At 51.7% G+C, this 56,529-nt stretch carries 56 protein-coding genes, 1 other RNA gene and 2 pseudogenes (2 of these 59 cut by a window edge); 34 read left to right on the top strand and 25 right to left on the bottom strand.

The genetic code is table 11. The annotated features are described in order from the left end of the window. Positions 1-234, top strand: partial view of a methyl-accepting chemotaxis protein gene (locus AArcSt2_RS07555; protein ID WP_250583652.1) — the final stretch only. The gene continues 684 nt to the left of window position 1, outside the view; 234 of the gene's 918 nt are visible here — the last part of the coding sequence; its start codon lies off the left edge, out of view; the stop codon is at positions 232-234. Positions 235-241: 7 nt separating this feature from the next. On the opposite strand, the gene AArcSt2_RS07550 is transcribed toward AArcSt2_RS07555, so the two are convergent. Then, positions 242-1,780 carry a heme-binding protein gene (locus tag AArcSt2_RS07550; RefSeq protein WP_174652255.1) on the bottom strand — a complete coding sequence of 513 codons (1,539 nt, stop codon included), beginning with the start codon at positions 1,778-1,780 and terminating at the stop codon, positions 242-244. 114 nt (positions 1,781-1,894) lie between these two features. Between AArcSt2_RS07550 and AArcSt2_RS07545 the strand changes: the two genes are divergently transcribed. Then, a complete protein-coding gene (locus AArcSt2_RS07545) occupies positions 1,895-2,419 on the top strand; it encodes a PadR family transcriptional regulator (protein WP_250583650.1) in 525 nt (174 codons plus the stop codon). 12 nt (positions 2,420-2,431) lie between these two features. Here the strand turns inward: AArcSt2_RS07545 and AArcSt2_RS07540 are convergent, their stop codons facing one another. After that, positions 2,432-4,195, bottom strand: a complete 1,764-nt coding sequence (locus AArcSt2_RS07540; protein ID WP_250583648.1) for a site-2 protease family protein — start codon at positions 4,193-4,195, stop codon at positions 2,432-2,434. 100 nt (positions 4,196-4,295) lie between these two features. On the opposite strand from AArcSt2_RS07540, the gene AArcSt2_RS07535 reads away from it, so the two are divergent. Further along, positions 4,296-4,520 (top strand): DUF8024 family protein, encoded by a 225-nt coding sequence (locus AArcSt2_RS07535; RefSeq protein WP_174652252.1) that lies wholly within the window; start codon positions 4,296-4,298, stop codon positions 4,518-4,520. On the opposite strand, the gene AArcSt2_RS07530 is transcribed toward AArcSt2_RS07535, so the two are convergent. The 3 genes from AArcSt2_RS07530 to AArcSt2_RS07520 are packed head-to-tail and all read right to left on the bottom strand — an operon-like array spanning position 4,474 to position 6,349. Further along, complete coding sequence (locus tag AArcSt2_RS07530; RefSeq protein WP_174652251.1) at positions 4,474-4,857, bottom strand: transcriptional regulator; 384 nt, start codon at positions 4,855-4,857, stop codon at positions 4,474-4,476. The genes AArcSt2_RS07535 and AArcSt2_RS07530 overlap by 47 nt on opposite strands. Beyond that, positions 4,854-5,492 (bottom strand): ATP-binding cassette domain-containing protein, encoded by a 639-nt coding sequence (locus tag AArcSt2_RS07525; RefSeq protein WP_174652250.1) that lies wholly within the window; start codon positions 5,490-5,492, stop codon positions 4,854-4,856. Before AArcSt2_RS07525 ends, AArcSt2_RS07530 begins: the two co-directional genes overlap by 4 nt. After that, positions 5,489-6,349, bottom strand: a complete 861-nt coding sequence (locus AArcSt2_RS07520; protein ID WP_250583646.1) for a hypothetical protein — start codon at positions 6,347-6,349, stop codon at positions 5,489-5,491. The genes AArcSt2_RS07525 and AArcSt2_RS07520 overlap by 4 nt, the downstream gene beginning before the upstream one ends. Positions 6,350-6,473: 124 nt before the next feature. Between AArcSt2_RS07520 and AArcSt2_RS16700 the strand changes: the two genes are divergently transcribed. The 4 genes from AArcSt2_RS16700 to AArcSt2_RS07505 all read left to right on the top strand — a co-directional run bounded on the left by AArcSt2_RS16700 (position 6,474) and on the right by AArcSt2_RS07505 (position 10,110). Next, positions 6,474-6,596: a hypothetical protein gene (locus AArcSt2_RS16700; RefSeq protein ID WP_302928536.1), complete on the top strand. Its 123-nt coding sequence runs from the start codon at positions 6,474-6,476 to the stop codon at positions 6,594-6,596. An 81-nt stretch (positions 6,597-6,677) separates the two neighbouring features. Beyond that, positions 6,678-7,679, top strand: a complete 1,002-nt coding sequence (locus AArcSt2_RS07515; RefSeq protein WP_250583644.1) for a SagB/ThcOx family dehydrogenase — start codon at positions 6,678-6,680, stop codon at positions 7,677-7,679. Next, the gene (locus tag AArcSt2_RS07510; RefSeq protein WP_250583642.1) at positions 7,676-8,827 is read left to right on the top strand and encodes a TOMM precursor leader peptide-binding protein; all 1,152 of its coding nucleotides are present in this window, start codon (positions 7,676-7,678) and stop codon (positions 8,825-8,827) included. Before AArcSt2_RS07515 ends, AArcSt2_RS07510 begins: the two co-directional genes overlap by 4 nt. Next, on the top strand, positions 8,824-10,110 hold the full coding sequence (locus AArcSt2_RS07505; RefSeq protein WP_250583641.1) for a YcaO-like family protein: 1,287 nt from the start codon (positions 8,824-8,826) through the stop codon (positions 10,108-10,110). Before AArcSt2_RS07510 ends, AArcSt2_RS07505 begins: the two co-directional genes overlap by 4 nt. Here the strand turns inward: AArcSt2_RS07505 and AArcSt2_RS07500 are convergent, their stop codons facing one another. Continuing rightward, positions 10,111-10,737 carry a CPBP family intramembrane glutamic endopeptidase gene (locus AArcSt2_RS07500; RefSeq protein ID WP_250583639.1) on the bottom strand — a complete coding sequence of 209 codons (627 nt, stop codon included), beginning with the start codon at positions 10,735-10,737 and terminating at the stop codon, positions 10,111-10,113. Positions 10,738-10,813: 76 nt separating this feature from the next. On the opposite strand from AArcSt2_RS07500, the gene AArcSt2_RS07495 reads away from it, so the two are divergent. The 3 genes from AArcSt2_RS07495 to AArcSt2_RS07485 are packed head-to-tail and all read left to right on the top strand — an operon-like array spanning position 10,814 to position 13,867. Then, the gene (locus AArcSt2_RS07495; RefSeq protein WP_250583637.1) at positions 10,814-11,671 is read left to right on the top strand and encodes an ABC transporter permease; all 858 of its coding nucleotides are present in this window, start codon (positions 10,814-10,816) and stop codon (positions 11,669-11,671) included. Further along, positions 11,664-12,563 (top strand): ATP-binding cassette domain-containing protein, encoded by a 900-nt coding sequence (locus tag AArcSt2_RS07490; protein ID WP_174652244.1) that lies wholly within the window; start codon positions 11,664-11,666, stop codon positions 12,561-12,563. Before AArcSt2_RS07495 ends, AArcSt2_RS07490 begins: the two co-directional genes overlap by 8 nt. Beyond that, positions 12,560-13,867 carry an acyl-CoA thioester hydrolase/BAAT C-terminal domain-containing protein gene (locus AArcSt2_RS07485; RefSeq protein ID WP_250583635.1) on the top strand — a complete coding sequence of 436 codons (1,308 nt, stop codon included), beginning with the start codon at positions 12,560-12,562 and terminating at the stop codon, positions 13,865-13,867. The genes AArcSt2_RS07490 and AArcSt2_RS07485 overlap by 4 nt, the downstream gene beginning before the upstream one ends. Here AArcSt2_RS07485 and AArcSt2_RS07480 read toward each other — a convergent pair. Both AArcSt2_RS07480 and AArcSt2_RS07475 read right to left on the bottom strand, forming a co-directional pair. Further along, complete coding sequence (locus tag AArcSt2_RS07480) at positions 13,864-14,889, bottom strand: 5,10-methylenetetrahydromethanopterin reductase (protein ID WP_174652242.1); 1,026 nt, start codon at positions 14,887-14,889, stop codon at positions 13,864-13,866. The two genes, AArcSt2_RS07485 and AArcSt2_RS07480, sit on opposite strands and share 4 nt — an antisense overlap. A gap of 30 nt (positions 14,890-14,919) precedes the next feature. Beyond that, a complete protein-coding gene (locus AArcSt2_RS07475) occupies positions 14,920-15,675 on the bottom strand; it encodes a coenzyme F420-0:L-glutamate ligase (RefSeq protein ID WP_174652241.1) in 756 nt (251 codons plus the stop codon). Between the two features lie 118 nt (positions 15,676-15,793). Between AArcSt2_RS07475 and AArcSt2_RS07470 the strand changes: the two genes are divergently transcribed. Continuing rightward, the gene (locus tag AArcSt2_RS07470; RefSeq protein ID WP_250583633.1) at positions 15,794-17,005 is read left to right on the top strand and encodes an eIF2B alpha/beta/delta subunit family protein; all 1,212 of its coding nucleotides are present in this window, start codon (positions 15,794-15,796) and stop codon (positions 17,003-17,005) included. Between the two features lie 49 nt (positions 17,006-17,054). On the opposite strand, the gene AArcSt2_RS07465 is transcribed toward AArcSt2_RS07470, so the two are convergent. Next, positions 17,055-17,807, bottom strand: a complete 753-nt coding sequence (locus AArcSt2_RS07465) for a pirin family protein (RefSeq protein WP_250583631.1) — start codon at positions 17,805-17,807, stop codon at positions 17,055-17,057. A gap of 174 nt (positions 17,808-17,981) precedes the next feature. Between AArcSt2_RS07465 and AArcSt2_RS07460 the strand changes: the two genes are divergently transcribed. The 5 genes and pseudogenes from AArcSt2_RS07460 (at position 17,982) to AArcSt2_RS07440 (ending at position 20,792) form a co-directional block, all read left to right on the top strand. Next, positions 17,982-18,122 (top strand): hypothetical protein, encoded by a 141-nt coding sequence (locus AArcSt2_RS07460; protein WP_250583629.1) that lies wholly within the window; start codon positions 17,982-17,984, stop codon positions 18,120-18,122. Beyond that, positions 18,119-18,976, top strand: a complete 858-nt coding sequence (locus AArcSt2_RS07455) for a cell division protein ZapB (protein ID WP_250583627.1) — start codon at positions 18,119-18,121, stop codon at positions 18,974-18,976. Before AArcSt2_RS07460 ends, AArcSt2_RS07455 begins: the two co-directional genes overlap by 4 nt. A 331-nt stretch (positions 18,977-19,307) precedes the next feature. Further along, entirely contained in the window at positions 19,308-20,045 is a 738-nt protein-coding gene (locus AArcSt2_RS07450) for an Lrp/AsnC family transcriptional regulator (protein ID WP_250583625.1), read from the top strand. A 310-nt stretch (positions 20,046-20,355) separates the two neighbouring features. Beyond that, positions 20,356-20,580: pseudogene (locus tag AArcSt2_RS07445) on the top strand (hypothetical protein); the annotation flags it as partial. A gap of 2 nt (positions 20,581-20,582) precedes the next feature. Beyond that, entirely contained in the window at positions 20,583-20,792 is a 210-nt protein-coding gene (locus AArcSt2_RS07440) for a hypothetical protein (protein WP_250583623.1), read from the top strand. Here AArcSt2_RS07440 and AArcSt2_RS07435 read toward each other — a convergent pair. Next, positions 20,752-21,018, bottom strand: a pseudogene (locus AArcSt2_RS07435) (amino acid permease); the annotation flags it as partial. The gene AArcSt2_RS07440 and the pseudogene AArcSt2_RS07435 overlap by 41 nt on opposite strands. Before the next feature lie 574 nt (positions 21,019-21,592). Here AArcSt2_RS07435 and AArcSt2_RS07430 point away from each other — a divergent pair. Beyond that, a complete protein-coding gene (locus AArcSt2_RS07430; protein WP_250583621.1) occupies positions 21,593-22,174 on the top strand; it encodes a hypothetical protein in 582 nt (193 codons plus the stop codon). Positions 22,175-22,192: 18 nt separating this feature from the next. On the opposite strand, the gene AArcSt2_RS07425 is transcribed toward AArcSt2_RS07430, so the two are convergent. Continuing rightward, complete coding sequence (locus AArcSt2_RS07425) at positions 22,193-22,612, bottom strand: universal stress protein (protein WP_250583619.1); 420 nt, start codon at positions 22,610-22,612, stop codon at positions 22,193-22,195. Between the two features lie 160 nt (positions 22,613-22,772). Between AArcSt2_RS07425 and AArcSt2_RS07420 the strand changes: the two genes are divergently transcribed. Continuing rightward, complete coding sequence (locus tag AArcSt2_RS07420; protein ID WP_250583617.1) at positions 22,773-23,945, top strand: inorganic phosphate transporter; 1,173 nt, start codon at positions 22,773-22,775, stop codon at positions 23,943-23,945. A 303-nt stretch (positions 23,946-24,248) separates the two neighbouring features. Beyond that, complete coding sequence (locus AArcSt2_RS07415) at positions 24,249-24,665, top strand: universal stress protein (protein WP_250583615.1); 417 nt, start codon at positions 24,249-24,251, stop codon at positions 24,663-24,665. A gap of 736 nt (positions 24,666-25,401) precedes the next feature. Here AArcSt2_RS07415 and AArcSt2_RS07410 read toward each other — a convergent pair. Then, a complete protein-coding gene (locus AArcSt2_RS07410; protein ID WP_250583613.1) occupies positions 25,402-26,649 on the bottom strand; it encodes a cation:proton antiporter in 1,248 nt (415 codons plus the stop codon). Between the two features lie 74 nt (positions 26,650-26,723). Then, positions 26,724-27,206 (bottom strand): cation:proton antiporter regulatory subunit, encoded by a 483-nt coding sequence (locus AArcSt2_RS07405; protein ID WP_250583611.1) that lies wholly within the window; start codon positions 27,204-27,206, stop codon positions 26,724-26,726. Positions 27,207-27,322: 116 nt separating this feature from the next. Between AArcSt2_RS07405 and AArcSt2_RS07400 the strand changes: the two genes are divergently transcribed. From AArcSt2_RS07400 to ddh, 3 genes are all read left to right on the top strand, one after another. Then, complete coding sequence (locus AArcSt2_RS07400; RefSeq protein WP_250583609.1) at positions 27,323-27,817, top strand: cation:proton antiporter regulatory subunit; 495 nt, start codon at positions 27,323-27,325, stop codon at positions 27,815-27,817. 103 nt (positions 27,818-27,920) lie between these two features. Further along, positions 27,921-28,115: a hypothetical protein gene (locus tag AArcSt2_RS07395; protein ID WP_250583607.1), complete on the top strand. Its 195-nt coding sequence runs from the start codon at positions 27,921-27,923 to the stop codon at positions 28,113-28,115. A gap of 51 nt (positions 28,116-28,166) precedes the next feature. After that, entirely contained in the window at positions 28,167-29,093 is a 927-nt protein-coding gene (gene ddh, locus AArcSt2_RS07390) for a D-2-hydroxyacid dehydrogenase (protein WP_174652232.1), read from the top strand. A gap of 5 nt (positions 29,094-29,098) precedes the next feature. On the opposite strand, the gene engB is transcribed toward ddh, so the two are convergent. Next, positions 29,099-29,725, bottom strand: coding sequence for a GTP-binding protein EngB (gene engB, locus AArcSt2_RS07385; protein WP_250583605.1), 627 nt, complete (start codon positions 29,723-29,725; stop codon positions 29,099-29,101). Between the two features lie 57 nt (positions 29,726-29,782). Between engB and AArcSt2_RS07380 the strand changes: the two genes are divergently transcribed. The 4 genes from AArcSt2_RS07380 (at position 29,783) to AArcSt2_RS07365 (ending at position 34,984) form a co-directional block, all read left to right on the top strand. Continuing rightward, a complete protein-coding gene (locus tag AArcSt2_RS07380; protein ID WP_250583603.1) occupies positions 29,783-30,496 on the top strand; it encodes a 5-formyltetrahydrofolate cyclo-ligase in 714 nt (237 codons plus the stop codon). A 52-nt stretch (positions 30,497-30,548) separates the two neighbouring features. After that, the gene (locus tag AArcSt2_RS07375; protein WP_250583601.1) at positions 30,549-31,928 is read left to right on the top strand and encodes a serine hydrolase domain-containing protein; all 1,380 of its coding nucleotides are present in this window, start codon (positions 30,549-30,551) and stop codon (positions 31,926-31,928) included. A gap of 47 nt (positions 31,929-31,975) precedes the next feature. Continuing rightward, on the top strand, positions 31,976-33,268 hold the full coding sequence (locus tag AArcSt2_RS07370; protein WP_250583599.1) for a TIGR00341 family protein: 1,293 nt from the start codon (positions 31,976-31,978) through the stop codon (positions 33,266-33,268). 138 nt (positions 33,269-33,406) lie between these two features. Next, positions 33,407-34,984: a methyl-accepting chemotaxis protein gene (locus tag AArcSt2_RS07365; RefSeq protein WP_250583597.1), complete on the top strand. Its 1,578-nt coding sequence runs from the start codon at positions 33,407-33,409 to the stop codon at positions 34,982-34,984. A 14-nt stretch (positions 34,985-34,998) separates the two neighbouring features. On the opposite strand, the gene AArcSt2_RS07360 is transcribed toward AArcSt2_RS07365, so the two are convergent. The 4 genes from AArcSt2_RS07360 to rnpB all read right to left on the bottom strand — a co-directional run bounded on the left by AArcSt2_RS07360 (position 34,999) and on the right by rnpB (position 37,084). Beyond that, the gene (locus tag AArcSt2_RS07360) at positions 34,999-35,976 is read right to left on the bottom strand and encodes an NOG1 family protein (RefSeq protein ID WP_174652226.1); all 978 of its coding nucleotides are present in this window, start codon (positions 35,974-35,976) and stop codon (positions 34,999-35,001) included. A 78-nt stretch (positions 35,977-36,054) separates the two neighbouring features. Beyond that, on the bottom strand, positions 36,055-36,324 hold the full coding sequence (locus AArcSt2_RS07355; RefSeq protein WP_174652225.1) for a hypothetical protein: 270 nt from the start codon (positions 36,322-36,324) through the stop codon (positions 36,055-36,057). Between the two features lie 63 nt (positions 36,325-36,387). Further along, positions 36,388-36,540, bottom strand: a complete 153-nt coding sequence (locus AArcSt2_RS07350) for a C2H2-type zinc finger protein (RefSeq protein WP_174652224.1) — start codon at positions 36,538-36,540, stop codon at positions 36,388-36,390. A 132-nt stretch (positions 36,541-36,672) separates the two neighbouring features. Next, an RNA gene (gene rnpB / locus AArcSt2_RS07345) (RNase P RNA component) lies at positions 36,673-37,084 on the bottom strand. A 118-nt stretch (positions 37,085-37,202) separates the two neighbouring features. On the opposite strand from rnpB, the gene AArcSt2_RS07340 reads away from it, so the two are divergent. Then, positions 37,203-37,805: a TIGR00296 family protein gene (locus tag AArcSt2_RS07340; RefSeq protein ID WP_250583595.1), complete on the top strand. Its 603-nt coding sequence runs from the start codon at positions 37,203-37,205 to the stop codon at positions 37,803-37,805. Between the two features lie 8 nt (positions 37,806-37,813). Here AArcSt2_RS07340 and AArcSt2_RS07335 read toward each other — a convergent pair whose 3' ends face one another. Together AArcSt2_RS07335 and AArcSt2_RS07330 are read right to left on the bottom strand one after the other, a co-directional pair. After that, positions 37,814-38,992 carry a nicotinate phosphoribosyltransferase gene (locus AArcSt2_RS07335; protein WP_250583593.1) on the bottom strand — a complete coding sequence of 393 codons (1,179 nt, stop codon included), beginning with the start codon at positions 38,990-38,992 and terminating at the stop codon, positions 37,814-37,816. A gap of 310 nt (positions 38,993-39,302) precedes the next feature. Continuing rightward, positions 39,303-40,793, bottom strand: a complete 1,491-nt coding sequence (locus AArcSt2_RS07330; protein WP_250583591.1) for a Cdc6/Cdc18 family protein — start codon at positions 40,791-40,793, stop codon at positions 39,303-39,305. Between the two features lie 391 nt (positions 40,794-41,184). On the opposite strand from AArcSt2_RS07330, the gene AArcSt2_RS07325 reads away from it, so the two are divergent. Then, complete coding sequence (locus AArcSt2_RS07325; protein WP_250583589.1) at positions 41,185-43,263, top strand: cation:proton antiporter; 2,079 nt, start codon at positions 41,185-41,187, stop codon at positions 43,261-43,263. A gap of 19 nt (positions 43,264-43,282) precedes the next feature. On the opposite strand, the gene AArcSt2_RS07320 is transcribed toward AArcSt2_RS07325, so the two are convergent. Continuing rightward, positions 43,283-44,872: an Hvo_1808 family surface protein gene (locus AArcSt2_RS07320; protein WP_250583587.1), complete on the bottom strand. Its 1,590-nt coding sequence runs from the start codon at positions 44,870-44,872 to the stop codon at positions 43,283-43,285. Positions 44,873-44,955: 83 nt separating this feature from the next. On the opposite strand from AArcSt2_RS07320, the gene AArcSt2_RS07315 reads away from it, so the two are divergent. The 3 genes from AArcSt2_RS07315 to AArcSt2_RS07305 all read left to right on the top strand — a co-directional run bounded on the left by AArcSt2_RS07315 (position 44,956) and on the right by AArcSt2_RS07305 (position 48,590). Beyond that, positions 44,956-45,528: a cysteine hydrolase family protein gene (locus AArcSt2_RS07315; protein ID WP_250583585.1), complete on the top strand. Its 573-nt coding sequence runs from the start codon at positions 44,956-44,958 to the stop codon at positions 45,526-45,528. Between the two features lie 43 nt (positions 45,529-45,571). Continuing rightward, positions 45,572-46,483, top strand: a complete 912-nt coding sequence (locus tag AArcSt2_RS07310) for an MBL fold metallo-hydrolase (RefSeq protein ID WP_250583583.1) — start codon at positions 45,572-45,574, stop codon at positions 46,481-46,483. 145 nt (positions 46,484-46,628) lie between these two features. Next, positions 46,629-48,590 carry an AMP-dependent synthetase/ligase gene (locus AArcSt2_RS07305; RefSeq protein WP_250583581.1) on the top strand — a complete coding sequence of 654 codons (1,962 nt, stop codon included), beginning with the start codon at positions 46,629-46,631 and terminating at the stop codon, positions 48,588-48,590. A 12-nt stretch (positions 48,591-48,602) separates the two neighbouring features. Here AArcSt2_RS07305 and AArcSt2_RS07300 read toward each other — a convergent pair whose 3' ends face one another. Then, complete coding sequence (locus AArcSt2_RS07300; RefSeq protein ID WP_250583579.1) at positions 48,603-50,672, bottom strand: ATP-binding protein; 2,070 nt, start codon at positions 50,670-50,672, stop codon at positions 48,603-48,605. Positions 50,673-50,784: 112 nt separating this feature from the next. Here AArcSt2_RS07300 and AArcSt2_RS07295 point away from each other — a divergent pair, with 112 nt between their 5' ends. The 3 genes from AArcSt2_RS07295 to AArcSt2_RS07285 are packed head-to-tail and all read left to right on the top strand — an operon-like array spanning position 50,785 to position 53,734. After that, on the top strand, positions 50,785-52,473 hold the full coding sequence (locus AArcSt2_RS07295) for an aldehyde ferredoxin oxidoreductase family protein (protein WP_250583577.1): 1,689 nt from the start codon (positions 50,785-50,787) through the stop codon (positions 52,471-52,473). 5 nt (positions 52,474-52,478) lie between these two features. After that, positions 52,479-53,147 carry a cyclase family protein gene (locus AArcSt2_RS07290; RefSeq protein ID WP_250583575.1) on the top strand — a complete coding sequence of 223 codons (669 nt, stop codon included), beginning with the start codon at positions 52,479-52,481 and terminating at the stop codon, positions 53,145-53,147. A gap of 41 nt (positions 53,148-53,188) precedes the next feature. Next, entirely contained in the window at positions 53,189-53,734 is a 546-nt protein-coding gene (locus AArcSt2_RS07285) for a carboxymuconolactone decarboxylase family protein (RefSeq protein ID WP_250583573.1), read from the top strand. Positions 53,735-53,736: 2 nt separating this feature from the next. Here the strand turns inward: AArcSt2_RS07285 and trmY are convergent, their stop codons facing one another. The 3 genes from trmY to AArcSt2_RS07270 form a co-directional block, all read right to left on the bottom strand. After that, the gene (trmY, locus tag AArcSt2_RS07280) at positions 53,737-54,333 is read right to left on the bottom strand and encodes a tRNA (pseudouridine(54)-N(1))-methyltransferase TrmY (RefSeq protein WP_250583570.1); all 597 of its coding nucleotides are present in this window, start codon (positions 54,331-54,333) and stop codon (positions 53,737-53,739) included. 57 nt (positions 54,334-54,390) lie between these two features. Further along, positions 54,391-56,022, bottom strand: a complete 1,632-nt coding sequence (locus AArcSt2_RS07275; protein ID WP_250583568.1) for a gamma-glutamyltransferase family protein — start codon at positions 56,020-56,022, stop codon at positions 54,391-54,393. 83 nt (positions 56,023-56,105) lie between these two features. Then, positions 56,106-56,529, bottom strand: the final stretch of a protein-coding gene (locus AArcSt2_RS07270; RefSeq protein ID WP_250583567.1) for a methyl-accepting chemotaxis protein. 2,012 nt of this gene lie beyond the right edge of the window; the window shows 424 of its 2,436 coding nt (coding positions 2,013-2,436); its start codon lies beyond the right edge, outside the window — the gene reads right to left on this strand; its stop codon occupies positions 56,106-56,108.

Raw genomic sequence — 56,529 nt, 5'->3', positions numbered from 1 at the left:
TCCGAGCTGGATGTTGGTATCAAAGAAGTTGCAACGACAACTGATGAACAGGCTGCAAGCACCGAAGAAATCGCATCAATGGTCGATGAAACGGCTCGCGATGCTGAAGACATTACGGCCGAAACGAGTGATATCAGCGCTGCAATCGAACAGCAGCAGGCGATGATCTCACAGCTTTCCGAACAGATCGGTGAGCTATTCGGGGACGAGACCGGGTTACTGGCCGCAGAGTAACCGTTGTTTAGGCCAAGAAGACGTGCCGCGGTCGGTCCGCAAGCACATCCCGGCCCCACTGCACTGTTTCTCGGAAATCGTCGCTTCGGAAGAACCCCATTGCATCCTCTTTCGATCGCCACTGGCTGGCAATGAACATATCATCCGCATCTTCCCGATTGACCATGAGATCGGTCGCTGAATGGCCCTCCATCTCCGCTAAGAGCCCACCGACGGTTTCGAACTTTTCGACAAATTCGTCGGTGTATTCCGGTTTGGTGGTGTAGAACATCCCCATCGTCCCGAAGCCGGACTCCTCGCCTGCGCGTTCGACAATCCCTGGCAGCTCCGAGAGGAACCCGGCTGCAGTTTCGGCTGCGCTTGCGGTTTCCCAGATTGATACGACTGCGGTTCGATCACGCTCAAGCGCACCGTACACTGCGGTTTTCACATGTGTTGGGTAGTGATCGAAGCTCTCTCGGAGACCGGAAACCTCTTCGAATAGCTCGTCTTCGTCGGCTTCCGAGTAGAGCACTGTTGCATACACATCTTCTCCATGTGGCTTTCCGGCGTAGATGTTGAGCTCTTCGAGCTCACCACGGATTGTCTCGTCACTGTCCTCACCGTCGTCATCGCTGTCGTTTCCGTCACCATGATGGTGACTGTCACCGCCATCGCTGTCACCATGATGCCCGTGTGGGCTATCTCCACTCGATCCATGACTCTGGCCATGTGGATGATCGCCAGTACTGCTTGCACCGTGTGGGTGCCCAGTAGACTCCTCGGTTGCTGGCACTGTTTCGCCAGCAAAGAATGCAGTCAGATCGTGTGGTGGGAACCGACGCCCGATGTAGAACGGCCCAAACTCGCCGTATTTGGAGCTGACATCATCGAAGCGCATCTCATAGACAATATCCTTGATATCCGTTGGATTGGCTGCAAACAGTGTGACACCCCACTCGTAATCATCGAAGCCGACCGATGAGGAGATGATCTGCTTGATTTTTCCAGCGTACTGTTTGCCTGTTGCGCCATGCTCGGCCATCAAGTCTGCGCGCTGATCAAATGAGAGATCGTACCAGTTGTGTGTCTCTCCACGCCGTTTGCTCATCGGATAAAACGACACATACTCGTCTTCCGGAAGGTCCGGTTCGAGTTTCCCTTCGATATAGCGTCGAAGTCCAGCATCGATCTCGTCTTTGTTGCCATCGAAGTAGTCTGTCGAAACATAGCCGGAGACCTCTGTGACAGATACATACGAGGTTGTTTGCTCGGTGAAATCTGCAAGTGCAGTTCGTTCGAACTGTCGCTCCGCACGCGAGAGGTCATCAAGCGACGGTCGGAGGTGCAGTATCATCAGGTCAGCCTTGTGGCCAAGCATTGAGAACACTGCAGATGCGCCTTCAGATGCATCTGACACAGATTCGTGCGCCTCAAGATACTCAACTCCCTCCCTCACAGCCCGTTCGCGCTCGTGATCTGGGGCAGCCCGCCAGTTATTCCAATCAACAGTTCGAAGATCGTGAAGCACGTACCAGCCTTCATCCGTTTGTGGCGGCTCAGACATACCCCTATATTGGAACGGAGGGGGTTTGTGGCTTGCGTGTTTTCTCTCTCCAAGATAACTGCGCTGTTTGTCTCTACCGAAACGTTTTCACGACTGTTTTGGAAAGGTAGGGCAATGCGGAAAAGTGGTCCGCCAAAGGGTCTAATCTCGTATATCGTGCTTGAACTCCTGGCTGAACGTCCCCGATATGGCTATGAGCTACTGAAAGAAATCACGGAGCTAAGCGGTGGCCACTGGGAGCCATCATACGGTTCTGTCTATCCAATCCTCTACAAATTCGAGGAGAAAGCATGGGCCGAGCGAATCGAACGCGAGGATGAGCCCGATCGAAAATATTTTGCACTCACTGATGCAGGTCGAGAGGAGCTAGCACAAAAGCGCAAAGATGCGGGCGGCCGTGCCCGCGACTTTGCAGACGTTATTCTCGGATTCTATCATGTGTACGTCGCATTCGCTACCGACGATCGGTTCGAAATCCACGATGGTGCTGGCTGGTGTTTTGATGAAACCTACTCCGCGTGGATTGTCGAACAGATGATTCGACATCATGAACGGGACTTTGGAGAATTCGATCGGATCGATCTCACACCGGAGGAGTTCGTTGAACAGTATGGCCGTCCTGACGAAGCAGAAGAGTAACCCAAGCCGCTGTCAGTTCAATAGTTGCGGCCCGAAGATCATCAGAATAAGACTGGCAAGCATCAGCAACCCAACACTGGTCGTAACTGCACGCGTAACGGCTGGCTTATCATCGATCGGCAACCGTGAGATCACAGCCTCCGATGAGGTTCGAAGAATCCGTCCACCATCGAGTGGGAATGCTGGAATACAATTAAACAGTGCCAGATTGATGTTGATCCACCCCGTCCAGAACAAAAGATTCGCAAGGAGGAATACACCTCCGTCACCCAACATTGCAAGTGGGCCTGCAACGTCGTAGAACGCAACGTTCGTGTCAACAAAGCCTGCAAAGTTGAAATCAACATCTGGAAGAATGAGCGAGGAGAACGGCAGAATCAACAGGAACAGCAAGACGACACCAATTCCACCTCCAACATCTCCGCCAAGGATTGACAAGAAGGTCTCAGATGGATATGGCATGACACCAAGGCTGTTGACGCCAATGCCGCTCAAGCCTTGGAGATTCGTCACTCCAATAACTGGCTCATCATTTGCATTTGCGCCGAGTGTCACATCCACCTCTTCTCGATCGTCACCATCGTAGACAACCAGTGTGATTGTCTCTCCGGGTTCGTTATCTTCGAGTGCGTTTCCAATATCCTGCGTTTCGATCGTTCGGTCCCCATCAACCTCGACAATAACTAGGTTGTCACCTTCCGCAAACCCTGTCTCTGCAAGCGGGCCGCCATCCATGGCGATCGCAAAGACACCAAGTGGTCCCTCTGCTGTCGTTCCTTCTTCGGTCTCAATTGTCACAACCTCATCCGATCCGACCGCCGAACGTAGTGCGGGTTCCGTCGCAACTGACGCTCCGTTTACAGAAACAATCGTCTCATCAATCGAGACTCCATCATCGCCTGCAAACGGCGAATTTTCTGCCAGTGTTGTGATCAGCATCGATCGCTCAACCGTTACTGACTCACCATCTCGGAGGTCGACCGTTATTGTTGTTTCCTCATTTGATTCAAGTGCCGAAATGAGGTCGTCGTTTGTTTCGATCCGCTCACCGTCGATTCCAGTAATGAGATCTCCCTGTTCGATTCCCGCCTGATCCGCACCTGAACCTGGATACGCACCACCGACGGACGCACCGCTTGCAACGCTTATCGCACCAACCACGGGTCCAAATAGCAAGAGGAAGACGACGATCGTTACAACCAGATTATTCGTCACCCCAGCGGCGAACATGCGTGTTCGAGCGCCGCGGTCGGCTTTTGATGCGCTCTCTTCATCCGGCTCAACGAACGCCCCGATCGGCAACAGTGCAAACAGCACCACTCCCATCGAGTTGATATTAATATTCTCTACACGGCAGAGCAGGCCGTGCCCGCCCTCGTGAACAACTAAGCCAACGAGCAGCCCAAAAATAATCTCAGGCGCGACGGTCAGCGGTAAGAACTCATTGACACCAGGGATTACAAGGACGTTCTGTGGGTTTTGGAAGGCAGTCTCAGTTGGCGGCGACTGGATAATTGCGATCGCTTGAAACACCAACACAAAAAAAGTTCCAAACATGATGACGAGCGAAATACCAACACCAACGTTGGCAAACGCTCGCCAGAAACGTTTTGGCTGTGCAAGCCAGTCAAGGAATTTTTTTCCACGTACTGTATGGATTGTCGTCAGCGGCCCAGAGACTTTTACGGACGCTGGGAGGATGCCACGGTTTTTCAAAAGCGTGGCAACGACAGCATACACGAGGATTCCAACAAGAATCCAAAGCAGCGTACTCATTACCTTCTGTTCGGTGTCGATGTAGGAAAGCCGTTCGGGTCCGCGTATCTTTGCGAGCAAGACATGAACACACAAATACCAGGGATGCTAACGGAAGAGTATGATTGAGTTCATCAGCCGTCTTGCAGCCGACATGATTGCGATGCCAGAGATTATGCTAGAAAACGTCTTTTTAGCTGATCCACTCAGCGCGATCATCATGATCTTCGGATCGATCTTTATTGGCGTTGCATCGCTTGCATTTGGCTACGCAGTTGTTGGATCGATTCTGCAGTCGCTCACCGGCGGTGGGCTTCCAAACATTGGGAGTGGCTCGTCTCGATAACTGGATTCTCATATACACACTGCCCTCCTTCTGGCTCTGTTATTAACGGCTGTACCGCCTGTTGATACTGCTCAAATCGATCGATCCCCTTCATTGTAAGCCAATATCTGGTTCGTATTTGTTTCTCTTCGATCGTCTTTTCACTCTGGAGGTAGCCTGCGTTTTCAAGTCGTGAAAGGTGCGTTGTGAGATTACCCGCTGTCGTGCCGAGCGACTTTTTAAGAGCGGTGAATTCGACTAGGTCCTGTTGTAACAGTGCATGCATAATTCGGAGCCGTGTCGGTTGGTGGATGAGCCGATCGATCTTACGCTGCGTCACCGTCTGCTCGACACTCATTGGCCACCCCATGCGGTGTCGGTCGTTTCTGTTAGTGACTGCCCCGATAGTGAGAACAGTCTGTCGCACCGCTGTAAATCACCATCCCTGTGTGTTGCAAAAACCACTGCTGCGTCCGCCGTTGTTCGGGATACGATTGCATCTCGAACCGCTGGAAGGATTGATGGATCAATACCTGCAGTTGGCTCATCAAGAATATACACTGACGCTGTTGTACTAAGGACGCACGCGAGCTCGAGTTTTCGGCGCATTCCAACGGAGTAGGATTCGATCGGTGCAGTGAGTGCGTCCTCAATACCGAACTCCGTTGCAAGCGATCGCCACCGATCGGTAATCCGTGAATCGAGCTGTCTAAGGAACGACACAGCCTCTGTTCCCGAAAGCCCTGCCGGGAGCAACCCGTTTTGTGGCAGGTATGCGGCACCTGGCTCACGCCGTGTTATTGACCCACTGTCCGGATCGGTTGCTCCACTGAGACAGGAGAGGAGCACGGATTTTCCAGCTCCATTCTGACCGACAAGCCCGACAGTTTCACCTCGTTCAACAGCAACGTCGATCTGCTCCCAAATGGTCTCCGCACCAATGCGTACGGTAAGCGGTGTGGTGGTCTGCATGACGTACTCTTTTTGACTCATTCTCCGATCCTCCCGTTATAGAGCCGTTTTATCCCGATTGCATGGAGTATACCGACTGCAACACTAGCGTAGCCAACAAGAATTCCAACTGCAGTCCAGTCTGTCGGGAGGGCTGGTGGTGCAAGCCCTGCACCTGCAGCATCCGAAATTGCAACCGTGTTTGCAATAAGTATCCGTGTTGACAGTGTATTCGGAAGGACGTTGAGCCATGCAGGGTCGGCAGTAAACGTTGCTGGGACGGTCCCATTAAATCCGGTTGCAAAGTAAGAGACAAGCGCAAGACTGACTGCAATCAGCGTTGCGTACCGCTTGCTTTTTGTCGAAATTGCGACTACGTATGCAATGACAATCCATGGGAGCACGCTACCAATAAACGCGACAACCACAATTGGAACTGCGGTCACCGAAATCGTATATGTCGCCCCGGTCAATAGGCTCACCCCAATTACGACGAGTACCGATACCGCAGCAATACAGAGCGCTGACCCAACTCGTCCGGCGAGATCTGCAGCTGGTGAGACGCCGATCGATCGATACACACCAGTTCGGTCGGCCTCCAAATCGGATACCAGTCCACCACTAACTGTTGTGAGTGACACGAGAACGGCACCAAAGATGCCGTAACTCAGTGCTGTCGTTGCCCGCACAGCCCCGTGATATGATGCTGGAATCGCGCTGAAATCAATAAACGTTGCAATCGTAATCAGGTAGAATGCTGCTGGGAACCCAAGCATCCATAGTAACCCGACCGGCCGATATCGAAGCACGCGTACGTATCGGTACAGAAACGCAACCGACTGTCGAACGGTCCGCAAAATACGACCGGCGGTGCTTCGTTTGCGAGTAACTGTTCGCATAGAGAGTGTGGCTCACGTCATTGAATATAAAGCTCCGGTTGTGGTTTGTGTGACAGAGTGGTTTGTGTGACAGAGTTGCGGGTGGGTTTTTTCATCCCTCTCTCGTGTGTTCAACTGCGTTCCAATGAAACTCGAAGTTGAACACAATGCAGAGCATGGAGTTGTACCGATCGAAGGCGGCGTCTCTACGTGTACGACAACAACGACGTGCCGTGGTACTACAACATCAACAACTGTTTCAAACTAACCCGCTGTATCGTTTTTCAACTGTACGACCTGTAACTTAAATCCGAAGCCGCAGACAACATCGCTCGGAGAAAACATAGATATGCAGGTCGAACTTGCACAGCTACGACGAACAATGAGCGAGACGTACGCACCAACGCGGACAACGCTCGTTGATTCGTATTTCACGCGATTTTCCGAACGGTCATTTCGTGATGATGATATTGCATCATTGTATCACGAGAATACAAAATATACCGATCATGATGGACTTGCACTTGGAGAGTCTGCTGGGCTTTTTACTGATGATCCAAGCATCGAGTATGCACAGGCTGCGATGGAGCCGGAGTATCGAAATGCCCCACTCATCGAGCTTCCAGCCCCTGAGCCGCTGACACAGCCGATCGGTGAGGTGTTCTCAAACCGCCGGAGTAGACGGACACACAGCGATTGTGGTTTGAGCAGAAGCCACCTCTCAACGCTTCTTGGCACCGCGCTCGGTGTGACGACGGAGCGATCGATCGCCCCATCGTCAGATAGTGCTGATGAAGACGCTTTCACAACGGTCACAAAACAGTTTCGCGCGTATGCGTCGGGTGGTGCGCTCTATCCGATCGAGTTCTACATCGCAGTAGGCCCCGATGGCGAAAACCTCCCGGCTGGATTGTACTACTATGTACCTGAGAAACATGCACTACGGGTGCTCGACACACCCAAACAGAGTGACTCATACCCCGAGATAATTGCTGCGTACTTTGCCACTCCTGAAGCCGTTTTTGATCATACCAGTACCGCGGTAACGATATTCATGACCGGTGCATTCTCACGCACGAAAGCAAAGTATGGCCCTCGTGGATACCGGTTTGTGCTTCAAGAAAGCGGCCATGCTGGACAGAATATTCTCCTGACTGCTGAGGCGATGGGACTTGCCGCGCTTCCGCTTGCAAGCTTCTATGACGACCGGATCAACGACTATCTTGGCGTTGATGGCGTGAATGAAGCCGTTGTCGGGTCAATTTCGATCGGCAGACGTCCCGAAGCAGAGACCGACGGTACACAATCACAATCACAATCGACTGACCAATCCATTTCTGCACACGAATGACTGAAAACACCACCGAAACAGAAACACAGGCTGAGGCAGCTGAACCGACACTCAACCCGGACGAGACACCAACGTTCAATCCAGCAGTAACTGCGGTCCAAGTAGACAATAATACGCTCCATGTTCGGAGTGGACCGTGGGGTGGGCCAGCGATCACAATCCGCGACACGGATGGCGATGGCCTCCTTGGGCGGCTTTTGGATCGTATTGACGGTGATCGAACGGTTGCTGAGGTTTGCGAGCGGTTTGAGTCAGCACAGCAGATGGAGATCAAACAGTTGCTTTCGAGTCTCACAGAGAGCAACGTGCTGACAACGGAGTCACCGACTGAAACACAGTCACACTTGGCATTAAAATACCAGTTCCAACAGAACGAACGCGAGCGACTGGGTGAAAAATCAGTGCTCATTGTTGCTTGCGATCGAATGGGTCGATCGATCGCCACTGACCTATTAGAGATGGGCGTTGGCTCAATCGACGTGACACAACCATACACCGACCCAATAGATAACACTGCAACCATTGACGACGATCGTCTCACATATCATGATGACCCTGCGCTCCTGCCGCTGATTGAGAGCGCTGATTTGGTGGTCTACACCGCATCCCGACAACGCCCACTGATAAGCGATCTCAACGAACTCGCAGTTGAGACCGATACCCCTCTGCTTCCGGTGCAGATTCATGGCTTCGATGGGATTGTGGGGCCTGCTGTGTTCCCAAATGAAACAGCATGTTACACCTGTTTTGTAGAGCGTACTCGGGCGAACGTTGTTGATCCAGATGGATACGAGGCATATCGGTCGACACTCGACGCCGACAATCGACTTTCAACGGCCTCGCTTCCAGCGTTCTCACGAATGCTCGCTGGTTTTGCCGCAATGGAGTTGCTCCATCTTCTAGCGTACGGCACTGGCTACACTGCAGGCCGTGTGGTAACAATCGACTCGCTTGAGCTGTCGATGGAGGCAAATGACGTGCTCACACTGCCACGGTGTGAGTGTTGTGGAGTCCCTGCGGGCGCCGACGTCCAGCGATTTGTTTCGATGGAGGACGTCGTTCATGCAGGGAAACTCAATGATGAGAATGCAGAACACGGTACGTCTCATCAATCACATGCCTTGACGGACGAGGTATCTGCTGAATGAGTCTCGAGATGAGACGTACCGAAGAGCTCGTCGAGCCGGTACATAAACGAGCAGTCGGTAACGTGGCAGGAATCGTCTCTGACTGGTATCTCTCACATCGATCGCGGAGTGATCCTGAAGCGTTTCTCACCGTTCCAAACACCACCGACATCGCCTCGCTTGTCGGAGCCTCCGGATCACTTGATCTTGGGGTCAGTGGGAAAGGACAGACGCTTTCAGCATCCCTTACGAGTGCGCTTGGTGAGACGATTGAGCGCTACTGCCTCTGTTGGCCACCTGCGGTGTCCGAACTTGACACTGAAAGCTATAGCAGCCGGAAACAAACACATGAGCCCGTTCGCTGGGAGTATCTTGACGTCTTCACTGATGAACAGCGATCGTCAGTCCTTGATCCACTCACCAAGGCGACACCGATCCAGTGGACAACAGGGACAAATTTACTCACTGGTGACGCTGTTTCTGTCCCTGCGGAGTTAGTTTGGATGCGCGTTGGCTCGCTTGCATCGGTTCCACAGCATTTTCCGGGGAGCAGCAACGGCTGTGCTGCTGGCACCGATCTAACGGATGCAATAGTTCGAGCGATCTATGAGGCGATCGAACGGGACGCATTCATGCGGACGTGGTGTCGCCAACGTCCACCGACACAGCTTTCAATCCCTGATACAGGCTCTGTGAGGGACGTGTACGATCGGATCTCGAAGCGATCGCTTACCCCATATCTCTTTGCCTATGAGTCGCCCGTCCCGGTCCCGACAATTGGGGCTGCACTCTGCAATGACCGTAATCGGAGGCCACATTTTGTAACCGGTGGTGGTGCACACCGATCTGCGTCAGATGCGGTGGTAGATGCACTGAATGAGGTTGCACAAGGATGGCCCTATACGAACTACATGGCAACACAACATGACCTGTCTGATCTCTCTGCAGCCGATGCCACTGATAACTTCGATCAGAACGTCCTCTACTATAGCCAACCGGAGAACGCTCATGAGGTGGAGTTCATGTTTGCCGGCGACCGTGAGCCGCTCACTGCCTACTATGACACAACGCACCCAACTGAGAGTCGGTCGGATCTCCACTATGTGTTAGCTGCACTCTCGGATGCCGGCTGTACGCCGATCGCGTTCGATCTCACGACCCCTGATGCAGCACAGGCAGGGATTGCAGTTGCTCGTGTTGTGATTCCGGAGCTTGTCCCACTTACACCACCTGCAATTCTCCCTCGAAACCATCCCGCATTGAAAGACACAACAGTCACAACAAAGCCACACCCGTATCCATAATTAGTGTCCCGCAATCCGGTCGCTATTGAGTGATGTGAGATTGTACCCACAGTGCAGTGCAACTGGTACAAACAGCGATCCAGTAAGCACGAATGCGGCTGCATACAACAGCCCATTCCATGTTTTTATTATGACTTCATGTGGGCCATTGTGTACATGTGCAACCCCGAAAATGATCGCCGAGAAAATACCATACCCAGTCGCTCCGAGAAAGCCGATCAGAACCATTGGGACCGCACGATACCAACACTCCTCACCGGGTATGACACATAGCGCTACAACATACTCTGTGGTGGTTACTGGTTGTGCGCGTATCGGCGACTGTGTCCACCACTGCCACAGTAGATGATCCACAATATAGAGGCCACAACCGATCGCGACTGCTGCAATAAGAGCTGTTGGTGACGGATTCGATCCAATCGGAACCTCAAAAAGAGACACCACTGATAGTCCACTGACCGTCATACCGAACGCGTATATGAGGTCTGCTCCATGAGGCTGCGGTATCTGCTTGGCAACCTGTTTTGATATAAGCCACCCGACTGGATTCAAAAGCAGCAGTACACAACACACCAAACTCACACCAACCCAGCCAACACCGGTGGCACTTGTAGACCCTGCAAACATACGCTGTTTGCTCCCGCAATCGTACATCAACCCCGGCCACCTCGAATTTATATTTGATACCGAGCACAGCGGCTGTATGACCGACGCTTCGCTTCCCCCAGCGATCGCACAATCGCATGCGTTTGCACGGCGCCATATTCGTGTGTCGCTTCGCGATCGTGCCGCTCTGTTTTGGAGTGCTCTCTGGCCGACCTGCTGGTATCTCCTCACGATGTATCTGCTCGTGCTTCCGCAGCTTCCGGCTGATACAGCTCCTGATACGCTTGCAGTGATCAAAACAACACAAGCAGTTACCTTCGGTATCTTCGGTGCGCTCACTGTCTGCTTGGTCGGATTTGCAGGCGAACTCACTCGGGACTTAGAGGAGAAGCGCTATCGTGGGCTTCGATCGTACCCGATCGTTCCTGAAGCCGACCTATTTGGCCGATTCATTGGGAGCGTCCTCCTTGGTGTCGGCGCGTTTGGGTCGGTGCTCGCTGTCGGTGTTCTCGATGGCGCATATATTTCCCCGCAACATTCGTGGTTGGTAACCACTTCGATCGTCCTTACAATGCTCGTAATGCTCTGTGGGCTCTGTACTGCAATTGCGTTGCTTGTCGTCCGGCTGACAAACGGTCGATCGCAGACGAATCTTGTGACGTTGACGATCGTGATGATTGCGTTCTTTGTTACCGGATTTAACGGTACACAGCCGTGGCTGATCCCTGGAGAGGCGATTCAAGGGCTGTTGAATATCATTCCAAATACGCTGACAACCCGTGTTATTTTAGACGCACTGGTGGTTGCAGAGTGGAGCCATGCAGGCCTTACCCCACCTGCAATGCCCACTCTCAGTACTACGGTGACCCTTGTTGGTGGGTACATTTCTCTGAGTGCTGCGATTGCGGTTGTCTTCGCTCGGAGGTGGCTATACGCCGGTGATGCAGGTGAGTAATCGAACCGCTCACAATCCACCAGCAATCAGAGCGATGAATATTTCAAAATCATTGGGTGGAACACAGCTTCTTGATAATATTTCGATCGAGATCGAGCCACAGACAGTAACGGCGATTGCAGGTCCAAACGGAGTCGGGAAGACAATCTTGCTCTGTTGTCTTAGCGGTGCACTTGCTCCCGACACAGGGACGATCACGATGGGAACTAATGAAGGGACGGCACAACACGTGTTTGCCCCACAAGGCTCACTTGCACTTCCTGGGCTGACGGGGCGTGAAACGATCGATTTCTATCAGTCACTGCATCCATCGGCAACAGATCGATGGCGCGATTTGGTCACTACATTTGAGCTCACACCACATCTTGATGAGTTGGTTCGAAACTACTCCGGTGGGATGCAGCAACTGCTTGAACTTACGATCGCATTTTCGGTTTCGGTTCCAATCATCATCCTCGATGAACCATCTGCAAACCTTGACCCCACAATGGTACAGACGGTTCACGACGTGATCCGGTCGAAACGCGATGCTGGCACAACTGTCGTTTTTACCACCCACACACCGGTTGATGCAGAACTTGCAGATGAGCTGTTGGTGATGACTGATACTGGAATTACTGTGAGTGGCGTACCACAAACGCTTCGAGACTCGCTTCCACCGATCATTGCTCGATCACCAACAGCGCCAATTCCTGAATCGGTTCCAATCTACGGCGATCGCTGGGTTAGACATGGAGACGTTCTCCATGGGTTTGCTCGGAATCCCGATGTCCGACCGGGTGTTGAGGAAGTAAGCGGTCGCTCGATCGTTGAACCATCGTTTCGGGACTTATTTGCGTATTATACTGAGGTTGAGCCGTTGATTGCACACCGACCAGGAGCTGAGAAATGATCGAGACACCGACTACAGCAGCAACACCGACAATCGCTGTAAGCAACGACCAACCGTTGTTCGATGAGCCTATTGAGATTCTCATTAGTGGTTGTCCACCTACGACAACAGTTGCAGTGACAACCACAATGCCGCTGGCTGATGGGACATACCAATCAGTGCTCACCTACAACACAGATGAGACTGGCTGTGTCAACCTCGCAACGACTGCCCCAACAGAACCGTTTGTTCCAGAGCCATCGCCAATGGCTCCATTCTGGGCTATGCAGCGCATTGATGAAACCCCAAATGCTGATCACACAGAGACGGTCCATACGGTCGAAGCGTCACTCTCGGTTGCGATTGCAGGACAAGCCTGTTGTACAAAAACGATCGAACGAACGATCGTAACAGATGATGTGTCACGAACGCCGTTACAAGGCGACTGTGTCGGTGATTTATGGCTGTCTACGGAGGCTGAGGCTGCACCTGGTGTGATTGTTCTTGGTGGGTCTGAGGGTGGGTATCCTCCACAGCTTCCAGTCGGGCTACTTGCCTCACGAGGGTATGCAGTCGCTGCCCCAGCGTACTTTGGTGTTGAAGGCCTTCCTGAAACGCTCGAAGAGATTGATATTCGTACACTTGATCCTGTTCTTGATGCGTTGCAAACACACCCAAAGGTTCGTGACACCAATATTGCGATTATCGGATGGTCACGAGGGGCCGAGCTTGCACTCACAAGTGCTGCCCGTGATCCGCGCCTCTCAACTGCGATTAGTTGGGCCGGGAGTCCACTTCGGTTCGATGGTGTTCCAGATGGCTTTCGAAGCCCCCAGCCAGCATGGACCGATCGAACAGGGCCAATGGATGCGCTTGCGCTGAACCCCCCGCCCTCATTTCTCATACGGGCTGGGCGATCGCTTCTCACTCGATCGCCATTTTCGCTGCATCAACTGTATCTACGAGCACTTACAACGGCATCCAAGGAGACGCAGGACGCTGCACTAATCGATCTTGATCAAATTGCGGGCACAACGCTGCTTTTTTCCGGTGGCGACGATCGCCTGTGGCCGAGTACACGCCTTTGTGAGTTTGCTTCTGAGCGATTCGATGCTGATGTTGTGCATCAATCGTATCCGAGAGCTGGTCATGCGTTAGGCGTTCCGTATCGTCCGCTTGGTGGGTCGACAGTTGGGCCACCGATGATTCCTGGCGTCCAACTTGCACTTGGTGGAGAACCGTATGCAAATGCAACAGCGAGCGCTGATGCTTGGGTGACGATGCTCTCAGTGCTTGCATCTGTGAGCAGCAAGCAGTCTTGCTAGTTTGTTGCGGCTGCAAATGCGGACGCTGCAAGCGGAATTGCCTCCGCAATATCAGGGCCAAGCGGCGAGCCAACAACGATTCCATCCGCGTGTTCTAACACGGCAGCCATCCGATCGCTCACTGTCTCAACCGTTCCCGTCATTGCGAAGGCGTCTATCATTGCAGGCGTCACACGATCGAATGCACCGCTGAATGAACCCTCGCTAATCAACTCACCGATCTCGCTGGCTCTCTCGGTGTCAATGTCATGTCGGTCTAGCACTGGCGGTGCTGCACCTGCAGTGATGAACGCTACTGGCGGGCGAGCAGCCGATCGTGCACGGTCTGCATCTTCTGCGATACTCACACTGGCGTATGCATACAGCGAAAACTCGCCGCGATGGGCTGGCCGATCGTCAATTCCCTGTTCAACTTGTCCACGTGCCCACTGAAGATCGTCCGGGTGTGAACCATTGAACAGAAGTCCGTCTGCGTGCTTTCCGGCCATTCGACACATATGTGGCCCTTCACCACCGACTAATACCGGAATCTCTGCACCGCTCGGTGGCTCATAGTTGAGCCCTGCATTCGTTGCCGTGAATGTTCCATCCTGTGACACCCGATCGCCAGCCCAGAGCTGCTGTGCGGTTTTGAACGCTTCAATGACGGGTCGAAGGCCGCGCTGTTCTGCAAGGCCTAAATTCCGAAGCGTCGAGGGATCTCCCGGACCGATTCCGAATACTGCACGGCCATCGCTTGCTTCATCAAGCGTTGCAATCTTCGATGCAAGCGTTACCGGGTGCGTTTCATATGGGTTTGCCACACCGGGACCAATGGCGATCGACTCGGTTTCCGCTGCAATCCGGTGTAACCCCGCGTATGGGTCACGGTTGTTGTAGTGACATGAAGAGAATACGGCATCATATCCCGCGTTCTCTGCAGTAATACCAAACTCCGTTATCCGATCGATCGGATGCTCGGGTGTGAGTTCGATTCCTAACGATACATCCGTTACATCAACTGGTGCGTGTTTGTCTGTCATGTATTGTGTATATTGCCTAGCTTTGCTCAGTTAGCCGCTATACTCCCAGTCTCGTAGCGCTTGCCGAACGTAATCGGTCTCAATCTCACGGAAATGATTCTCGCTTCCCGGTAGCTCGCCAAACTCGAAATCACGAACCACAACGACTGGGGTTCCACCTGCACCTTCCCCAGCAACGAGGTTTGCAGCCGCTGCAAGTTCGTCAATCACGTTTTGAACCGTGACACCAAGCTCTCTCCCATCTCGGTCGGGCTGGCCTCGCCAGTCACGACTTGCTGGAATCCCAGCCCAACCGATTGCAACCCCACGTTGGCCGTGACGGAATGGACGACCACACGTATCAGTTACAACAACGCCTTTGCATGGAAGCGCCTCGTTGATTCGTGCAGCACTCTTTGAGGGCTGCTTTGGAAGCAGCAGTAGATCATGTCCAGAGACGTTTGAGCGATCGATTCCTGCATTCACCCCGACGTGGCCAAACCGTGTCTCTGTCAACAAGAACGGGGCCTCCATCAGTAGCTCAACGCTCTCTTCGAGCACTGCCTGTGCAAATCTTGGGTCTTTGTCGTCGCCGGTGAGTTCGGTGAGATTCGCTGCAATCTCCCGCGCTCGTGGGCCTGCCGGAAACGCTGAGAGATCTGCAAACCGACCTTCCGACTTCGAGACAATCGTACTCGCAACACACACCACATCATCTGGTGTAACTTCAACGCGGTCGGCAATGACCGCCGCAAGATCATCCCCGTCTGTAATTTCTGGGATGTCGGGGACGGCAAACAGTTCCATATCTGTTCGTTAGGTGGCGGATGCAAAAGGCCGCCGATGGTGGTCAATGACACCGGTGTATTAGTCAATATGTTGGTATATCCAAACAACCGTGTAGGAGGACTGAGAATAGGTAGCTATGTCCACGATCGCATTGGCATTCCTGCGGAACCGTGGTGATGTGTTGTTCCAACAGTCGGCTACGGCTACCGATACACCACATTGGACTGTGCATACAACCGATGTTGGCGCGAATGAACAACCACTCACCGCTGCTCGGCGTGCCGTAACGACCGATATCGGTGTCGATGTCAATGCGGTTTCGCTTGCATACGCTGGTGAGCCACTGTCTGCCTCTACTGTTGCTGGCGAGCAGACCGCGTATCCGTTTATGTTTGATACGACAACCCGATCGACGACGACATCGAATCCAACCGAATGGTGTCCGCCAACCGAGATGTTAACTCGTGAGACACCGCCGTGGCTCTGGGAGGCATACCAAGCGGTTGCTCCAACATCGGCGTCGATCGCAGCTGATGAGGAGCATGGCTCTGCTGAACTGTCGATTCGGGCACTCTCTGCACTTCGAGATACTGCGGCGGTCGCAGATGAGATGGCAGCCGTGCACGCGACTGCCCGATCGCTTGTGAACGCTCGGCCAACGATGGCGGTTGTCTCAAACCGTATCAACCGCGTGCTATCGGAAGCGCCATCAACGCCACGCGAGGTCCACGATCGGGCCACTGAGGCAATTGACGCTGCCGGGACTGCCGATCGTCGTGCCGCACAAAACGTTATCGAACACCTCTCTGGAACCGTACTGACGCTGTCTCGATCGGGGACCGTTATTGACGCACTTATTCGAGCCGGCCATCCAACGATGGTTACCGAGTCCCGCCCCGCGTGCGAGGGTGTTACAACTGCTGAAAAACTCGTGCGTGCAGGCATTGACGTAACTGTTACAACAGACGCCGCAGCAGCGATGCACATTGGAAACGGAGCTGTCGACGCCGTCCTTGTTGGTGCAGATACGATCTTACCAAACGGAGATGTTGTAAACAAGGTTGGCACTCGATCGCTCATGCTTGCTGCAGCGGATGCGTCAATCCCTCGCTATGTTGTGTCTGCGCAGGATAAAATCGCGCCTGAGCTGGAGTTCTATCAAGAAGATGGCGATCGTGAGGATCTGTACACTGGCCCTGAATCGCTCACCGTTTCGAACCCACTCTTCGATCGAACGTCGAGCGAGTTGCTCTCGGGTGTGATTACAGAAACAGGACTGCTCACACAGCGAGACATCGAGATGGTTGCCGCACAGCACCGCTCAAACGCAACATGGGACGAGCATTGACATCCTCCCCGCGCTAAAGCACGGGGCTTTCTCCTTGCATTTCCGTAACTTACCGACCGATCGTCCCCTGCTTCGTAATCGGTGCAGCAGGATTGATGACAAACGCAACGACGATCGAATCCGCGGTTGCAGTCAGGCGAAGCTCATCTCCCCCGACGTAGAGTCCACTCTCTGCCTCGTTGAATGAGCGGCTGTCTGCCTCGATCGAGCCCTCAAACACATAAAAATAGGTATCCCAGTCGGGCTGTGTTGGAAGCGCGACGCTCGCACCATCTGCTAGGTGAATGTCATGGAGGAACACATCATTACGAACCGTGAGTGCGTTGTCAGTGCCTTCCGGCCCGAAGAGTGTCCGCCACTCGTTTGGTGTTGGATCCGGTATCTCCTCGTGTTGAATTGTGGGTGGAAGCCCGAGACTGTGTGGCCGGACAAATATCTGTAACATCCGCAGCGGTGGATCATCTTGTAGCGTCTCTTCTGCGTGCCAAAAACCCGAGCCAGCCCCCATAATCATCAGATGGTCCTGGTCGGTGACGAGTTTGTTTCCGTCTCGATCGTCATGGCGCATTACGCCCGTTGGAACCCACGAAATGATCTCTTCGTTCTGGTGTGGGTGCATTCGAATGAGCGTCCCCGGATCCATGAACGACTCTACAACCGCTGAAAGCGGTCCATAGCCATGATCATCATGCGTTGGATGATTCCGACCGGGAAAGTTGAAATGAATCCTAAACTTGCCTTGGTTCTGGCTGATATCCGTCCGCGGTGCTTTGTAGAGGTCTTTGCTCGTAGAATGGCTCACAATACTGTCCTCTAGGAGTGCAAGAGGGAAAAGGTGTGTTCCGCTCCTCCGCGGAACATGCACTCGATCAGTACCTATTTACATCGCTAGACTCATCTGACACAACAACGGCACAGCACGCCATGAAAATGTGGCCTGGTGCGACAACACCAGACCTGTGCCTGTGATCAGGCAATGACAGCTACGACACACCAACAGGAAACCGTTTCGACTAGTTTTGCGAACGCAGCTCGATCGATTTGTGCGATCGTTTCTCATCACCGTGACACACAGCACCCAGTGACCACAATCGAGCAGGAGGAGCAGGTACAATGACGATCGAAAGAATCGACCGGCTCCACGCGACGATCGACCAACTCACCGATCGGCTCGCAGAACTCGAAGAGACAGTTGCTGAGAATGAGGCACTCAAAACACGAATTGAGGAGGTTGAAGCCGAAAACGATCAACTTCGAGAAGAGCTTGCTGAACACGAGCGCCGCATCGATGCCACCGATGCAAAGACGGATGCGATCGCAAAGAAGTCACACCTGAACAAAGACCGAATTGAGGCGCTCCAATCCAGAGAACTCGAAAAAGGGGCGCATCTCGAAACCGCACATGTTGACACGCGGACGATCGACGTACATGACAACAAACTTGAAAAACTGACCAAAGACGACGGCAAGCAGTACTTTCGGCTCCCGAACGGCGAGGACCCGCTCGATCGGGGTGGCCAAATTCAGCTCGCACACGGTGATCTGCTCCCTGTTCAACAACTCGCTCGATTAGACGAGAATCTGCTTCGATCGACAACCTCCTCACGCCCAGCACGACTTGCAGCCAAACTCTGGAAAGCGAGAGCCGACGACACGGTTGGGGATAACCCATGGAAGAACGGCTCCCAAACAATCCGTGAGTTCGTGAAAGCAAGCGATCTCAAACAGTGGATTCGCCGTCAAGATCCCGGTGTCTCAGAGAGCTATGCGAAGAAACTCGTTTCGAGGACGATCGACGCCCTCTTGGACCTTACCAAGAATCGCATTGCGATTAGACGCAAACAAGAGCGCAAGAATGGCCTCTCGTACACTGAACGACGAATCATCCTCCCAAGTGATGTCTCGATCCCCGGCGAGTTCGGTCGTGCATCAGTTCCCGATCGCCCAGAGACAGGTGGTGTCCACGGGTAGAACTGTCACCACGAGCCACTAGCGACACTCGCACACTCCCAAGCGGGAACTTCACTGCTCACACCAACTCAGCCACACCGATCGACCTTCTGTACACGGTTTCGTTACTGTGGAGTCCGTCGATCGATCGGTCGTCGTCGGTCAGTGTGAGAGACGTGGTAGGGGTATGCGTCCGTGGACACCACCTGTCCACGGGTTGGTTGTCATCAGCAACGGCTAGTGACTCCGGCTCATTACTTTTGAGAGTGCACTGAGTCGATCTCCGAACCGATCGCAACCCCAGCGTGAATAGCACAAAAGTTGTATCACAACCGTCCTCTTATACATCGCTATGGGTTACCGACTTGATGAGATCGATCGGCGCATTCTCTATGACCTGATGATTGACGCTCGACATATCTCTGCACCCGAGATTGCAGAGAAACTTGATGTCTCACCAGGGACTGTTCGAAATCGGATTACCAATCTTGAAACCGCCGGTGTAATCACTGGATTTCATGTCGCTGTTGATTTTGGAGAAGGTGAAGACTATCTACAGACCTTATATATCTGTACCGCACCCGTTGAACAGAAACAGATTCTTGCAGAGAAAGCCACACAGATTTCAGGCGTTAATACCGTCCAACAGCTGATGGGCAATAGTGAGAACATACACATTACTGCTGCTGGTGAAAGCACTCACGATCTCGATCGCATCTCTCGGGAATTAACCGCAATTGGCCTCTCAGTTGACAGAGAACAACTGATTCAATCCACAACCACGGTTCCGTTTGCACCATACTCACCAGACGATCGTCATCATACACCGAGAGTTCCAGATCTGATCAGCCTCTCCGGTGGATCTGAAATTATTGAACTCACTGCAAGTTCCGATGCGCCGATTGTTGGTAACACGCTTGCAGAAGCAGTACAGAACGGACTGTTAGATGAGGACACACTGGTAATCAGTATCGAACGGGAAGATTCATTCATCACCCCACGCGGGCAGACTGAAATTGAGCCATACGATATCGTTACAATTCTTTCACGAGATGATGTAGAAAAACAAACCATCGCCGCATTTGAATAATTGTTGTATGTCTACGTTGTCTTTTTTAGACGAATAGTTTGTGACCGTTGTTGTCTACGCATTTCAGAAAACGATATAGAAAAATCACTTGTCAGAATTGAAAATTTCTGGCTGGTTGATTATCCATCTGAGACAGTACTAACACAACAGTCTACCAACACGTGTGTTTGAGGAACGCGATATCGCAACCAAAAATAACAAAACAATTATATCCATTGAATCTGAACAGCACCAATATGAACAAGACTACGTATTCCGAAATTAAAATAAAATTTATTGTGGATTGCGTAATATACGTTGGTGAAAATATATGAGTGACCAAGAGCTTGCACGCGATCTCGGCTTTCTCGAAGCCTACACGCTTGGATTAGGGACAATGATTGGTGCCGGTATTTTTGTCCTTCCAGGGATTGTTACGGGGAACGCGGGTCCTGCAAGTATGATCTCATTTCTTATTGGCGGGGTTGTAGCGCTGCTCGCTGCACTAACGGCAACCGAATCTGTCGGTGATTTCAAACAACATATGGGGTCTCACTGATGGTTAGTCACGTTGATTGGCGATCGAGTGTCAGCCTTGTTGGTACTGTTATCAAGTATCTCGCGTTAGCAATGGTTGTGCCGTTGGTCGTTTCGATCGTCTACGCCGAAGATGTGTGGGTGTTCGTGGTCTCAATGGCAATTGCAGTGCTCATTGGGATGGCACTTGAGCAATTGTCCCTGCTGCTGGGCCCATTCCTCGCTCAATAAAAATATAATCGCCACCCGCTTCTGGCATTGCAGTTCCAAGCTCCGCAATACTGATGGCAGCCGGGACAACAAGTATTGCTGCAATTACGAACGCAAATATTACTGCCGGCCCGGCTTCTGCCATCGCTAATCCCGGAAGGATGAAGATGCCACTCCCAATCATCGCACCCATGCTTATCGCGATGACTGATGCTAACCCAAGATCCCGTTCAAGTTCTTCGGCCATGTTGCTACAGATGCACCTCTTCAACGAATACGGTATTTGATTGAATCATAATATAATGCTCAGCATCGGCTAGCTCTTGATACTGGGTAGTAGACTGTGTATTTTGATTATTTAATAATACACCGATATTATTTTTTTAACCAAAATATAGATGATTACAATTTCTAATCACCAAACCACCGGTTAGTATACACTGACCGATACCTTCCCAACTATCGACAAGCCGACCAGTTGGATTCTTTCGGGTGGCGTACATCGACTTTGAACAGAAACCAGATGGATTAATGCGTTTTGAGACGCAACGAAAGCCTGTGGCCGTGACGACAGTTACCCCCTCTGAGCCCTTTGTGACGAGGTACCACACCGAGCCACCATCTAATTCCTAAGACCAGCATTGCAGATACACCAAAGCAAAGAGTTTCTCTATCGCTCAATACAACGATCGAAATTCTGCTGACCGAACAAACTACACTTGCAAATCATATTGATCCCTGATTTTGAATGGTTGACAGAACAATCGCACGCGTTTCTCATGTTTCAACAGGTAGAAGAGTCACCGACTAATCTAGCCCGTATGGATGGATATCGTACTGACGCATTTGCAGATATAGGCTACGGCATCCTGTTTGTTGTCGCGATCGGTCTGATGGTCGTTGTGGGAATTCGAACAGGAATTACGTTCGGGCTGGGTGTATTCCTTGCGTATGCAATCCACGTCGGGTGGAAGATGAGTAGGCTCGACCCGCAGTGGATGACTGCCCAAGTTGCGGAAGCTGTCGAGGAAACGGTGGCTAAGAAGGTCACCCAAGAGGTTACCAAATCGGTCGAAAATCAGATCGGAGAGACAGTTGCGGAATCGATGGACAAAGACGTGAGTGAAACTGTTGCAAAATCCGTTGAAAAAGAAGTCACTGAATCCGTTGAGAGAACAATTGCAAAAACTGTTGAAGAGAGTGTTTCCAATGAAGTCTCTCAAGTTACTGAAAAGGTTGATGAGGTAAATCGACGCGTTTCGCGCCGACCTCGCAAGGATGAAGTTGAGGAGACCATCGACAAGACCAAGAAAGAACTCCAAGAGGCACTTAGCGAAAACAAAGAGGGGATCGAGACAGATGACCGAACAGGGTCCAACGAACCAACCAACGGCGAGAAGTGATCCACTCCAGACAACACGCTATCGAACAACCACAACAGGAACCGGAGCACGACGGAACACCTTTTGAGCGATATTTCCGACGAACAATCGATCGGCGATCGAGCCGCTATGGCTTCCGATGACGACTGTGTCGTACCCCTCTGCCTTTTTTATGATTGTTCGTGCTGGGTGACCGACTGCCACGGTTGTGTTTATTTCCGTGTCGTACTCCTCTGCAATCTTGTGGGCTATATCGAACACCTCATTGGCTCGTTCGTTAGCAGCTGTTTGCAAATCGTCTTCGAGTGCAAGGCCAACTACCTCACCCATCATCGGTGTCGGTTTCCCGACGACGTGGAGGACTGTTATCTCCGCATCCGCAAAAATATCAATAGCATATTCTAATGCTTTTTGTGCCATCTCTGAGTCGTCCATTGGAACGAGTACACGGTCAACCATATCTGATTATTAGTTTGAGTCGACAAATAGGTGGTTGCTTTCATCGGTTTCTATCATTTTGAACTTCCTAATAACTTATGAAGATTCATACGATGGGATTTTGAAAATATATGAGTAAGGTCGAAAGATATTTTCCTTATGAACACGAAATTATTCATGTATGGATCTTCCTATTATATTACTAGTTGGTGTTGTTGCCTCCATCTTTGTGGGGTTTAATATCGGTGGATCGTCTACTGGCATCGCTTGGGGGCCTTCTGTTGGTGCCGGAATCCTCTCGAAATCTGCTGCAGCAGCACTTATGACATTCTTTGTTTTTTTGGGTGGCTGGACGGTCGGACGGAATGTCATGGATACGTTGTCAGGCGACATTATTACGATCGCAATCTCGTTGGAAGCCGGCGTTGCCGTGCTTTTTTTCATCGGAACCGGCATACTGATCGCTAACGTATTTGGCGTCCCAGTCCCGACATCAATGACGACTGTCGGATCGATAGCCGGCCTTGGACTGGCGACCGGAACGCTCAACTTCGATACGCTCGGACGCATTGTCTCCTGGTGGGTTGTAACGCCAGTTATCGGGTTTTGGATCGGCGGGGTCATCGGTCGATATCTCTACCCGGCACTCAACGAGCGTTTCGAAATAGTTTCAACGGAGGGGCCACTCATTACACTCGACCGGAGTGGAACCATTCCGTTACCTGTTCTCGGGCCAAATACGACGCGACAGGAGTTAGTTGGAACAATTGTTGTGCTTATTATTGGTTGTTATATGGCGTTCAGCGCCGGCGCAAGTAACGTTCCGAATGCGGTTGCGCCGTTAGTGAGCAGTGGCGCACTCGAAGTGGACTCCGCGATCATTATTGCAACCATCGCTATCGGCATCGGTGGGTTTACTATTGCGCGTCGGACGATGGAATCAGTCGGAACCGAGTTAACGGATATTCCGCTGCTTGCGGCACTGCTTGTTATGACGGTCTCCGCAACGATCACAACACTATTATCGAATGCTGGGATTCCAATCAGCCTCGTAATGGCGATGGTAATGACAATCGTCGGCCTTGGCTGGGGACGTGCGACTCGTCCAATTTCGGCACGAGATGCAGTCCAAGGCAAAATCGATGCACAGATTGAAACAGGGGCTTTGACAGCCGATCCAGCCGTTCCTGCTTCGGCTATTGGGGAACCAGAACCACAGGAAGTTCTTGAAGTGGGTGATCTATTTAATCCCCGAGCGGTTGCAAAGTACATCTCAATGTGGATTATTGGTCCGACAGTCTCACTAGGGCTTTCATATGCATTCTTTGTTATCGTACCTGTTCCGGGAACCTAATGCTACAATACAGTTCTGCTGGGTCTAGTCTGGATGAAAACCATAATTATTTATTTTACGTTATTAGAAAATGCCTGTAAAACTATATGGGTTCCAGCGATCAGCTCACAGTCTTCAGCAACCAACTGGTTTCATTATACAGATGAGCAAGGTGAGTACTTGGGGTCTTCCTCGGAAGTAGTTCACAATAAATCAGAAGAATCGAATACCAACAAAGCCTCGGTTGTCAATTATATACAAAACGTTCGTGCGGATATAGCCGTACCACCGAAACTACTTATTTTATGTTAACGAACCAAGGTTATGTACCAAAAGCTCCTCGTCGCAACGGACGAGAGCATTGCTGCAGATATTGCCATGAAGCGTGCAATAGAATTGGCGGACACATTCGGGGCACGCCTCCATGCGCTGTATGTAGTGGATTCTCGGCTTGGCAGGACGACAGCATCGAAAGATCTGTACGAGCAGGCTGGCAAACATGCTCTTCAGAAGTGTGAAAAGGCCGCTGCGCAGAATTGTGTCCCACTCATCACTGCGCTCGAAGAAGGAAACCCCGCCGGAGAGATACTTGAATATGCAGAAAAAAACAGTATTGATCTAATCGTACTCGGTGGAAAGAACAAATCGACTCCAGAACGGTTCTTTATCAGTAATACAGCGGAGAGGGTGGTCAGACAAGCCCCGATGTCGGTGCTGGTCGTGCGAGATGGCGGGATATAGCGTTTATCAGTCGAATCACGGTTAGATTTATTGAATCCGTAGCGCTGTTCTGTGAACCTGTTGAGTTACGAAACTGTGGTAGAGACGTTCGGTCAGGTTATCTCTCTCACTACTTTAAGATCAGCGTGAAGCGCTGCCGCGTACTCCAGACGGATCGCTCTTGTAGTCTGCGCTGAGATTTCGGTCGGTCTGTGAATCTGTTCTGCAACCGGCACGCAATTCGAGAGAACAGCGTTTATCGTAGTTGCCTGTTACAAAATTGGTAGTTTGTAGCCGAGATTATTCCGAATCTTTGTGAATAGATATTTGTTGCTAAACATACAATAACGTCTCCGATTACTCGACATACAAATATTTTGCCAGATGACACGCCCCTGTGGGTATATGTCGGTTTTACTACTATATTCGTAACTTACTTGAGACAAACCGAAGACGTTCGTTGCGGATAATATTGCTATCGGAACCAATGGTACGTGGTCTTGATTCTACCTCAATAGGCCTCGACACAGCACTGTTGAGTCTAATATAATGTAAGACAACCGTCGACGGAATTCGTAATCCAATCTATTAGTAGATATTGCGTTACCCCCTCCAGCCCCCTTGTGACGAGGACTTTTTCCGAGCCACATTTCCTGTCACTATCCTCGTAGGCTGCAGCGCTGTGATACTGAGAGGGCGATCGATCGGTACACAGTGGACGAAATTTCCAATGTCAATACGGCAACTACGGTTATTCTTAATCCGAACTCGATGTTGATGGGTCGGTTGTTGGCCCATCGATTCGAGACACAACAGCATCCTCAAACGGCTCCGAATACTGCATTAATGTTGTTCCAAGGATTGCCATTACCAACACATAGCCGACTGCAAATGCATTGATGAAATTTGCGAGCTCCGGTGGAAATGCCCCGGCTTCAGCACCGGAAATTGCGATCGTCGCAATAATCAGTGAGAACTCCCCACGCGTTGTCATTCCAAGCGCAACACGTGTCGATCGGCGCGTATTGAGGCCAAATGCACGTCCACCAAGGAATCCACTCACCAGTTTCGTTGGTGTAGTTACAACAACCGCCAGTGCGATTAATCCAGCCGCCCCAACAAGTAACAACGGATCAGTCACAAGCCCGATCCAGAAGAAAAAGACTGCTGCAAACGTATCTCGGAGCGGCTCAAGTAGCTCTTCAAGCTGTTTCACATGGCCGGTTGCAGAGAATGCCATACCGACAAAGAAGGCTGCAACTGCCTCACTGACGCCGAGGCTCAGTGCTGCACCGGCAATCAGTATCAACACACCAACTGTTCTGAGCACGATAAACTCGTGATCATCTGTTTCGACAAGGCGGGAGAACCATGCCGTGCCAACATACACAAGTAGTAACAGCACGAGAATAAATGCGATCGCAATACCGATATCGATCGCAGCCTCGCCGACATTTCCACCGCCAAGGACAATCGCTGACGCAACTGCAAGATACACGGCAATAAATAGGTCCTCATACACGAGCGTCCCAAGCATTGGTTCGGACTCATCGTTTGCAATCCACCCGAGATCAATCAGTGATTTTGTGATCACGGCCGACGAAGAGATGTAGACAATGCCTGCAAGTAAGAACGCGGGAAGGAACGATCCAAATACGAGCCAGCCAAGGATAAGGCCCGCACCGAAATTAATTCCAAGATCGATTGTCCCTGCAGTTCCGATCTGTTCTCGCCGTTCAAGAAGTCGGTCTAAATTGAACTCAAGTCCTAAAAAGAACAGTAGAAAGACGATCCCTAACTCTGCTCCGATCGTAATAAACTGTGACTCTGTAATAAACACCGCTCCGAGGAATGGCAGCTCAACTCGCCCAATGACGAACTGACTCAGTATCATTCCGGTAACAATATAAAACGGAATAACGGACTGGTTGAGTCGGTTTGCAAGTGCACCGACCGCTGCGATCGCCGCAAACATCACACCGATCTCTAAGAGCACATCAGCCATCGATGATCACCGACTGGGTGTGCTGGTCAATAAAGGAACGTTGGTGAATAGACTGCATACAATTCATTATTGGTTCAGTTACCAGCCAGTAGCTTTTCGAATTCGGTACAGTTTTTGCGCGTTCCAACGCCAATAACCGTATCTCCCTCGTGCAAGGTTGTGTCTGCAGGTGGACTGTCGATCGTCTCTTCGTTGCGTTGAATGGCAACGATCGTGAATCCGGATCGGTTACCGATATCTGCACTCGCAAGCGTCTCACCGATCAGCTCTGAGCCGGGTTGAACTTCATACCACTCAAGCAAAATGCCGCCTGGGAGTGTTGTTTCCGCAGTTTTCGCTTCCACAGGCTGGAAATATGCACCTTCAATAATTGAGCCAATTTTTCGAGCAAGGTCGTCGGAGAACTCGAATACCTTCTCCGAATCAGTATCTGCATCAGGCCGCGAAAAGAGTTCGCGCTTGCCAGTATTGTGAATCACGACAATCATCTCACCGTCTTTGAGATCCACCTCAAACTTTTTTCCAACCCCTGGGAGATCAGATTCTCGAATCGTCATATCTAGTAGTTTGAACCGGGGAATATAGTTGTGTTTGATACGGTCTTTCCGATAGCACCGATCGCAGAACTGTGTATTGGGTCGAAATATAAGTTCGTACAAGTCAATCACACAGTATGCCATTCGATATCAAAGAAACTGATCTCCCCGGTGTTGGAAAGCGGTATGAGTTGTACTTGGATCCCAACCGAAGCATCGCTGTCCTAATCCACAGCACCGGTGGACGAAAAGTATTCTATCGTGAACATGTCGACGATGATTATACAGAACAGTTTGAACTCACTGACTCGCAAGCGCGGGTGCTTGGACTGTTTCTTGTTGGCGCATACTACCAGCCGATCGCTGGGCAGATTTCTGAAGAAACTGTGAGTGGCGAGTACATCAAATGGTACTCCGTTACCGCAGAGTCTGGGCTTGCAGGACGCCCACGAGACGAAGTCGTCATTGAAAAGAAAACAGAGACCGTACTGCTCGGGTTAGAGCGCGATGGCGAAGTCCATTCGGTCATCGAGCGTGATGTTGTCTTCGAAGTTGGCGATCGACTCATTGTTATCGGTACCAGAGAAGCGCATAAGGAACTGAACAATCTTTTAATACGCCTCAGTATCTGACACCCGTTGATCTGATCAGACCGCCCTCTTCATACTACTCTTGGTTCGATTCCTAACTCGTGACAGGCAAAAAGCAATTATTGTGCCGTTGAATGCTTTTGATATGGCTTCGCAGGGATCCAGCTCAACTGCGCCACTTGTTGTTGGGCTCTCACTTGTGACGATCGGCATGCTGCTGTTAGACACCATTTCATGGGTAGTTCAGTATGGTGTTCTCATATTAGGGCTTGTACTACTCATCGCTGCGGTCATAGGTGCTCAGCAAGATCGCTCCACTCAACACCATACTGATGAGTGAGCGAATTTCCAGTTTCTAAACGTTCAATGGAGTTGCGGCTGAAGGGCAGCTATGGAACTCGATCGGATCGCGATTCATGACTCGGTTGACATCGTCTTTCCACCACAGCAACTTGTCGATGCTCTCTCAGATCTCCCTGTTACTGTTGAGGCTGTTACCGATGGGGCGTCATTCGATCGAACTGACGGTGTCGTTGCCTTTGGTCCCGGTGAGAATTTCCTCGACGCTGGGTGGGTTCACTGCATCCGCGCTGGGTATGATGAGTTCGATGTCGACGACTACGAGGCTGCCGGCGTCTCACTCACGAACAGCACCGGTATCCACGGCACAACGGTTGGGGAGACGGTGCTTGGGTATCTGCTTGCGTTTGCCCGCCGACTGCACCGATACCGCGATCGACAAAACGAATCCGCATGGGTTCGTGAACCACAATCAGTTCCGTTTACACTCGCGGAGAAACGGATCTGCGTGATTGGGTTGGGAACGCTTGGACAGGGCGTTGTCTCGCGAGCAAACGGGCTCGGGATGGAGGTTGTCGGCGTCCGTCGATCGGGACGGGAGACACCCGGTGTTGAGACGGTCTACACGCCGGATGAGCTACACGCCGCGGTCTCGGATGCACGCTTTGTTGTACTCACAACACCGCTCACTGATGAAACAGCGGGAATGATCGATGCGTCCGTGTTGAAAACGATGCGTGAGGACGCATATCTGATCAATGTTGCTCGTGGGCCGGTTGTTGTTGAGAATGCACTGATCGATGCGCTGTCGTCCGGTTCGATCGCCGGCGCGGGATTGGACGTCTTTGAGACTGAGCCGCTCCCTGAGTCATCGCCGCTTTGGGACTTTGAGAACGTCATTCTCACGCCACACGTCGCTGCGATGACAAATGCCTATCACGAAGATATTGCGGCACTCGTGCGAGAAAACGTCACCCGAATTTCGAATGGTGATGAACTGTACAACCACGTTATATAACAACGCTATTTTGTGACAAATTTAAGTAGATCGTCGCGTTTCGCCTCGTGGAGATGGTGTTTGAGCACTTCGCGAAGTGACGTTATCTGTCCACGCTTTGCGGTGATCGGCGCGATCGTGTCGTCGCTCCACTGTTGCCACGGTGGATACAGCCCAAGCCGATCGCACAACTCGTCTAAACGCTCGTCTTTGTCATCGACTTTATCCATCTTATTGACTGCAACCACAACCGGAATCCCTAACTCTTCGAGAAAGTAGAACATCTCAACGTCGTGTGGGATTTCGTCGTTGTTGGTGTGGCGATCGATAATGTCGATCACGCTTTTTCCATCGACAACAAGTACGCCAACAAGGATTTTTTCAGCGTTGTCCTCAATATAGTGGACGATATCCGTTTTAATTGCCTCTCGCATATCCTTTTCAACACCCGACATGAACCCAAAGCCGGGGAGATCGGTGAACATGAAACTCTCTGCGTTCCAATCGTAGTGATTTGGTTTTCGGGTCACGCCTGGCTTTTTACCGGTGCTGAATGTGTGGCCGGTGAGCTCTCTCATGAGCGTTGATTTGCCGACGTTTGACCGCCCGATGAGGATAATCTCTGCGTCGCGGTCTGGACGGTGTTCGAACATACTCGCCTTTCTCCCGTCAGTCGGATACCCTTTACGGGACGCACTCCTCGCATCGATATGGACAAACAGGACATCCGAGAGGCGGTCTGGGACGAACTGGAAGAGAGCGGGGAAGCGCGGTTTCCCTACCCGCCACACGGCCGGATCCCGAACTTCAACGGGGCATCGGATGCCGCTGACCGGCTGTCCACGATCGGCGCATGGCAGGATGCAGCCGTCATTAAATCGAATCCGGATTCACCACAGCTCCCCGTTCGACGGGCCGCACTCCGCACTGGCAAGACGATCTACATGGCCGTCCCTCGATTGAAGAATGAGAAGTGTTTCCTCCGACTTGATCCCGATGAGATCGATGATATTAACCATGCAACGACGATCGGCGGCTCAGCAGAAGTTGGCGTTCCAGTGTCTCCCGACGAGATGGAGCCGATCGATCTGATTGTCTCCGGGAGCGTTGCTGGTAGTACCGCTGGCGATCGGATCGGCAAAGGCGAAGGCTACAGCGATCTTGAGTTTGCAATCCTCCGGGAGTGCGGACTTGTTGATGATGACACGACTGTTGTGAGCACGGTTCATGAGTGTCAGGTCTATGACGACCTTGGTGGTGGGGATGCACACGATGTTCCGCTTGATGAGATTGTCACTCCTGAACGTCGCATTCGTGTTGAGAGCGATCGATCGAAACCAACGGGGATTGCGTGGGGCCTACTCTCAAAAGAACGGATCGAAGAAATTCCAATCTTGAAACGATTACAACAAAACAGCACCTGATCACCCTGCCGGCTCACGAACGTTTTTCACCGCGTCATGGGTTGAGAGAGCCATGTCAGAGACGCTTTCAAAAAATACCCTCGAACAGATCGACGCACTCATTTACGAGTGGCTGACAGACACAGCCGCACCGGGTGCGAGTTTGACGATCGTCAACGAGACCGACACCCTCTATCAATCCGGATATGGAGCCAGACACCTTGCGACAAACAACCCCGCAACGCCGGACACACTGTATGGCTTTGCATCGGTCACAAAATCGTTCACGGCGCTTGCGATCTTACAATGTGTCGATCGTGGCGAACTGTCACTCGATGACCCGATCGCAGCCCATACCGAGGCCACATTTGACGGTGCCGATGAAGTAACTATTCATGAGCTACTCAGCCACAGCTCTGGAATCCCATCATTGAGCACGTCCTCCGTGCTGCTTGCCCGGCAGGCGGGAATGGCTGATGTTGGTGTTCCGTTGGGTGACAGGGACGATCTCTACTATCACATCAACGGGGTTGGCGATGAACGAGATGAACATTCTTTTAGCCGGTTTATGTACAACAATACGGGCTACATTCTGCTGTCTCACGCTGTCGAATCAGCCACCGGGCAGCCGTTTGAGCAGTATGTCACAGACGAGATACTCACACCGCTGTCGATGGATCGATCGACATTCGATGCAGACGCGTACGACTCGCTCGAAGATCATGCAACGCCATATCTGCTTGAAAACGATGGTGATGGGTTTACAGAGACATCGTTCCCTGCACGCAAACTTTCGTACGGTCCTGGTGGGTTGATCACTTCGGCTGCGGATCTTGGAAACTACCTCCAATTCAATCTCGGCGGTGGCGTCTTCGATGGCGATCGACTGGTGAGCGAGGACCTACTTGGGCAGGCGCACAGCGCACATATTGAGCCACTACCTCGGTACGGTGATGGATATGGCTACGGCTGGTCGATTCACGACATTGCTGGCACAACCGTCATTGGGCATGGTGGATCGCTTCTCACATCTTCGTCTGCGATCGGGTTTCTGCCTGAACATGGGCTTGGATTTGCGCTCGGGTGTGCGGCACAGCCGGAGATTCACCCAACCGAGATTGGACAGGGGATTGTTGCATTATTGCTCGACGAAGCGCCACAGGATGTGGTTCCAGCGATCGGCTACCGGAGCCGGGTGACAGAACTCGTTGGTGAGTACGAAGCCTACCGTGGGGTCACCACCGCAACCGTTACCGAAGAGGGTGGAATGCTCTCACTTGAACTGTCGATCGGGCCGATCGACAACACGTACACACTCATTCCGGACGACCCGGCTCTTCATCGCCTCACATTCACGACACCGAAACCAGGACAGCCAGCACCGGTTGAGTTCGTTCGTCACGACGAGGGCGTGGATCTCTTTGTCGATCGAAACCGACTACATAAACAGTAATCACTGGTTTCCATTGGTTATTTCAGCTATTCGATCGACAGTTGAGTGTGCGATTAGTACAGGTACTTATCCCGACTGGCAAACGGCAGGCAGTACTGAGGGTACTTGATGATGAGGGGATTGATTATACGGTTACTGAAGAGACAAGTAATCGTGATTTCACCGCCGTTGTAACATTCCCGCTTCCAACGGGTGCAGTTGAGCATGTGATCGGGGAACTCCGTGACGTTGGTATTGATGAACAGACGTATACAGTCATTGTCGCTGCCGAAACGGTTCTTTCACGTCGGTTTGAAAAACTCAAAGATGAGTACGAAACGGAGCGCCCCTCCGATGAGACGATCGCAAGAGAGGAACTGCAAACAAAAGCCGAGGGATTAGCCTCAAACTTCAACACATACGTCATCATGACGATCGTAAGTTCGGTAATCGCAACTGCTGGCTTGCTGTTGGATTCTGCGGCAACAGTCGTCGGATCGATGGTGATTGCACCCCTCATCGGTCCGGCAATGGCTGCCAGTGTGGGGACCGTTGTGAATGATGAGAAACTGTTTCGTCGTGGTGTCAAAATGCAGATACTTGGTGTGGGACTTGCAATCGCGAGTGCTGCCGTTTTTGCAGCGTTCCTCCGGTTTGGTAATCTTGTCCCGCCCGGGTTAGATCCACTGTCACTGTCTCAAGTTTCTGAGCGGCTTGAACCGAACGTGCTTGTGCTTGCGGTTGCACTTGGAGCTGGTGTCGCCGGAATTATTAGTCTCACAACCGGTGTCTCGACCGCACTCGTTGGAGTGATGATCGCCGTTGCATTGATACCACCGGCTGCAGCGGTCGGGATTGGTATTGCGTATGCTATTCCAATGCTTGCGATTGGCGCATTTGTTCTCGTCTCAGTGAATGTGCTCTCGATCAATCTTGCAGCCTTGGTCGTGTTGTGGTACAGTGGGTACCAACCTGAGCAGTGGTTTCAATCGAAAAACGCACGAGAAGCAACAATCAAACGGGTTACCATGCTCGCAGTTGGGATTCTTGCACTTACAGCAGTGCTTGGCGGGGTGACGTATGATACCTACACTGCCTCAGTGACTGAACAAGAGATCCGAGCGACAATCGTTGGCGAGTTAGAGGAGCCACAGTATGGCGATGCAACATTGGTTGAGCTGTCCGTCAGACGTACCGATGGGATGTATCCACGTGAACCAAGCAGCATCACGGTCACAGTCGCAACAAGCGATGGAGATCCTGAACCTGGCCTTGCACAGCAGCTTGCACAGCGAATTTCCGATCGAACTGGCCACACCGTTTCGGTCGAAGTTCGGTATCTCCAGACGGAGCGCGCCTAGACTTTTGTAAACGAATCGGCTAAAAATAATTTACAAAATACCAGTATATTGCTGATTATTGTTAATTATTGGTTGGTTATCACAAATGATTCCTTCACCACAAGTATTAACCAATCAACCTCACCACTTCAATTTGTTATGGCTCTCTTTGGGGCATTCTCGGATAGGAAACCGGGCGTACCGCTTCACACGGTGGTGCAGGTGCTTGATCGGCCAGCGCTTGTAGTTGGCACTGATGATTTAATTATTGCGGTCAATAGTAGCTTTGTCTCAAACTATGAATTTGACCCCACCGACGAGCACCGATCGACGCTTCCTGATTCCTATTCGTTCCCATCGCAATCCGATCTCCAAGGAGAGGGCCACATGACGATCGGCACGTACACGGGCGTGGTTACGTATGACCGAACTGAACTTTCGACGACGGCCGATGACCCTGCAGGTGTCCTCGAATCGTTTGAGCCTGTCTCAGATGACACCGTAGATCAAGAGCTTGACGCGCTGTTAGCATACCAGACGCAAGCGATCGGAGAACTTCGTGAGACGCTCTCGAAGCTTGCAACCGGTGACCTCACTGCAACCGCAGATATTACCACACCCGAGACGGAGAATGAAGCGGTTCTTGCGGCACACGATTCGTGCACAAAAATCGGTGCAGAGCTGGAACTCGTTATTGAGCGCTTTAGACGTGCGCTTGATTCGATGGATGAGCAAGCCGAAGATCTCTCTGCAATGAGTGCAGACCTTGGTAGTACAACCGAAGAAACCACAACCGCAGTGAATGAGCTTGGCCATTCTGCCGATGAGATCGCGACGATGTCAGATACAGTTGCTCAGCAGGCAGAAACTGCAACCAACACGGTGACAGACATTTCAACCTCAATCGAAGAGATCACAGCCACCAGTGAGCAGATCGCAACGGTCTCGGAAGATACCGCACAGAAGTCGGATGTTGTCGCAGCAACAGTCGATGAAGCTGTGTCAGAGATTGAAGAGGCAACTAGCACAACGCGCGAGGTGACAAACGAAATTGAAGCGCTTGCACGCCGTATGGACGAGGTATCTGATATTGTCTCTGTCATTACAGACATCGCTGACCAGACGAATATTCTTGCGCTCAATGCATCGATCGAAGCCGCACGCGCTGATACTGATGGTGCTGGGTTTGCGGTTGTTGCAGATGAGGTCAAATCATTGGCCACAGAAACCAAGTCCTCTGCTGAAGAGATAGAGGCACTCGTTGAAGATGTCACACACCAAACTGATAACGTCGTTTCAACTGCACGTCTCGCAACCGATCGGATTGACGATGGAGCCGCACTTGTCCGAGAAGTTGATACGGATCTTGAAACAATTGAGTGCCGATCGGACGAGGCTCACGATGGGGTCGAAGAGATTGCTGCCGCGCTTGATCAACAGGCAAGCGGTATCCATGATCTTGAAGCGATCGTTGATGAGTTCTCAAGTATGAGCGAAGAGCTTGCAAGCTCTGCGAGCCAGATTGCCGCAAGCACTGACGAACAAACCGAAGCAACTGCAAACGTCACTCGCCAAGCAGAACATCTGAGCACGCTAAGCGATTCGCTGTACGAACTGCTGGATTCGTTCAAGCTCGATTCGGATGACTCAGCGGCACTTGACCAAGTAGATACGGTCGTCGCCGAGAGCGGTGCAAATGTGAAGCAAGCCGAAACGGTACCTAAAAAGGCGGACTAGTATTGAGCCGATCGCTATTCGTTATCGCCACGGGTTGGGAGGTCAGGCTCAAACCCAACGGCAGTGACCGCCATATCAAGCACAGCGTCAACACCGTCGTTTTTCGTGACGCTCATGTATGCATCCGCCTCGACATCAGTTGACTGGTCGCTTTTGTTTGCGATCGTCAACACCGGAATGTCACGTCCTTCGAATCGCTCTTTGACCGCATCTCGAAGTTCAAGCTGTACGTTTAGTGGGTAGCCACAGTTGCCGGATGGATCAACGACAAACAGCACGGCATCTGCGAGGTGTTCAAGGGCACTCACTGCTTGCCGTTCGATATTGTTTCGGTCTTCTTCGGGTCGATCGAGCAATCCCGGCGTGTCGATGATTTGGTACCGAACTCGATCGCGCTCAAAGTGGCCGATTTGCACTCCTCTTGTGGTGAATGGATACTCTGCAATCTCGTTTGATGCTCGGGTAACCATATTCACGAACGAGGATTTGCCAACGTTTGGGTAGCCAGCAACGACGATCGCAGGCTCATCCGGGCGGATATCCGGAATCCCTTTGAGATCATCTCGTGCAGCCCCGACCCGAAGCAGATCGTCTTCGACCTCCTCAACAATGTCTGCCATCCGTGCAAACGCCTGTTTTCGGTGTTTTTTTGCAAGGTCTGGGTCAGTTTTCCGGAGTTTTGGTTGGTACTCGCTGCCAATCTTTCGGATCTGACGACTTGCCCACTGAATCTCGGAGAGACTCATTCGGACTTCATCGACGCTTACGACTGCATCGGCAAGCTCGTAGTAGAATGGATCGACAGTGTCAAAATCCGGCCATGCGGTCACAACGTTTTGGAGGTTATCCGAGAGGATGTTGACCGCGATCGTTAGCATCGACTGTTGGGCCTCAAGGCCGCTCTTTGCGTTACCGGCGCGAGCAGCCCGCGAGAATGCCTTGTCGATGAGTTCCTCCGATCGCGGTGTCGTCGGAAGATTCTCAAAAATCATTTCCCGATTCTACTCGGGCCGCGGATAAAAGCCCGTCCGTTTCACCCGTGCTGTGTGGGTCGTTCTCGCAGTCTTCGCTTATTGAAGTTCTTTTGCGCGCGATCGAAGCACCGGATGGAGGCTGCGATCGCCTGCAAGCATTTCAAGCGCTGCTGTTCCGTTGGCACGCCCGAGTCCGTCAATCGCTTGTCGACGGAATCGTGCATCCAGCCCACTTGCAAGCACGATCGTCCGGAGTTCACGTGTCGCTCCTGACTCAATCAACCGGTTAATTGCATCTTCGCGTGCCTGTGCGGGGGTTTGTTTGCTAACTGCTTTCTGAAACGACGATCGTGGTGATGCGCTCATCAGTCGTCGTTTGCACTACTATTAAAAAGAGGTTTTGGATTAATAACTATTCTATGGACCCGTTTAGTGAGATTCGTGAATATGGTCTCGGAGTCCGTCAAGATCATCAAACGCTTCGTTGCACTCTGCACAGGTGTTGTGATGCAGTGCAACGTGTTGGGTTACGCCAGCTGCCGATCGAAACTCCGCGTCACAGGTTGAACATGCGTATGCCATTGTAATTATTAATTGAGCTGGAGTCCTATTTAATGCTGTTATTACTTTTGACGTCTATTTAACGATCTACGTTATTAATTTGTGCTTGCGAGGCCCGTATTTGCGTCTGTTGTAACTCACAAATATAAAACCGGCTGAGAGGAGTAAGCCCCCTTCTGTTTCAACTCGACATTCGGCTCAGCGTCCGTCGCCGTGTTCGAACTACCTTGGTATCTCGATCGATGCTGATTGCATCAACCGTGATACCGAGCGCGGACTTGCACCAGTGAGGATTCACCGTTCCATCCATTCTCGATCGTCGGCTTACAGACACGGTGTGTCTGTTCGCGTACGGAGATGCCATGCGGCATCTCCCGGCCCTCGGTGGGTTATCTCCGTTCCCTTACGGGTCCGTTCGCACACCTCATCGGTCAGATCGAGTGGTCTCGTTTCTGTTCCAGAGCCAGCCGTCTCCGACTCCGGGCTTACACCCGGTCACCTGTTCGAACGGTGGGGGGACTTTCCTCATGGACAGATTGTCCACGGGAGTCGAGCTCTCTCTGCCATATAAATCTAGCTAGGGTAGCTGAATAAGCCGTTCGATCCGTCAAATTCGTTCTCCTCTCCGAGGGTATTTAAATGAAAGGAAAGCCTTCAAGTTCCGGTAGGTCATGTTTTATTATATGTCGAAGGCCCAGGCTGTTCATCTCTCTTATGATGACGGTGTCAGATCGGTCGAATTAGCGCGGGAAGCCGTCGAATCATACGTCCGTCACGGACAACGTGAACAGCCGGGAAGTATGCGTGAGATGTTCTACGAACGAACCGGTGCATTCGTTCGGCTCCAATCTCGGCGTGGGATGGGGCGCTTGCGCGGCTGTGCTGGCTCTGTTCAGTGGAACGACCAACTCGGGCACGGAATTGTCGATGCTGCAATTAAAGCAGCATCCGCAGACTCTGCAGGCAGCGAGGTAACCACAAACGAACTTGACGACCTGCTCATTTCGGTGTGTATCGTCTGCAACACGGTCATTACAAGCGATCCACTCGAAGAGTTAGAGATTGGAACGCATGGGATCACGATCGACGCCGGTAACAAACATGTCTCTCTGTACCCGATGCTCGCTGTTGAAAACAACTGGAGCAAAGAAAAGTTCCTCTCTCGTGCCTGCAGAAAAGCCGGTCTCTCACCGCTTGCATGGCAGGATGATGATACACTGGTGACGCTGTTTGAAGGACAAGTTTTCCGTGAACGTCTTGATCACGGAAGCGTCGAAGCAGTTTAAATACGAATTTATCGATTGGTATCGGTTTTAGTGCCAAACCCTGTTTTTTCAGCATCGTATGCAGCACGATCCGCCGCTGCATCAACCGAAAATGAGGCTCGATCGAGAACCTCACCGTCTCGAATCAGCGGTTTCAACAGCAGTTCGCTATCTGTTGGCCCCGGTCGGCCACGAAGACCGACATAATGTTCTCCCTCACGGGTTCGGTACACTTCTTTGACCCCTGAGAGTTTACCACGTTTTGCGATCGGTTCGCCATCAATCTCAACGATATCAAGTGCAAAGTCTACTGGATCGGCATTCGAGATCGCAGAGCCAACCCCGAATCCATCTACAAGCTCTCGGAGTGCTCGAAGATCCGAGACACCAAGCCCACCACTGACAAAAATTTCAACATCCTCGTAGCCATGTGCGTCAAGCTCCCACCGAACTTCACGGATAATGTGTGCAAAATCACCTCGGCGTGAGCCTGTTGTATCGAGACGGACGCCGTCGAGCCGATCGCCAAGCGTCGCTGCTGCTCGAAGCACCTCATCTTTCTCATCCGAAAAGGTATCACACAGCGCAATGCGTGGTGCTTCCGCGTCAACCGCCGCATCAAATGCCGTCCATGCTGCTTCCTGATTGCCGCGTCCGAATGCAAGCAGTAGCGCGTGCGGCATTGTTCCGCTTGCGTTCTTCCCGAGTAGATCGCCTGCGGCAACGTGTGAGAATCCATCAAGTCCTGCGATGAGCGCCCCACGCTCGACGACCGCCGCGATCGACGGGTGAACGTGTCTCGCACCAAATGAGAGGATTGAGGTCTCAGGTGCGGCCTGTCTGATCTTCAGTGCCTCGGTTGCAATTCCGGACGCATGCGAGAGAAAGCCGAGTAATGAGGTCTCAAGCCGTGCAAATTCAAGATACGGGCCTTCGATCCGCATCACTGGCCCGCCATCGAAAAGCCGCCCTTCTTGTATAGCATCGACATCGACCGCATGGCCTGCAAGCAGTGCGGCTACGTCTTTCACGCCTGCCAAGAGCTCGAACTCCCCATCCGGAAACTGATCGGCAGTCACCTCCGCGACGACGTGTGGGTTCTTTCCGGCGTGTTCGAGCGTTTCTTGTGTGCGATCGAAATACGCATCGGTTGCACGACCCGATCGGATCGCCTCCTCCGAAATAATATCAAACTCCAACGCGGTCATTAGGTGCTGTTCGGTTGGCTATTTGAAAAAGGCACTTGACTGGGTGTTTGGGTGAAGAGTGGTTTTTCATACCAGATTGTGGATACTGGTGGGCGGGGTAGAGAGTACTTCTTCATACCTGATTATACATAATGGCGCACGGAGTGGAGAGTACTTTTTCATACCTGATTATGGATACTGGCTGGCAGGATAGAGAGTGGTTTTTCACACCAGATTATAGATACTGGTGGGCGAGGTAGAGAGCACTATTTCATATCAGTTATACATGATAGCGGATGGGTGGAGAGTGGTTTTTCATACCAGATTGTAATTACTGTGGCCGCGACTGTTGATTAATAAACCTCTCATACGCCTTTTTTAATTTATTAGGGAGTAGCCCACCGGGCCGGTCGTTTGCGCTTGCAAGGATTTTGATCATCAACTCGTAATCGACCCGATCAATGTCGTATGTAAATCCAGATTGTCCTGGGCCTGCGTATGCATTCTCTCGGGTAAGTAGTCCAAGTTGGCTCATCTCTTTTAAATAATCTGCAACGCGGCGGGAAACGTTTGCACTCTCTAGCAGTTGATTTGCAAACTGATTGTATGTTGGATATAAGTCTGTTCGAGAGATTGGAGTCTCATTGTGTATATTATGATAGACAATCGCAGCAAGAAGCAGTTTTTCGTGTTCGTTTAGATCCTCAACAACTTCGTATACCCGATCGCGTCGCTTCTCTTCGTCCGCTAAATTAATATGCGTCTCTGTGACCACCGTGTCTTCGAGCTGTTTTGCTTTGACGCCTGCTTTTTGTAACAGAGCGATTGCATACCGTGCATCACCACCATTTTTACGTGCAATCGCAGCGGTGAATCCAATAATCGCCTCGTCGTATGCTCCCGATTTAAACGCAAGCTCCGCACGCTGTGTTATTATTTCTTGTAACTCCTCTACGTTGTATTTTTTAAATGTAATCTCTTTTAAACGCAAAGACGAGTCTGTCTTTGATTTTATTGACTCTTTGTATGCGATATCATTGCTTATCCCAATTACAGACGGGGTTACACTGTCAACTCGACCATTCGCACGACTTCTTGGAATTTCGTATAACAGCTCATCGCGAGTACCAATCCGATCGACCTCATCCAATACGACGACGACGTAATCTCTGACTTCACTTGGGGGCGTGATACCTTCTTGCTCGTGCAGATTGCTCAAAATAGACTGGAGGCTGTCTGATTGTTTGTTCCCAATAATATCTGTAACGGTTAGATCTTCTAAGTCTGGATAGCTCTTCTTTTCAACTGCATTTTGGACCGCTGAGCAGTATACTGTATTCTTGTATGTGAGTAGATCAAGTAGTTCAAAAAAGAGGCTGTACACACGGTCTGCAGGTAACCCCGCAGTTGGCAGCGCTTTTTTATCCGTACTCAGTCCGTTTTTTAAATAATCGTACGTGATCCTGTCTTCTGGGCGATCCCGTGACCCGCGTAAAAATGAGTTGACAATCGCGATCGCAGCTTGGTACGAGCTATTAATTGATTCGCAGTTTTGATATATAAATGTCGCATGAACATCGTCGTACGCTGATAGGGCCTTTTGTAACTGCTGTATTTTGTATTTAATAGAGACCGTCTTTCCTGTTCCGCTGATTCCATATATAAATGAATTAAATGGCTCTTCTCGATCGATAATCTGTTGCAAAATCTCACTTACTTCATTCAACTCATTATCGCGTCCCCGTAGCTCGTTGGGAATGTACGCCTCTGACAGCACTGTATCATCTGCAAATGGTGTCGTGGCCGACCTCTCAAATGTCATCCAACGATATATTCAACATATACTAGTAATAAAAATCTACTGTTTCATACCTTTCATACCAATGAGTACTATTTCATACCATCCCATGAACTATTTTTCACAGTGGAGTTTCCAATCTGTCAATTATGCTGGGTAGAACCAGCTCATTGGCGCTTCTTATAATATTTGCTAGGTGCCTGTGTGAGATTTGGTATGAAAAAGTACTCTCTCTAAGTGATAGGAATTGTGTGAGATTTGGTATGAAAAAGTACTCTCTCATTGGCCACGATCGCTGCCAAACGCGCACCGATCAGTCAGTACAAAAATAACCACTGTATTACCACACACGTACACAGCGACCCCGGCCAAACGGGCGGACTACTTTACCTATCAACAAACACATGATATGTACATGTCTCTTAGCGCGCTCTTTTTCCCGCTTTCATCGGAGCTTTCTCCACCCTTCTCCGATCCGATCGTCATAGTCGGTCTTGCGATGGTCATCTTTCTCACTGCACCACTGGTTCTCCAGCGCTATCGGCTTCCTGGAATTGTCGGGATTATTCTCGTCGGTGCCGCGATCGGCCCCAACGCGCTGCATCTGCTCGAACGGGACGCAACGATCCAACTGCTTGGAACGGTTGGCTTGCTCTATCTCATGTTCATTGCAGGGCTTGAGATCAACCTTCGACAGTTCGTCCAATATAAAGATCGAAGCATTGTGTTTGGGCTGCTTTCGTTTCTGATTCCACAGGCGATCGGGACGATCGCTGGCATTGCACTTTTTGACCTCTCATTCGCTGCCGCGTCGCTTTTTGCGGCCATTTTTTCATCACATACGCTGCTCGCATATCCGATCGCCGCACGCCTCGGTATTGTAAACAACGAAGCAGTCACAGTTGCTGTCGGCGGGACGATCCTTACAGATACGCTTGCATTGCTCGTGCTTGCGGTTGTGTTAGCGTCCGCTGACGGCGGACTCACAACTGCCTTCTGGCTGCAACTAACGATCGGATTACTGCTCTTTTTTGTGGGTGTCTGGCTCATTGTCCCTCGTATTGGACAGTGGTTTTTCCGCCGGTATGCGGCAGAGAGCTATCTAGAATTCCTGTTTGTCATGGTTGTCCTCTTCGCGTGTGCGTTTCTTGCCGAACTGGCTGGTGTTGAAGCAATTATTGGTGCCTTCCTTGCTGGACTCGCGCTCAATCGGCTTATTCCGGAGCGTGGATTGCTCATGAATCGAATCGAGTTTGCAGGAAATGCAATCTTCATTCCATTCTTTTTGCTGTCGGTTGGGATGCTCGTTGACCTCTCGACGGTGATGGACGGTCCGCAAACGCTCAGCATCGCAGCTGCACTGATTGGATTTGTACTCATTACAAAATTCGTTGCCGCGTGGATGACCGGACGGCTCTACAGCTACACCCGCGATGAAGTCTCCGTTATGTTTGGGCTCTCGGTCGGGCAGGCTGCGGCCGCGCTTGCGATCGTGCTTATTGGATTCGATGCCGGAATACCTGGCTTCGATCAAGCGATGATTAACGGTGTCGTCTTGATGATTCTCGTCATTAGTCTTGCAAGCCCGCTTGTCGTCGATCGGTCTGGGACACAAATCCTCAAAGCCACGACCGCACACCAACCACAATCCGATTCTGCACAACGCATTCTTGTGCCGATTCATACGGAGACACCACACAGCCAGCAACAGGCACTTCTTACTGTCGCGATGGCGATCAGAGAACCACAGAGCGAGATTCCAATTCACGTTGTGTCCGTTGTTCGCCCACGGAGAGATGGCGTGTTCGACCCCGAAATCACCGCTGCTAAAACGACACATGCGGAGCTGGAGGCGTATGGAGCAAGCGTTTCAACGGCGATCGTCTCAAATATCCGTATTAACCATAACATTGCGTCGGGCATCATTAATGCGAGCCGAGAGAATCAGATCTCCACGATCGTTATTGGCTGGGATGGGAGCCGATCGCGTCGGCAACAGACTGTTGGGGGAACGATCGACCAACTGTTGGCTCGAAGCTCACAGCTTACACTGGTCACTCGCAGTACAGCGCCCCTTAGCACGACAACGCGAATTATGCTTCTGCTTCCGCCCGATATCACCTACAATCGCGGATTTCCCTCAGCGCTACCAACAATCGCACGGGTGGCAGCGCAGTGTCGTGCACCGATCGATGTGATCTACATCGGTGAGAAACCCCCGCAGTCGGAACCAAGCCCCACTGCAGCGATCGACAGCCATATTGACACGATCCAGACCACGGATTGGAAAGGTGTGCTGTCGCTGCTTCAGCAGCAGGCAACGGACGATACGCTCGTCGTCTGTCTGAGTGCCCGTCGCGATCGGATCGGGTGGCATCCAAAACTACAGACGCTTCCAAAAAGCATCTCCACGCTTACCACTGGTAATTTCATTATTGTCTATCCCGAAACAACTGGGGATCTCGATGATCGACAGTTCTTCCGTGTCAGCTAGGTTGCGATCGCGACAACTGTTACTGTCGCCATCGAGCAATCGCCGCAACGGCAAGCAACGAGAGCGCAGCAACAACGACGCCAAACCCAGGGATTGGACTTTCAGTTTGTCCAGTATCGTTTGTTTCGGTAGTCGCATTTTGGTCCGTGCTTGAGCCACTATCTCCAAGCGCTTCAGCGACGCTTGGACGGAGCTGTTCAACGGCTGCCTCATCGGTCCCGTGTGCGATCGTTACGGTTGTTTCATCCACGTGAACACCGTATGTGCCACGGAATGGGCCATCAGCAATCATCTGCATTCCATTTTCTTGCTCAGACACGTTGTGTGCGGTGAGAATCGCCTGATATGCCTCATAAAACTCGATCGCATCATCTTCGCTTTCCCACTCAGTCACCCATACATATCCATCCTCGTCATCGCCGCGACGGTATGGATACAGCTTGTCGTTTGCCCAGCCGTCTGACGGCTCTGAGACGTAGTTGAGCTGTTCATATGGATGGGATACGGCACCAATTTGTCGCCAGTCGATCGCCTCGGCCCCATACTCTTGAGATTGATAGTGTAACATCGCATAGATCGATGCTTCACCAACGGTGTCTGCCCCGTCGACGCCTTGGTCAGGATACAGCTCCCACCCGTCGGTTGCTTCATCAGTGAAATCGATCGGCGTTGGCTCGCGATCGGTTCGGTGAATCACTTGTGTGGTCGATCGTGGTGGGTCCTCCATTCGCTCTCCAACGGCATCCCAGCCGTCTGCCTCAACAATATCATGAACGTAGCCTGGCCCATCGGAATACGGCTGGAATACGGTTAGATAGATACCAAGATTCAGATCACCACCGCCTCCACCCCCTTCCTGTTCAGGTGGAGATGCACACTCCCACTCGGACTCACAGTACTCCTCATAGAGCCGCTCGGTATAGACGGCTTCACCCTCAACAATACCATTGATTGCGAGATCACGATCCTGTGTCTCACCTCGGTAGCGAGCATCACCTAAGTCGTGATACTGGTCCTGCATCGCGTGTACGTACTCGTGAACGAGCGTTGTATCGCTTATAATCGGATTCTCCGTGTCCGGTGTGATGATCACAATTTGATTCTGTGACGGGGAGTAAAATCCACCCACAGCACTTCCAAGCGTTTCACCGATCTCATCGTCGGACCCGCTATCCTCGCCGACGATCATCAGCCCTTTCCACACTTGGTCGTTCCAGCGATTGAATTCCGATCCACCGTCACCACCGCCTTGGGATTGCTCGCGGTACTCCGCACGCGTCATCACATCAACAGGGACGTCTTCTTGGAACTTCTGCCCTCGAATATACTCGACGCGGGCCATTGCTTGTTTTGTGAACTGTTCGAACTCCTCATCGCTTAATCCATCTGACTGGTCTATCCCCAGTTCGTCATCGTAACAAACTCCACCAACACAGCCGATCGGCTCGTCAGGGTCAAAATCAGACTGTTGGACCGACGCAGTTGGCCCGGCGACACCTGCATCGGACGGTGTTGCTGCAACCGGCGAGAGACCGATCGTCGAAAACACGCCGACAGTCCCGGCACCAACAAGGAGGAGGGCAAAACAGACTACCAGTAACCGTCTCATACCTGAGTAACGGGATGGATGCTCAAGTAGCTTGTTGGAGATAAGGCTGCATCTCTTTTGATCTCCAGTGACTATGTCTCTCCATGCCGTTTGATCCAGAAACAACCGCCGCTGCTATCGTCGATATGCAAAACGGATTCTGCCACCCGGATGGCTCGCTTTACGCACCGCCAAGTGAGGTGGCGATCGGCCCGGTCCGATCGGTTGTCGAAACAGTCCGCACTGCCGGTGGCTCGATCGTCTACACCCAAGATATCCATCCACCAGAACAGTTCGGTGATGCAACGTACTATGATGAGTTCGATCGGTGGGGCGAACACGTTGTCGAGGGGACATGGGATGCAGAGCTGGTATCGGAGCTCGACGTTCAACCTGCTGATCACATTGTTGAAAAACACACGTACGACGCCTTCTACCAAACAAATCTTGAAGGCTGGCTCCGTGTACACGGTATCGATACGCTACTCATCTGTGGGACGCTTGCAAACGTTTGCGTGCTGCACACCGCAGGAAGTGCTGGGCTTCGTGATTTCAAACCGGTTATTGTCGAGGACGCACTCGGCTATCTTGACGCCGAACACAAAGCGTACGCTGTCGAGCACGCAGACTGGCTCTTTGGGGAGACGATCACCATCGACGAGATCGAGTTTCAGTAACGCTGATCGAATCTTTTTCTACCATCCTCGGTGTTGTGTAGCTATGGCACGTGGTGACCTCGAAGCAGTTCCGGGTTGTACCGATCTCTACTATCATGACACGGGGATGTATGATGTTGACGGCTATGGAGCGGTGTATATCTACGATACCGATCACCCCGCAGTGATTGATACAGGCATCGGGACAAACGTAGAGCTACTCATCGAATCGATCGCTGAGGTTGGTATCGAGGCGACCGAACTCGAATATATCATCCCAACACATATCCATCTCGACCATGCGGGCGGTGCAGGGTTCCTCACGGAGGCATACCCAAATGCAACCGTGCTTACTCACGAAATCGGCGTTCCGCATCTCATTGATCCTGAACGATTGATTGCAGGAACAAAAGCAGCGGTTGAGAGCCAGTGGGAGTTCTACGTTGACCCAAAACCGGTCCCGGAAGATCGGATCTCCGGACTCGAAGATGGCGACGAGATTGATCTCGGCGATCGAACACTAACCGCGCATGAAGCGCCAGGACATGCACCACACCAACTTGTGTTTGAAGACACACATGACAACGCTGTTTTCACCGCTGACGCGGCGGGGATTTGGGTTGCTCCACGAAACGAGGTTCGAGAAACCACACCGCCATCTCAGTTCAATCTTGATGCATGTCGCAGAGATATTTCAATGATCCAATCACTCAATCCTGACCACCTCTGTTTCGCCCACTTTGGACCGCGCGAGTACGACGAAGCGCTCCTCTCGAACTATAAACGGACGCTCGTTGAATGGGTTCAAGCAGTTCGAGAGAAACGATCGAAGTTTGACACCGATGAGGAAGTCATCCAGTACTTTATCGCAAACACGGAGACGGTCGACGTATGGGGTCAGCGAAAAACACAGGCTGAAGTACGACTTAACACCCGCGGTGTCCTCGGATATCTCGATTATATGGCTGATCAGTAGTCATATATACAACTATTCACAGATTCCCACTCTCTCAATCGAGTGCAGTATGCGATTCACAAACAACTCTTTTCCCGTTCTATACTGTGTGAATATCTGTCACGAATTCCAAACGGTTTATAATGTTTGACGTGTAGTTGCCCCTATGGATTTCACCGAGGCAGAAGGCTCCTTCGAGCATGAGTTGTTTGATCGGACGACGCTTTCTCAACAGTTCGATCGGAGTGCAACGACGCATGCCGATCGGGTTGCACAACGATACAAAGGTGGCGTGTACGATCGATCGCTTGTTGCTTCGGGTTGTATTCCTGCTGCAGAACCCAACAGCTACAGCGATCTCACGTACGCGGAGATGCATTCAATTGTCAAGCATCTTGCTGCAGGATTTCGAGAACTTGGTTTGGAGACTGGTGATCGAGTTGGGCTCTTTTCGGATACCCGAGCAGAGTGGGCCCACACCGACTTTGGTGTGCTCGCGGCCGGCGGCGTTGTGACAACCGTATATAAATCCTCCTCGGAGAGACAGGTCGAACATCTGCTTGGCGATCCTGATGCACGCGGTGTTGTTGTCGAAAATGCCGACTGTCTGAAACGGGTGCTTGCCGTTGAAGATGATCTTGATTTGGAATATATTGTTGTCATCGATACGATCCCTGATGGCAGCGGTATGGCTGGTGCCCTCCGCGATCGCGATGACATCTACACGCTTGGGGAGCTCCATGCAATGGGCGAAGATGCGTATGATGAGGGTGCATATCAATCATGGCTCGATGAGCGCGATCCGGATGATCTTGCAAGCCTGATCTACACGTCTGGGACGACTGGCAAACCAAAAGGTGTCAAACTCAGCCACTGGAACTTCCGATCGAACGTCAACCAAGCCTATCGTCGGTTTGCACCCCGACCGGACAAAGATCCCTCGCTTCCTGCGATCGAGCCGGGAACAAAAACAATCTCATTCCTCCCGCTTGCACACGTCTTCGAACGCATGGCTGGGCACTTTTTAATGTTCTCTGCTGGTGCAACAGTTGCATACGCAGAGAGTCCAGACACGCTCCGCGATGATTTCCAGTTGGTTCGGCCAAACGTCGCAAGTTCCGTCCCGCGAGTGTATGAGAAACTCTATGATGCAATTCGTGAGCAAGCAAGCGAATCCCCTCTTAAAAAGAAGATCTTCAACTGGGCTGTCGATGTTGGTCAAGAGTATCACACAACTGAAAACCCTGGTACAGTAGTGAATCTCAAACGATCGCTCGCGGATAAACTAGTCTTCCAGAAAGTCAAAGACGGCGTCGGAGGAGATGTTGACTTCTTCATCAGTGGTGGCGGGAGTCTCTCAGCCGAACTGTGTGCAATGTACCACGGCATGGGTATCCCGATTTTAGAGGGGTACGGCCTCACAGAGACCTCCCCAGTTATTTCGGTTAATCCGATCGACAAGCCAACAGTTGGAACAATTGGCCCACCAGTGTATGAGATGGAGGTCAAAATTGATGATACGATCGCAGGCGATGTTACAGGTGAAGCCGGTGGTAAGGTCGGCGAACTGCTTGTAAAAGGGCCAAATGTGAGCGACGGCTACTGGAACCTTCCTGAAGAGAGCGAGTATGCATTCGATGCTGCGGGCTGGTTCCGAACCGGCGACATTGTTGAACTCCGTCCTGACGGATATATCACGTTCCGCGAACGAGCGAAACAGCTGATCGTCCTTTCGACCGGCAAAAACGTCGCACCGGCACCGATCGAGGACGCGTTCGCAGCAAACGAACTCATCGAACAGTGCATGGTGCTTGGAGATGGCAAAAAGTTCATCAGCGCACTTTTTGTTCCGAACTTTGACGGACTCCAGTCGTGGGCGGATGCAAACAATATTGATCTGCCTGCGAGCAAGCGCGCTATTGTTCGCGACGATCGGGTCCTCGATCGTATTCAAACGGAGATCGATGCGGCCAATGAGCAGTTTGAGTCCTACGAGCAGATCAAACAGTTCCGCCTCGTGCCCGAGGAGTTCTCCGAAGAGAACGATATGCTCACGCCAACAATGAAGAAGAAACGCCGAAACATCCTCGATCGGTACGCTGACGAGGTTGAAATTATATACGAGTAGTTTTGAGCCAATTTATATTGTACTGATCTGCGAACGTTCTTTGGTTGCGTCTCTGTCTGGCTCACCCGGTCCTCGATTCAGTGTGATCCGAACAATGTTTCCACGATGATCAGGGGTATCAAACGAGAGTGCACCACGGTGCCGATTTAAAATTGTCTCAACAACCCAGAAACCAACTCCATTCGAGTGCGTCAGCTGAGTTATATCCTCATCTCCGACATGGAGTCGTTTTTCTGTCTCTGGAATCGGCGGTCCGTTATCGACAAACTCGATCGACAGCTCACCGGTTACCTCTTCGACTGTTCGAATCGTTACTGTCGGCTCCTCCTGATCATTATGCGTAATTGCATTGTCAATAAGATGTTCAAAAACCACTGAGAGTTGGCTACTGCCATAAACGATCGCTTCTTCGGGAAGTTCACGCACGACTTTTGCACTGTCATTCATGCTCTCGGCCTTTTCAGCCTCTGTAACAAGCAACGGTACAACATTGATCGGCTCGCTTGGGAGAGTGTCGGTCTCTAAAACGGATTTGAGCTGTTGTGTCCGTTCACTTAGCGACTCGATCTCCGCTGCCCGCGTTTTGATTGTTCTAACATATGCTCGCTCATTGGCGGGTGCATCACGCTTTTGTAACCGTTCAAGCAGGAGGTCTGCATTCCCTGCAATGATGTTTGACCCGGTTCGAAGATCGTGGCGAAGCACTCGGTTGAGAATTTGAATCTGTTTCTGCTGTTCAAACCGATCGGTAACGTCAGCATAGAATACGTATCCTGTTGAGACGCCTTCGGTTGTGGGTTCGCAGGGATTCACTGTTACAACATGCACAAAACAGGTTCGGTTACCAAGTGGTGTTTCCCGCTCGACAGCAATACGGTCTGTCTCTCTTCCTGCCATTGCGTTCTTAATAAGCGATCGCTCTTCGGCTGTTGGCTCCCCAGGGATAACGGAAAAGAGTGACTTTCCACGAACCGCATCTGCAGCGGTCGCAAACGCTTTTTCAAATTCGTCGTTTACTGCGACAATCTTGACTGTTTCGCCATCATACTGTATCTCTGCGGCTGCATCACGAATGTTCGTAAACAGAGAGCTGAACGTATCTCGTTCGTGTTCAAGCGCTTTTGTCCGCTGCGTCAGTGTTTCACCCAGTGTATTAAATGATGAGCTAATCTGTCGCCACTCGGTCCCGCCATCGAGTGTCAGTTCATAAGTGTAGTCTCCCTGCGTAAATGCCTCAAAGCCAGTTTCGAGCCGTTGGATCTGCCTGATATTATCCCGATAGATCCAGACAGCAAACAGCACCAGTGTTAACACAACAATCGTGACACCACCTGCTTGAAACAGTGCTGTTTCACGCGTTTCTGCAACAATGTCCGCACGATCGCGGGTAAACTGAACTGTCCAACCTGTTGTTAGCACATGTGCTGTGCTTACGACAGGATCGTCAATCTGTGATGGCTGCTGATATACGGTCTCACCGGCACGGCTGGTGACAGTAACCGTTCTCTCCTCTTGGCCGTTTTGAAGGTCTAACAACGGTGCGAGCAGTTCGCTTCCGTCGTCAAGGCTCACAACCCCACGAACAAATCCTTCCAAAGACGTATCCTCGTATATTGGAATCGTAATTAGGAGCACATGGTTCCCATCTGCAAGCTCGATCGGTTCACTAATTTCAACCTGTCGTTCAACAGGGGTAAACTGGTGTTCAACATTGGTGTGCGCCTCAATATCGTCTGGCAGCGTCGAAGTAAGGGACCCACGCTGTAACTCGATCTCTCGATCCTGATCCAACAGCTGTATCTTCTCGAATCCTGCCTCCCTTCGTAACTGATCCAATACAACCCGTTTATTATCTACATTTTCACCACGTATTCGTGGATCGCCTGCCGCAGCCTGTGTGAGCGACACACGCATCTGAATCTCGTTGTTAAGCTCGGTTGCAACGAGCGTCGTACGTTGATCTAGCCGATCCTGTTCGCGATCGATCAACTCAGCACGCTGGTTCTCAAATCCGATATACACAACGCCCGAGAGAAGCAAAATAATAATAAAAGAAAGTGCGAACTTTGCGGTTAAACGCATCTACTGTTTTAGATGGTTGGTTGTAATTTAGGTGTTGCTTTATTTTATAATGGAGAGACAGCTAGGCGTAGTTTCATTGGTATTTATTCAGGTGCTCGTGGAATATGTGTACATGAGACACGCAACTGGATCGTTGCTTACCATTGACGTGGGTGAGCAGACCACAGAAACAACAGCGATCGACGAGGTGCTATCCGATTTTATTGGCGGGCGTGGAGTGTGTACGAAGCTCGCAAGCGATCGAATCGACACAGACGTTGACCCGTTCGATCCGGAGAATCGACTCTACTTTGCGAGTGGACCATTGCAACAGTCAACGATGTCATTCACTGGTCGGATGAACGTAACTGGCGTCTCTCCGCTGACAAACGGGCTACTCTCATCCAATGCGGGTGGGTTTCTGTCACGCAACTTCGTTTCGACTGGACACTCAGTCGTTGAGCTCACTGGCGAGAGCGAGACACCGCTCATACTGCATGTCACAGACACAGGGGTTTCATTCGAACAAGTTCCTGAACTCACAGAAGCAACGGTTCCCGAAGTGACTACACACGTCGAAAACAGCCGTGGGTTGGATGAGACACATATCGCAGCGATCGGTCCTGCAGGAGAAAACCGTGTTCGATTTGCCTCGATTATGACTACGGAGTCACGTGCGTTTGGCCGCGGTGGGCTTGGTGCCGTGATGGGTGCAAAGAGCGTGAAAGCGATCACGTTTGACGGTGATTCAGCGCCTGAACTTGAACTGGAGTTCCCAGCTGATGCAGGCGAAATTCACCAAGAGGCTGCCACGAGCGATCACATCATGAAACGGCAAGGGACGGCCAGCGTCACTGATCTTGCAAACGAAATTGATGGGCTTCCAACACGGTACTTTTCTGAAACCTCTTTTGAAGGGGCGTCCGGCATCAACGGGGATGCGGTCGAATCCAAGAAGTACAAGAAAGGGACCTGCTCGTCATGTGCGTTTGCGTGCAAACTGCCAACGAAAGACGACGATCGCGGCGTCGAAACTGAGGGGCCTGAGTTTGAGACGATCATGGCGTTCGGTTCGAACACGGCAACTGACGACATTGTTGATGTCATGCAGTCAAACGAACTCTGTGATATCTACGGGCTCGACACGATTTCGTGTGGAGATACAATTTCGGCGTATCTTGCAAGCGAGGATGAGTTTGGTAACACCGAACTCATCCACGAACTCATCGAACAGATTGCGTTCAGAGAGGGTGTCGGTGATCTGCTTGCAGAAGGCGTCGATCGCTGCCACGAAGCGCTTGGCGTAGAGAACTGGACGGTGAAAGGAATGGAGTTCCCAGGCCATGAAGGCCGACGACTTCATGGACAAGCACTCTCCTACGCAGTCGCAACCCGTGGTGCAGATCATATGTTTGCCACATTCTACGCGTGGGAGTATCCACTTGTTAGCAAAGGCACTGCGTTCGATCCGACGGGGATCACCCCTGAAAAGGCCCAAGCAGTTGTCCGACAAGAGAATATTCGGGCACTCGAAGACTGTGGGATTATCTGTCGATTCTCCCGAGGTGTCATGACCGAAGAGCGGTTCGAGGCGCTCTTTGATACCGACTTTGCATCGCTTGTCTCCGTGGGGGCAGACGTCATTCAACTTGAACGATCGTTCAACAATCAGCGTGGATTCGATCGCTCAACCGACGTCCTCCCATACGACGTTCCAAATCTACAAGATGGAATTGATGCATACTACGCTGCGCGGGGATGGACCGAAGATGGGTATGTCTCGAAGACAGACACGGATACTGCAGCGCCAGCAGACGACTAGTTGCAATGGAGACATACGACCTTTCACATCCAATCCGATCGGGAATGCCGGTGTATCCAGGGAACCCACCAGTCGAAATTGCTCGGACTGCTTCGATCGAGCCTGATGGCTACCGAACGGCACAAATCCGTCTTGATTCCCATACTGGCACGCATGTGGATGCACCCGCACACATGCGTGCAGATGGCCCGACGCTGGACGAATTTCCGCCAGAGGCATTTCGATTTAGTGCGGCCGTGGTTGACTGTCGGCCGCTCTCTCCACGATCACAAATCATGCCACAGCGTGTCGCAAACACACTCTCGGAAATCAATATTGACACGATCGACATGGTGATTCTTCAGACTGGCTGGGACACCCATTGGGGAACCGATCAGTATTTTGATCATCCGTTCCTTGCTCCAGAGACTGCAGCATGGCTCGCAGAGCGAAACCTCCATCTTGGTATTGACGCACTCAATATCGACCCAACACCAACCGAGAACGCGTCGGAAAACGAGCAGACAGGCTATCCGGTACACCATACCCTGTTTGCAGCCGATCGGCTGGTTGTTGAGAACCTTCGCGGCCTCGCACAGCTCCCAGCACAGTGTACGCTGCATGCGTATCCGCTTGCGATCGAGGATGCAGATGGCTCGCCGGTTCGGGCGATCGCAACAACTGATAGTGTGTGAATCCCACACAATATATGTGTGTTGGTGGTGTCTGCTCCGATATGGCTCGTATACCGTATGCAACAAAAGATGAGCTTCCATCCGAATATCAAGATCTGCTTGTCTCTGCATTACAAGGAAAGCCAGTGAACGTGTACAGTGCGATTGGGAACAATCCGGATGTGTTGTATGGGCTTCGAACATTCCTCGGATCGCTCTGGCAGGATTCCGGATTAGATGACTATCATCGCGAACTGGTGATTCTCACGGTCTCCAGAGAGGCCCCCTCTCCATACGAGTGGCATCAGCATGTGAATATTGCTCGGGATGTCGGTATTAGTGATGCAGAAATCCGACAGATCGCCGAACAGGAGTACGATGCATTCGATGATGCGGAGGCCGCACTCTTAGCATACGTTCGAGCAGTTGTCAATGACGACGTAACAGATGAACTCCACGACACGGTATCAAAACAGTATGATCCGTGTGATCTTGTCGGCGTTGCAGGATTAGCGGGCGGATACACTGGGCTTGCACGAATGCTCAACGCGTTCGCAGTTGAGACCGAAGATGAGTTCGTTGGCTGGTCGTTAGAAAACGAAGAGTAGCGTTAGTAGTTGGTATATCCGCCCGTATCAAGGTAGTTGTGCGCAACGGTAATCGTATGGTCCGCATGGAGTAGTTGTGGACCGACCCGGACACGCGTGGTCGCCGCCTCCGAAAGCAATTTGGCTTCTTCGTCAGTGAAATCGTGATGATCGGACAGTACAAAGACCGGGTCCGTTGGTGGTTCAACATCCACGATCGGTGTGCCGTCTTCGTGTAGCTCAACAACGGTCCCCTCCCGCGAAACTCGCGTGAGCGTTGTCTCAAAACCCATTCGGAACAGTTTCACTCCTGGTGATGGCTCCGCTGGCATGTGGCCGATCGCTTCATCAACGTGCTCTAACACGTTTCGGATTCGTGAGGCGATCGTCCGCTCATCGGGATGGAGATTTCTGAGTGTCGGCCCATCGAACTGAACGGTAAGGGTATCCGAAAGCACGAGATGGACTCGGACATCCTCTCGGAACCCATGTGAGAGAAAGAACGCGGAGTTCACACACCGACAGAGCACGTCAATCCGCCCGCCACCGCTTGGGAGATCGTTAAGGGCAAAGTCGGGCGTTGTCGGCACGTCATGACCGAGAATAATGAACTGACGCATACTAGCTCTCCGCGATCGATCGGTATGTGTCTGTTCACTTACGATGATAGCATGAAGCTAGTAGCCCTGTGCGTTCCCGTCTTTTCGTGGCTCTGTTGCACCTGAGAGGATGCCGTCGTTGTTGCGAGTGATCTGTGCACCGCCAAACATTCGTGGTGCAAGGATCTGCACTGCATGCTCTTTTCGTGCAAGCTTCGCCGCGATGTTATCATCGAACTGTGGCTCAAGTGCGAGCTGTCCATCCTCTCGGTATCGCCAGCGTGGTGCATCTAGCGCCGCCTGCAGTGGCATCTCGTAATCGACGATGTTTGAAACCACTTGGACATGGCCCTGTGGCTGCATGAACCCGCCCATCACACCAAATGCGGCCCAGTCACCGTCCTCAAGCTCGACAAGTCCAGGAATGAGCGTGTGGAACGGCTTTTTCCCTGGCTCGATCTTGTTTGGATGCTCCTCTGACAACGAAAATGACCAGCCACGGTTCTGCAGCGCAATACCAGTCTCACCTGCGACAAGTCCGGAACCAAACCCGGCAAACCTCGAGTTGATGTATGAGACAACATTTCCCTCATCGTCTGCGACAGTCAACAGCACCGTGTCTGCATCCTCCGCGTTTGCGTCTGGAACGCCGATCGACACGTCGTTGTTTGCGGTCTCTCCGATCTCGCTGGCCCGTTCTTTGGCCCATGATTTCGAGCCAAGCGGTGGAATCTCTTCGTACGCTGGGTCTGTGATGTAGTGATGTCCATCGACAAACGCGAGTTTCATCGCTTCGGCAAACGCATGCACGCGCTCCGGTGAGTCGTATGGGTGCTCACCTGCGCCGATCTCCTCAGCAATGTTGAGTGCTTCGAGTGCAATCAGGCCCTGATTATTTGGCGGCAGTTCGTACACGGTTGCACCGTTGTATGTTGTCGAAACTGGGTCTAGCAGCTCCGGCTCAAATGATCTGAGATCTTCAACGGTTAGGAATCCGCCAGCAGCCTGTACTTCCGCTGCAATCGCCTCTGCGATCTCACCTTCGTACACGATATCTGCACCGTGCGCTGCAATCTTCTGCATCGATCGGCCAAGTTTTGGCAGTGTTACATACTGGCCAACGGAAGGCGCTTTTCCATCAAACAGAAACGCATCACGAGCATGTGGCGTCTCAAATATCTCTTCACCATGTTCCCACTGCTCGGCAACAACTTCTGAGACCGGGTAGCCGTCGATCGCATACCGAATCGCTGGTGAGAGCACATCCGAAAGCGACAACGTTCCAAACTCTTCAATAGTAAGCTCCCAGCCGCGTGCGGTCCCCGGAACCGTTACTGCATGGCCGCCAGTTTGTGGCATTTCCAAATTATCCGGGTCGGCGTCGGAATCCTCTTCGAGGATTGCGGATCGGACGTTCTCAAGCGTTGCAGCCGCGGGTGCACCGCCACACGATCGCATTGCGCCAACGTCGCCAGCTGCGGTTCGGTAGAGTGCAAACACATCGCCACCAAGCCCGGTTGAGGTTGGTTCGACAACGTTCAGCGCTGCAGCAGTTGCAACCGCTGCATCAAACGCATTTCCACCCGATTGTAGCGTCTCAATTCCTGCCTGTGCCGCAAGCGGCTGACTTGTCGATACAACGCCTTTTTGTCCGTAGACTGTCGATCGACGCGACCCAAACGCGTCAAGATCCGGCTCAAACTCGTCCATACACGACCATTGGACCATGGGGAGAAAAACACGTGCGAACCCGACTCGATTGCCCCATCATCACACTGAACCGCTGAATTTAGCTACTGTTTCGCATCTGAGCCGAACTCAAACCCAATCTCCGATTCTCCATTTGCTGACACATCTCCTGTCTCAAAGGGATCGCCCTGTTCGGCAGCACGGCCATCGTACGCGTCATCTGCACGCTCATTGGCGGCTTCATCTACCGTGTCTTCGCTGTTGGCGATCTCAGCCTCCGCTGGTTCAATAGTGAACTCCGAGAGCCGATCGGCCAACACCGACACATCATCTGTGAGTTCGATCGCTCGTCCTGCGACATCCTCCAGTACAGCCCGCTGTTGCTCAGCAGCAGACGCAACCGATCGAGCTTCCGATGTTGACTCCTCGGAGATCGTCACAACATCATCAACCGTCGATGCAACCTCTTCGGTCGACACTGCTTGACTCTCCGTTGATTGGTTAATATCTTGAATATTTGAGTCGGTC

It is taken from the genome of Natronocalculus amylovorans (assembly GCF_023638035.1).
Classification (GTDB): Archaea; Halobacteriota; Halobacteria; order Halobacteriales; family Haloferacaceae; genus Natronocalculus; species Natronocalculus amylovorans.
This window is presented reverse-complemented; position numbering and strand designations above follow the sequence as displayed.

Coding starts and splice junctions, on each gene's coding strand:
- AArcSt2_RS07485 (WP_250583635.1), top strand. CDS start 12,560: ATGATCGAGACACCGACTACAGCAGCAACACCGACAATCGCTGTAAGC.
- AArcSt2_RS07495 (WP_250583637.1), top strand. CDS start 10,814: ATGACCGACGCTTCGCTTCCCCCAGCGATCGCACAATCGCATGCGTTT.
- AArcSt2_RS07330 (WP_250583591.1), bottom strand. CDS start 40,793: ATGACATTTGAGAGGTCGGCCACGACACCATTTGCAGATGATACAGTG.
- AArcSt2_RS07350 (WP_174652224.1), bottom strand. CDS start 36,540: ATGGCATACGCATGTTCAACCTGTGACGCGGAGTTTCGATCGGCAGCT.
- AArcSt2_RS07430 (WP_250583621.1), top strand. CDS start 21,593: ATGGATGGATATCGTACTGACGCATTTGCAGATATAGGCTACGGCATC.
- AArcSt2_RS07295 (WP_250583577.1), top strand. CDS start 50,785: ATGAGACACGCAACTGGATCGTTGCTTACCATTGACGTGGGTGAGCAG.
- AArcSt2_RS07420 (WP_250583617.1), top strand. CDS start 22,773: ATGGATCTTCCTATTATATTACTAGTTGGTGTTGTTGCCTCCATCTTT.
- AArcSt2_RS07520 (WP_250583646.1), bottom strand. CDS start 6,349: ATGCGAACAGTTACTCGCAAACGAAGCACCGCCGGTCGTATTTTGCGG.
- AArcSt2_RS07515 (WP_250583644.1), top strand. CDS start 6,678: ATGCAGGTCGAACTTGCACAGCTACGACGAACAATGAGCGAGACGTAC.
- engB (WP_250583605.1), bottom strand. CDS start 29,725: ATGTTCGAACACCGTCCAGACCGCGACGCAGAGATTATCCTCATCGGG.
- AArcSt2_RS07305 (WP_250583581.1), top strand. CDS start 46,629: ATGGATTTCACCGAGGCAGAAGGCTCCTTCGAGCATGAGTTGTTTGAT.
- AArcSt2_RS07480 (WP_174652242.1), bottom strand. CDS start 14,889: ATGACAGACAAACACGCACCAGTTGATGTAACGGATGTATCGTTAGGA.
- AArcSt2_RS07315 (WP_250583585.1), top strand. CDS start 44,956: ATGCCGTTTGATCCAGAAACAACCGCCGCTGCTATCGTCGATATGCAA.
- AArcSt2_RS07335 (WP_250583593.1), bottom strand. CDS start 38,992: ATGACCGCGTTGGAGTTTGATATTATTTCGGAGGAGGCGATCCGATCG.
- AArcSt2_RS07355 (WP_174652225.1), bottom strand. CDS start 36,324: ATGAGCGCATCACCACGATCGTCGTTTCAGAAAGCAGTTAGCAAACAA.
- AArcSt2_RS07450 (WP_250583625.1), top strand. CDS start 19,308: ATGGGTTACCGACTTGATGAGATCGATCGGCGCATTCTCTATGACCTG.
- AArcSt2_RS07475 (WP_174652241.1), bottom strand. CDS start 15,675: ATGGAACTGTTTGCCGTCCCCGACATCCCAGAAATTACAGACGGGGAT.
- AArcSt2_RS07545 (WP_250583650.1), top strand. CDS start 1,895: ATGCGGAAAAGTGGTCCGCCAAAGGGTCTAATCTCGTATATCGTGCTT.
- ddh (WP_174652232.1), top strand. CDS start 28,167: ATGGAACTCGATCGGATCGCGATTCATGACTCGGTTGACATCGTCTTT.
- AArcSt2_RS07550 (WP_174652255.1), bottom strand. CDS start 1,780: ATGTCTGAGCCGCCACAAACGGATGAAGGCTGGTACGTGCTTCACGAT.
- AArcSt2_RS07505 (WP_250583641.1), top strand. CDS start 8,824: ATGAGTCTCGAGATGAGACGTACCGAAGAGCTCGTCGAGCCGGTACAT.
- AArcSt2_RS07285 (WP_250583573.1), top strand. CDS start 53,189: ATGGCTCGTATACCGTATGCAACAAAAGATGAGCTTCCATCCGAATAT.
- AArcSt2_RS07325 (WP_250583589.1), top strand. CDS start 41,185: ATGTCTCTTAGCGCGCTCTTTTTCCCGCTTTCATCGGAGCTTTCTCCA.
- AArcSt2_RS07525 (WP_174652250.1), bottom strand. CDS start 5,492: ATGAGTCAAAAAGAGTACGTCATGCAGACCACCACACCGCTTACCGTA.
- AArcSt2_RS07320 (WP_250583587.1), bottom strand. CDS start 44,872: ATGAGACGGTTACTGGTAGTCTGTTTTGCCCTCCTCCTTGTTGGTGCC.
- AArcSt2_RS07530 (WP_174652251.1), bottom strand. CDS start 4,857: ATGAGTGTCGAGCAGACGGTGACGCAGCGTAAGATCGATCGGCTCATC.
- AArcSt2_RS07410 (WP_250583613.1), bottom strand. CDS start 26,649: ATGGCTGATGTGCTCTTAGAGATCGGTGTGATGTTTGCGGCGATCGCA.
- AArcSt2_RS07340 (WP_250583595.1), top strand. CDS start 37,203: ATGTCGAAGGCCCAGGCTGTTCATCTCTCTTATGATGACGGTGTCAGA.
- AArcSt2_RS07535 (WP_174652252.1), top strand. CDS start 4,296: ATGATTGAGTTCATCAGCCGTCTTGCAGCCGACATGATTGCGATGCCA.
- AArcSt2_RS07380 (WP_250583603.1), top strand. CDS start 29,783: ATGGACAAACAGGACATCCGAGAGGCGGTCTGGGACGAACTGGAAGAG.
- AArcSt2_RS07365 (WP_250583597.1), top strand. CDS start 33,407: ATGGCTCTCTTTGGGGCATTCTCGGATAGGAAACCGGGCGTACCGCTT.
- AArcSt2_RS16700 (WP_302928536.1), top strand. CDS start 6,474: ATGAAACTCGAAGTTGAACACAATGCAGAGCATGGAGTTGTACCGATC.
- AArcSt2_RS07510 (WP_250583642.1), top strand. CDS start 7,676: ATGACTGAAAACACCACCGAAACAGAAACACAGGCTGAGGCAGCTGAA.
- trmY (WP_250583570.1), bottom strand. CDS start 54,333: ATGCGTCAGTTCATTATTCTCGGTCATGACGTGCCGACAACGCCCGAC.
- AArcSt2_RS07425 (WP_250583619.1), bottom strand. CDS start 22,612: ATGGTTGACCGTGTACTCGTTCCAATGGACGACTCAGAGATGGCACAA.
- AArcSt2_RS07415 (WP_250583615.1), top strand. CDS start 24,249: ATGTACCAAAAGCTCCTCGTCGCAACGGACGAGAGCATTGCTGCAGAT.
- AArcSt2_RS07275 (WP_250583568.1), bottom strand. CDS start 56,022: ATGGACGAGTTTGAGCCGGATCTTGACGCGTTTGGGTCGCGTCGATCG.
- AArcSt2_RS07310 (WP_250583583.1), top strand. CDS start 45,572: ATGGCACGTGGTGACCTCGAAGCAGTTCCGGGTTGTACCGATCTCTAC.
- AArcSt2_RS07500 (WP_250583639.1), bottom strand. CDS start 10,737: ATGTTTGCAGGGTCTACAAGTGCCACCGGTGTTGGCTGGGTTGGTGTG.
- AArcSt2_RS07375 (WP_250583601.1), top strand. CDS start 30,549: ATGTCAGAGACGCTTTCAAAAAATACCCTCGAACAGATCGACGCACTC.
- AArcSt2_RS07455 (WP_250583627.1), top strand. CDS start 18,119: ATGACGATCGAAAGAATCGACCGGCTCCACGCGACGATCGACCAACTC.
- AArcSt2_RS07405 (WP_250583611.1), bottom strand. CDS start 27,206: ATGACGATTCGAGAATCTGATCTCCCAGGGGTTGGAAAAAAGTTTGAG.
- AArcSt2_RS07540 (WP_250583648.1), bottom strand. CDS start 4,195: ATGAGTACGCTGCTTTGGATTCTTGTTGGAATCCTCGTGTATGCTGTC.
- AArcSt2_RS07400 (WP_250583609.1), top strand. CDS start 27,323: ATGCCATTCGATATCAAAGAAACTGATCTCCCCGGTGTTGGAAAGCGG.
- AArcSt2_RS07470 (WP_250583633.1), top strand. CDS start 15,794: ATGTCCACGATCGCATTGGCATTCCTGCGGAACCGTGGTGATGTGTTG.
- AArcSt2_RS07300 (WP_250583579.1), bottom strand. CDS start 50,672: ATGCGTTTAACCGCAAAGTTCGCACTTTCTTTTATTATTATTTTGCTT.
- AArcSt2_RS07290 (WP_250583575.1), top strand. CDS start 52,479: ATGGAGACATACGACCTTTCACATCCAATCCGATCGGGAATGCCGGTG.
- AArcSt2_RS07395 (WP_250583607.1), top strand. CDS start 27,921: ATGGCTTCGCAGGGATCCAGCTCAACTGCGCCACTTGTTGTTGGGCTC.
- AArcSt2_RS07360 (WP_174652226.1), bottom strand. CDS start 35,976: ATGATTTTTGAGAATCTTCCGACGACACCGCGATCGGAGGAACTCATC.
- AArcSt2_RS07440 (WP_250583623.1), top strand. CDS start 20,583: ATGGTTAGTCACGTTGATTGGCGATCGAGTGTCAGCCTTGTTGGTACT.
- AArcSt2_RS07460 (WP_250583629.1), top strand. CDS start 17,982: ATGACAGCTACGACACACCAACAGGAAACCGTTTCGACTAGTTTTGCG.